This is a genomic window from Gluconobacter albidus, from assembly GCF_002723915.1.
Classification (GTDB): Bacteria; Pseudomonadota; Alphaproteobacteria; order Acetobacterales; family Acetobacteraceae; genus Gluconobacter; species Gluconobacter albidus.
This window is the reverse complement of the sequence record NZ_BEWL01000005.1, coordinates 55580-111974: the sequence shown is the minus strand read 5'-3', so window position 1 is coordinate 111974 and position 56395 is coordinate 55580. Positions and strand designations below refer to the sequence as shown.

Here is a 56395-nt window from a genome sequence, read left to right as displayed (position 1 = left end):
TTTCCTGCAGAATGCGACGATCTGCCCTCATGGTCTGTGGAAGAAAGGGCGATCTTTCGCCGGGCTGCTGACCTGGTGGCTCAAAAGGGTGATGATCTGCTCGTTCCGCCCGGCGCCGGATGGGATGCGCTTGCTGAGGCGCAGTGGGAAGCCCATGTGCGGGAACCGGGGTGGTGGCCCTTAACGTGGATGATGACGGGGCCAGACGGCGCGTGTTGCGGGCAGGTTCATGACCTGACGCTTCCTTTGCTCTGGGGAACGGAATGGCTCCTGGTGGAATTGGAACGGCGGCGCTTTGCCTATGCAGATCCGGCGATCAGGGCAGCGTCTAATCTTATACGGCAGGCCAAAGCCCGTCTGAATGTGTTGCGTGAGCGTGAAGGTGGTGTCGTCAATGACGTGCCGGATCTTCGTGACGCTTGCGCTGCCCTCTCGGATGCGCTGCAAGGGCGCTGCCCTGTTCTCATGGCGTGGCCCCGTCTGGAGCCTGCACCCGCATGAGGCAGCATGACGCGGGCACGCTCTCACGGATGCTGGCGGAGCGCATCGGTGTTCTAGCGCGGGAGCTGCTGCCAAACGGCCGGAAGGATGGTGCGGAATGGCGGTGCGGGTCTCTGGCTGGCGAGAAGGGGCAAAGCCTTGCCGTCCATTTGAATGGTTCTCGGGCAGGTGTCTGGGCTGATTTCAGCTCAGGTGAGCGCGGGGACGCACTGGATCTAGTGGCGGCCGTTCTGTTCGCGGGAGATCGGCGGGAAGCGATGAAGTGGGCTGTCAGCTGGCTGGGGCTGGGTGACGGAGCTGCACCGACCTTTCGGGCTCCTGAGCGCAGGCAGGTTGCGCCGGATCGCGGGCGTGAGGATCTGGATCAGGAGGCCCAGCGCAAGCGGGCATCCGCGCGAAAGCTCTGGCATGACACCCCGGCCGGTATCGCCGGAACCCCGGTTGAGGCGTATCTCGCCGGGCGGGGCATTGTTCTGCGTGAACTGGGCCGCGCTCCTGGTGCGCTGCGGTTTAATCCGTCTCTCTGGTGTGCCGAGGTACAGAGACCGCTTCCCGCCATGATCGCTGCCATCTGCGGGCCATCCGGAAAGCTGGTGGCTGTTCATCGGACCTGGCTGAGTGAAACGCCAGGCGGCGGCTGGGTAAAGGCCGACCTTCAGAACGCCAAGAAAGTGCTGGGATCATTCGCGGGCGGATGCGTGCGCCTGTGGCGTGGGGCATCGGGCAAGGCGCTGGGTGTAGCTCCGGAAGGTGACGTGACGGTCATCGCGGAAGGCATCGAGACGGCGCTATCCGTGGCTGTGGCCTGCCCTGAGTTCCGGGTGTTATCGGCGGTGTCGCTCAGCAATATGGCGGCCGTCGCTCTGCCGGACACTCTCAAAGACATCATCATCGCGGCTGACAATGACAGCGGGAATGAAAAAGCCCGTCGCGCTCTGGAAGCCGCTCTCAAGAAATTCGCATCGCAGGGCCGCACAGTTCGGCTCGCCATGCCTGAAATCGTACATGGAGACTGGAACGATGTCCTCCGGGGAAAAGACACAGACGGGAAGCCAGAGCGGCCGGTCTGATATTCGCAAGGGAATTGAGAACGCCAAGGTGGTCCAATTTCCAGAAGCCAATCAGGGCAGCGCGAAAGCGCAGGAGGTCAGTGAAGACCGGCGGTTCATTTATCGAGATGATGGGATCTGGCGTCGAAATGGTGATGGCGCGCCCTTTTTCCTCTGTGGGTCCGTCGAGGTGCTGGGGGAATCACGTGATGAAGCCGGGCAGAACTGGGGGCTGCTTCTTGCCTGGCAGGATCGTGACGGTCATCGGCATGAGGAAGCCTTTGCGCGTGCCTTGTTCGCTGGTGATGGCAATGAGATCCGGACACGGTTGGCAGATGGTGGTCTGACGCTGGGCGCAGGCGCTAAAGCCAAGGCGGCTTTCCTGGAGTGGCTGGCGAGCTTGCAGAGTTCTCAGCGGGCCAGAAGTGTCACGCGGATCGGCTGGCATCGGTTTGGCGGCGGAGATGTGTTTGTCCTGCCAGATGAAACGCTGGGGGAGACCTCTGAGCGTGTGGTGTTGCAGACGTTGGATCGTGAAGCATCGCTGTTCGGGTTGGCCGGCACGGTTGAGGACTGGAAGATCCAGATTGGCGCGCTGTGCATGAAAAACAGCCGGCTGGTCTTTGCCGCGTCCTGTGCGTTTGCCGCGCCGCTTCTGGGGCTGCTGGGTGAAGAAGGCGGCGGCATCTCGTTCAAGGGCTCCAGTCGATTGGGCAAGAGCACGGCTTTAAGGGTGGCGGCGTCCGTCTGTGGTGGCACGCCTCAGAACGGGGCAGGAGGCTATATTCGCTCCTGGCGCTCTACTGGCAACGGGATCGAAAGCACGGCGCTGGCGAGCTGTGATGTGCTGCTGCCTTTGGATGAAATTGGACAGCTGGATCCGCGTGAAGCTGGTGAGGTCGCCTATCTGCTTTCAAACGGGCAGGGCAAGGCGCGCGCGTCTCGCACGGGTGGAGCGCGGACCGTGGCGCGGTTTCGCATTCTTTTCCTATCTACCGGTGAGCTCGGACTGGCCGATCTGAACCGGGAGGCTGGAAAGGCGACAAAGGCCGGGCAGGAAGTGCGGTTTGCGGATCTGCCTGCTGATGCCGGACATGGACAGGGACTGTTTGAGCATGTCCATGACCACGACACGCCGGACGCCTTTGCCCGTCATCTGCGGGTGGTCACGGGGCAATATTTTGGTGCACCGTTGCGTGCGTTTCTTCATCGGCTCACAGAGGATCTGGCGCAGTCAGGGAATGAGGTTGTCCAGGATCGGCTTCGGTCCCGAATGGGCGAGATCATGCGGGGATGGTTGCAGCCCTACCCTGAGGCTTCGGGACAGGTGCGAAGTGTTGCCGCCCGGTTTGCGATGGTGGCGGCGGCCGGTGAGCTGGCAACGCAATACGGGCTGACCGGCTGGGACCACGATACGCCCGGCGTGATGGCTGGGATCTGCTTCGAGGCGTGGCTTGCAGAACGGGGGACGGTTGGACGGCGGGAGGATGAGCAAGCCGTGGCTCAGCTACGCGACTTCATTGCCAAGAATGGTGAGGCCCGGTTTGAACGCTGGGTTGATCCTGTCCAGGGGGATGCCGCGCAATCAGAAGAGAGCCAGCCGCCGGGCGAACGGTTCCGCACTCAGAACCGGGCAGGCTGGAAGCGCTGGATGAAGGGAGACGGCGGACGGTATGAATGGCGCTACTTCCTGACCGCTGAAGGGATGTCCGAAGCTCTGGCGGGTCTGAACCGGCGCAATGCTGTGCAGACGCTGATTGAGACGGGATATCTGTTGCCGGGGAAGGCAAAGAACTCTGCTGTCATTTCTCCGCCTGGTCATCGCAACGTCAGGGCCTATGAGGTGAAGGCATCTATCCTCGGAACGGAGGAGGGGGACCGCTGAGGCGGTCTCCTGTTGCCATGCGCTCAGTGCATGGATTGTAGGTGTCTCTTTTGAGTATACCGATACGAGACATTTTTATGAGACACAGGATTGGCGGTTTTCTCTGTCTCATTTGGGTTGATTTTTCCATATGAGACATTCTATGAGAAAGGTCTAGACCCAAACGAGACACTTGGAGCCGCCTCATGACCATTTACGGTTACGCCCGCGTCAGCACGACCGATCAGGATCTGACAATTCAGGAGCAGGCTCTTCAGGCGGCCGGGTGTCAGGTCATTCGATCAGAGAAGGTGTCGGGGACTTCCACCGCCGGGCGTAAGGAGCTGCAAACCCTGCTCGCGTTCCTTCAGGCCGGTGACGTTCTTGTGGTGACGCGGATTGATCGCCTGGCGCGCTCCATCGCGGATCTCCAGACCATCATGCACACTCTCAAGGATAAGGGCGCGGCTTTGCGTTGCACGGAGCAGCCAGTGGATACCACTACGGCGGCGGGCAAGGCGTTCCTGGACATGCTTGGGGTGTTTGCCGAGTTCGAGACGAACCTGCGGCGTGAGCGTCAGCTGGAAGGGATCAAGGCTGCGAAGGAACGCGGGATCTATACCGGCCGGAAGTCCACTATTGATTCTGAGCAGGTGCGTCAGTTGAAAGGCGAGGGAATCGGACCGGCTGAGATCGCAAAGCGTCTGGGCATTGGCAGGGCCAGTGTCTATCGCATTCTGTCTGCTGGGTCCTGAGATCGGGCTGGTCCGGCGCGGCCCGGATGTGTGGTCTGCGCGGTCAGCGCAGGAAGTTTCCTTCCCGCGATTTTTGTCTTGTTATGCACATAAAGCATGGCTTGCCCGTTCTGGGCTGACAGAGTGGAGTGTAGTCCAAAAGCTGCCGAGACAAGAAAACCGCAGTTTTCTGGGAAATTGTGCGAGCGATCAATAACACCTTCTAGAAGGTGTTACGCGGCAATCCCGAAAGGTGTTATTGGAAAACTTATATAAAACAATATCTTACGAGGCGAATAACACCTTAACACCTATAACACCGTTTTCAGACCAAGGGAGAGAAAGACAGAGCCAAAGCCCTCTGACATATGCATAAAACGCATATCTCTCAAAAACGCTTGGGTCCCTCCTAGAGGGTTTGCCATCCGGGGGTAATTCGCACCCCGGTAAGAGAGGGCCTCAACATAAACCGAAAGTTGGGTTTCTGTTGTTGCTGCTGCTGTTCGGCATCGTCTTGCCTTCGAGTCATGCTGACAGCAAAGACGGTCAATCTTTTTCAGATGAGTCCGGATTGAGTCCGGGAGATCCACAGAGTCCGCAAAGCCACAATCCAGCAAGAGCCTTTTAGGCTGCTGGGGCAGTCTAAAAATCGCAGATTTTCAATGGAATAACCGGAGACGGGCATGGTGGGCACACAAGGGCTCGAACCTTGGACCCGCTGATTAAGAGTCAGCTGCTCTACCAACTGAGCTATGTGCCCATGGCCCGTCTACCGGTGGAGCGGCTTATAGCGGGATTTGGTGGGAGGCTGCAAGAGGTTTTTCTTCTTTTCTTTATGCCTAGACTGAAAAATAAGAAAAACCTTTTTTTTCAGTGTCTTATTTTCGGTTGAGGAGGCGCATGACGCTTTCGAACTGCTCCAGAGACGTATAGTCGATCTTCAGAGAGCCGCCTTTTTTGCCGTTATAGGAAATATGGACTTTCAGGCCGAGGCGGGAGGAGAGATCGTTTTCGATCTGGAGAATTTCCGCGTCCCGCGCCTTTTTGGCCGGGGTCGTGGTTTCTTTGCCGCTAGTGAGGGCTTCCGTCTGGCGGACATTCAGGCCGCGGGCGATGACGAGCTTGGCGGCAGCGACCGGATCGGGATGGGTGAGCAGGGCGCGGGCGTGACCGGCTGTGAGGTCGCCGTTGCGGACATGTGCGCGGACTTCCGGCGGCAGGTTCAGCAGGCGCATGGTGTTGGTGATGTGCGGGCGGGACTTGCCAACGGCACCGGCCAGTTCTTCCTGCGTCAGGGTGTAGTCCGTAACGAGGCGTTGCAGGCCCTCGGCTTCTTCGATCGGGTTGAGATCTGCGCGCTGAAGGTTCTCGACCAGGGCTGCGGCCATCGCGTCCGTGTCGTCCAGTTCGCGGATATGGACGGGAACGCTGTGCAGGCCTGCGAGCTGTGAGGCGCGCCAGCGGCGCTCACCGGCGATGATCTGGTAATGACCCGGCTTTTCCGGATCGGGGCGGACGAGCAGGGGTTGCAGGACGCCGCGTGAGCGGATGGAGTCGGCCAGTTCGGACAGGCGTTCGGGGTTCATGTCCTGTCGCGGCTGGAAGGGGCTTGGGGCCAGAACATCCACGGGTAGGGACGAATGCTGCTGCGGCTGGGCGTTTGCGCGTGTGGCGCGGGCCAGTTGCGGCGCCTGATCGCCCAGAAGGGCTGCGAGGCCGCGACCAAGACGCGGGGAACTGTCCTTTTTGGCCATCGCCGGTTACGCCTTTGTCTTGTTCTTGTTGCGTTTGATCAGCTCGTCCGCCAGCGCCAGATAGGCGATGGCGCCTGTGGAGCGGGCGTCGTAATCCAGCACCGGGCTGCCATGGCTCTGGGCTTCGGAAATGCGGATATTGCGCGGGATGATCGTCTCGAACACCTGATCGCCAAAGAAGCCGCGCGCATCCTGCGCCACCAGTTCAGAGAGGTTGTTGCGCCGGTCGTACATCGTCAGGATGATGCCTTCGAGATGCAGGTCTGCGTTGAAGGCGCGGCGGACGCGGTCGATGGTGCGGACGAGCTGGCTGATGCCTTCGAGCGCAAAGAACTCGCATTGCAGCGGCACGATCACGCTGTCGGACGCGACCAGCGCGTTGAGCGTCAGCAGGCCGAGGCTGGGCGGACAGTCGATCAGGATCGTGTCGTAATGGCCTTCAAGCGCATGCAGGGCGTCGCGCAGACGGTATTCGCGGCGCTCGTCCCCGATCATTTCAAGCTCTGCGCCTGCCAGTTCGTTGTTGGCCGTGATGATCGAGAGATTCTCGAACGCGGTCGGCTGGGGCAGGGCATGGGGTTCGGCTTCCACCATCAGCGCGGCATAGGTGCCGGTGTTGCGCTGATCGTAGTCGATGCCCAGACCGGTGGAGGCGTTGCCCTGCGGGTCCAGATCCACGAGCAGGACGCGCTGTCCCTGACGGGCGAGGCCTGCTGCCAGATTGATGGTGGTGGTGGTCTTGCCGACGCCTCCCTTCTGGTTGGTGACAGCAATGATCCGGGTGGTGGGGGATTCGGTTTTAGACGACACGCTTGAAATCACTGACCTTGATGATGGCTCCGCCGGGGTCGGTGCGGCTGGGAACAATGGTGTGGCTCATGTGCCAGTCGGCGCTTGCCTCGGTCAACTCGGCCTGCGCCTTCTGACCTTTCAGAAACAGGCAGAACCCGTCTTCTTTTAGCAATGGCCGTGCCCAGTCCAGGAGCCTGTTGAGGGGGGCCAGCGCCCGGGCCGTGATGATGTCGGCCGGAGGGGGGCTAGCGGCTTCGATGCGTTTGGCGATGACCGTCACCTTCGCGTCGCAGATGCGTCCGGCTTCCCGCAGGAACGCGCATTTGCGCTGGTCCGATTCGATCAGGGTGACGGGGTTTCCTGTGGCGATGGCCAGAATGATGCCCGGAAAACCGCCGCCCGAACCCAGATCGATGATGGTGGCACCTTCGGGGATCAGTTCGGCAAGCTGGAGGCTGTCCTCGATATGGCGGGGCCAGAGCTGGGCAATGTCCCGCGGGCTGACGAGATTGATTTTCGCGTTCCACTGCACGAGCAGGTCGGCGAAGCGCTCCAGCCTTTCGTGTGTTTCACGTGAAACGGTGGTCATGACAGGGTCCTTACATGGGCCAGCAGGGCGACCAGCGCGGCAGGTGTGACCCCGCGCACGCGCTGTGCTGCGGCGAAACTGGTCGGGCGGGCCTGGAAAAAACGCTCGCGCATTTCGCTGCTCAGGCCGCCGATGGCAGTGTAATCCAGATCGGCCGGAAGGGCGATGGCACTTTCCGATGCGAGCTGTCGAATTTCACGATCCTGCCGGTGAAGATAGCCGCCATAGCGGGCCTCGGTCTCGACATGGCGGCGGACGCGCAGGGGAAGCTCGCCGAACCACGGGGCCAGCGTGTTCAGGATCGTGTGGTCGCCGTTGCTGGCGAGGACATCCAGAACCGTGCGCCGGCGGCCATCCAGAGAGACTTCGAAACCGACGTCGCGGAGGGCCTGCGGCAGGAAGGTTGTTTCGGCGGCGCGGGCCATGGCGGCGTCGAGTTCGGCTTTCTGGGCGGTGAAAGCGGCTTCGCGTTCGGACAGGACGCAGCCTGCGGCGATTCCTTTGGGCGTCAGGCGTAGGTCGGCATTATCCGCGCGCAGGGTGAGACGATACTCGGCGCGGGATGTGAACATGCGATAGGGTTCGCTGATTCCGTGCAGCGTCAGGTCGTCGATCATGACGCCGAGATAGGCGTCGCTTCGGTTTAGCGTCAGCGCCTCGTTTCCGGCCGTGGCGCGGGCGGCGTTCAGGCCTGCGAGGAGGCCCTGTGCACCGGCTTCTTCGTAGCCGGTCGTGCCGTTGATCTGTCCGGCAAGATACAGGCCCGGCAGGCGGCGCAGTTGCAGGGATGGCAGAAGCTCACGCGGGTCCACGTAATCATATTCGACGGCATAGCCTGCCGTGACGATGCGGGCGTTTTCCAGACCGGGCATGGTCGCGATCATGGCGGCCTGCACGTCGGCGGGCAAACTGGTGCTGATACCGTTGGGATAGACCAGATCGCCGCCCGGATTGCCGGGCAGGGCTTCAGGTTCCAGAAAGACCTGATGCGAGCTGCGGTCGGCGAAGCGGACCACCTTGTCTTCGATGGACGGGCAGTAGCGTGGGCCGCGGCCGGCGATGGCGCCGCCATACATCGCCGAGCGGTGCAGGTTCTCGGTGATGATCCTGTGGGTCTCGGCGGTGGTCTGGGTGATGCGGCAGACGACCTGCGGGTTGGTGATGGCCGTCGTCATGGGGCTGAAGGCCTCGGGCTCGGCATCGCCGGGATCGGCCGGGAGGTTTTCCCAGTCGATGCTGTCTTTGGCCAGACGCGGCGGCGTGCCGGTCTTGAGGCGGCCCATCTGGAGGCCGAGCGCATAGAGCCGTTCGCCCAGACGCTTGGCCGGAGCCTCACCGATGCGTCCGGCCTCCGTCTGGGTGTGGCCGACATGGATGACGCCGCGCAGGAAGGTTCCGGCGGTCAGGACGACGGCGCCGCAGCGGAACGCGCGACCGTCTTCGCAGATAACGCCTGTGATGTGGCCGTTCTCTTCGATCAGGTCTCCGGCGGCGCCTTCGAGGATCGTCAGATTGGGTGTGGCGGCGAGCAGATCCTGAATGGCGGCGCGGTAGAGGGAGCGGTCAGCCTGGGCGCGGGGGCCGTGAACCGCCGGGCCCTTGGAGCGGTTGAGCAGTTTGAAATGGATGCCTGCGCGGTCTGCGGCTTTACCCATCAGGCCGTCGAGCGCGTCGATTTCGCGCACGAGATGGCCCTTGCCGATCCCGCCGATGGCCGGGTTGCAGGACATGGCGCCGATCGTTTCAAGCCGATGGGTGAGCAGCAGGGTGCGCGCGCCGAAACGGGCCGATGCCGCTGCAGCTTCACATCCGGCATGACCGCCGCCGATCACGATGACGTCGAAATCGCTCACAAACTACTTCCCGATACAGAACTGCCCGAAAATCGCATCGAGCAGGGATTCAACATCAACACGTCCGGTCAGACGCCCCAGAGCCAGCATGGACAGCCGGAGTTCTTCGCCTCGCAGTTCCGGCCATGTCGCGGTCCGGGCCTGATCCAGATGGGTTGCGGCCTCCTGGATTCCGGCGCGGTGTCTGGCGCGGGTCAGCGGAGGCGCGGTTGAACCGGCCATGAGTTCGGACACCCGTTCGGACAGGACCTGACGCAGCGCATCAAGTCCTTCGCCGGACTGCGTGCTGATCCCTAACATGCCGGGCGGGGCTGGTGCGATGTCGATTTTCGTCCGGATGGGAATTTCCTGTCCGGAAAGGGTGTCGAGGCTTTCATCCGGGCCGATCAGGTGGAGGAGCACGTCCGCCTGTTTCACGTGAAACAGCGCGCGGCGGATGCCTTCGGCCTCGATTTCGTCTTCCGTCTCCCGCAGACCTGCCGTGTCGATCAGACGCAGGCGGACGCCGTCCAGAACCCAGTCGAGTGCGATGGCGTCACGTGTGGTGCCTGCGCGATGGGTGACAATAGCAGAGTCGGTTCCGGATAACGTATTGAGAAGGCTGGATTTTCCGACATTGGGCGAGCCTGCGATCACCACGGTCAGGCCCTGGCGCATGAGTTCGCCGCGATTGTCCTGAAGATGGGCAGACATTTCGGTCTGGAGTTTCGAGAGTTCCGCGACCAGCCCGTCTTCTACGTCCTGCGGCAGGTCTTCGTCCGGGAAGTCAATCAGGGCTTCCTGATGGGCGAGGACGAGGCGAAGGCGCTGTGCCCAGTTGTCGTACAGGCGGCTCAGGGCGCCGTCGGCCTGACGCAGGGCCTGTTTGCGCTGACTTTCGGTTTCAGCGTCCACGAGGTCGGCGATGGCTTCGGCCTGAAGCAGGTCCAGCCGTCCTTTCTGGACGGCGCGACGGGTGAACTCGCCGGGTTCGGCGGGGCGGGCTCCGAGATCGGTCAGGGCGTCGGCGACGCGGGCGATGATGGCGGGGCCGGCATGGAGGTGCAGCTCGAAGCCGTCTTCCCCGGTGTAGGACTTCGGGCCGGGGAGCCAGAGGGCGACGGCATGATCGAGCACGTTTTCGTTATGGCGCAGGGTGCGCAGGCTGGCGCGGCGGGGTTCGGGAAGATGTCCGTTGCACAGGGCGCGCAGGATCGTATCGCTGCCGGGGCCGCTGGCGCGCATGATCGCGATGGCGGCACGGGAGGGGCCGGTTGCCAGTGCGAAAATGACCTGCGGTGTGTGGTCCGGGAGGGAAGAGCGCGTCATGGGGTTCTATGTAGTGCAGGAGGCCCCGTGGTGAAAATGGTTAGCCTGCAATGAAGGGCGTGCGGGTATGAAAAGTATGAAAAAAGGGCGGATCGTTTCCGATCCGCCCTTTTGTTCAGACTGTCAGGGAGTGTGAAACGCTTACTGTGCGTCGTCCACGCCCGTGTGGGTCTGCGGAGAGAAGGTCCAGCCTTCGCCGTAAGGCTGCGGCATGTAGGCCATCCAGCCCCTGCTGGAGACGTTCCAGCCAGCTGTGGAGACCGGTGCTCCGGTCGTGCGCAGCTTCTGGATATCGGCAGCGGACACGGTTCCCGGTGCCTTGTTGCCCCAGCCCTTGCGCATGAAGTTCACGACATCGGCCATCTGCTGGTCGGTGAGGTGGTTCTTGAAGCCGGGCATGGCGATAGCGGACGGTGCCGTGTTGGTCGGGGGCAGGATGCCGCCGAAGGCCACGACATTGGCGAGCGACGTCGGATCGTCAGTGATGACGACCGGGTTGCCAGCCAGCGGCGGGAACATGCGGTTGACGCCCGTACCATCGTTCATGTGGCAGATGGCGCAGTTGTGCAGATAGACTTCCGCACCGGCATTGCCCTGAGCACCCTTGTCCAGCAGGGCGGTCGTCTGACCGTCATCCTGGCCGAGGTTATTGCCTTCCGGAACGGCCGGCATGCTCTTCAGGTACTTGGCCGTGGCGCGCAGGTCGTCGTCTGTCCAGTGCTGCGTGCTGTAAGCCACCACGTCGGCCATGCCGCCGAAGACGGCGGAGTGGTCGATACGGCCGCTCTTGAGGAAGGTGACGATATCGTCTTCAGACCAGCGGCCCAGACCCGTGTCGCTGTTGCTGCGCAGGCTCGGAGCGATCCAGTTGTCGATCGGTGCGCCGCCGGACAGGTAGGCGTTGCCGCCAGCCGTTCCGTAGGCCTTGACCTGCATCGCAAAGCCGCGGGGCGTATGACATTCGCCGCAATGGCCCGGACCGTCGACGAGGTATTCGCCGCGTGCGACTTCCGGGTCGCTGATGCTTTTGTCTTCGCCCGGCGTCATGCTCGGGACGAACATGGCGCGCCACACGGCCAGCGGCCAGCGCATGGAGAGCGGCCAGCTGATGTCCGGCGCCTTGTTGGCGACGTCAACCGGCTTCACGCCATGCATGAAGTAGGCATACATCGAACGAATGTCTTCGTCGGACAGGCGTGCGAATTCAGGATAGGGCATTGCCGGGTAAAGCGTTGCGCCATCCTTGCGGATGCCCTTGCGGAGGGCCTTTGTGAAGTCCTCCAGGGTGTAGGTGCCGATCCCGTGTTCCGGGTCCGGCGTGATGTTGGTCGAATAGATCGTGCCGATCGGGCTCTTGATTTCCAGACCGCCCGCATAGGGCTGTCCGTGCAGAGCCGTATGGCAGGCGATGCAGTCTGACAGGCGGGCGACATATTCGCCACGCTTGATCAGCGCTTCATCGGCGTCCTGGGCATGGGCGGCGCCGAACGACACCGCCATGAGGCCGATTGCGGCCGCGAATTTCCATCCCTGTTTCATCTCAGATACCAGCCTGTCGCGAATTGATGCATTGAGCATGTCACGTGCCTCCTTTTACCGTAACGGTCGCCCGTTACGGATGGTCCGCCGTTGCAGGCTCAACCGGACCCTGGGGTACGTTGAGGAACTGGTCGTTGGGGACGCCCTGCTTGTTGTCGCGGGCTTTCACTTCGTCCTCATAGGACTCGTTGGACCGCTTCACGAGGTAGTTGCGGATGTCTTCAATCTCGGCCGGGGACATGGACGTGTCGAAGCGGTCCATGCCGTAGGCGGTCAGAGCGCCCTTGGCGACGAGCTTGTAGAACTTCTCCTGTCCGCGGATCGCACCGGACCACCGCAGGTCAGGCAGAACACCACCCGAGATGCCGTTGTCGCCATGGCAGGCAGCGCAATACGTCTGGAACTGGAAATAGCCGTTTTTCGTACGGGCTTCATCCCACTTCTCAGGCGGCTTGACCGGCAGGAAGCCGAGTTCGTTCTTCGGCGGGAGTGCATCCTTGCCGTCCAGTGCGAAAGCAATCACGCGGGAGTGGTTGACGGTCCAGCCGGATGTCCGGGCCACGCCACCGAGGAAGAACGGATAGATGCCGCCCCAGCCCACTTCCACCGCGACATACTGCTTGCCGTTGGCGGTATAGGTGATGGGAGGCGCGATGATGGCGCTCTGTGCCGGGAAGCTGAAGAGATCCTTGCCGTTCGTAGCGTCGTAGGCATGGAAATCGCCGGTTGCGAGACCCTGGAAGAGGAGGCCGCCACCCGTTGCGAGCAGACCACCGTTCCACGGACCCTTGTGGTCAACCGTGAAGGCTGCCTGCTGCTTTGCGGGATCCCAGGCCAGAAGCCAGCCCTTCAGATCCTTCAGGAACTGCGCCTTGTCGGCCTTGTGCTGCGGATCGGCATCGTCGAACAGGCCGATCTTGTTCATGTCCAGTCCGAGATTCCAGCTGTCGTGGTGGGCTTTGAAGCCACCTTTCTGCGGATCGTAGAGGAACGGAACCTGCTGGGCAGGGATGTAGACCAGCTTCGTCTGCGGGCTGTAAGCCATGGAGGCGAAGTTATGGCCACCCAGATCGCCCGGAATGCCGTACCAGGCCTTGCCCGTGAGCGTCCACAGGGCGTCAGGCACATAGTTCGGACGGCCCGTAACGGGGTCCAGACCTGTTGCCCAGTTTTCGTAGGTGTAGGGCTTGCCCGAGATGAATTTTCCGGTCTTCGCATCAATGATGTAGAAGAAGCCGTTCTTCGGGGCATGGACGATCACATGGCGCATTTCGCCGTTGACCGGCATGTCGAGCGTCATGATCTGCTGGACCGAGGTGTAATCCCACTGGTCCATCGGCGTTTCCTGGAAATGCCAGACGTACTTGCCGGTATCCGGGTTGATCGCGACGATGCTGCCGAGGAAGAGGTTGTCGCCCTTGCCTTCGGAGCGGAACTTGTAGTTCCAGGGCGAGCCGTTGCCGACGCCGAGATAGACGAGGTCCGTCACGGGGTCATAGACCAGCGAATCCCAGACGGTACCGCCGCCGCCCTGCTGCTTCCAGGCTCCGCCCTTGCCCCAGGTCGGATAGGCCTTGGACATCAGGATGTCGTCGGAGGCTGCGCCGTCGGGCTTGTTGTCGGGGTTCGGAACCGTGAAGAAGCGCCAGTCCATCTTGCCGGTTTCGGCGTCATAGGCCGTCACGAAACCACGGGCACCGAATTCAGCGCCGCCGTTGCCGATGATGACGCGGCCCTTGGCGATGCGCGGTGCGCCGTCAACCGTGTAGGAGCGCTGGTGGCCGAGCTGGGCTTCCTTGGGGATCGTGTAGACGCTCCAGACCAGCTTGCCGGTCTTGGCATCCAGCGCGATCAGGCGTCCGTCGAACGTGCCGAAATAGACCTTGCCGTTCCAGTAGGCAGCACCGCGGTTGACGGAGTCACAGCAGCCGCGATCGGCGATGTTGCCTGGAACCTTGGGATCGTAGGACCACAGGAGCTTGCCGGTCGCTGCATCCAGCGCCTTCATCTTGCTCCAGTTGGTCGTGGCGTACATGACGCCGTTCACGACCAGAGGCGTGCCTTCCTGACCGCGGTTCGTGTCCAGATCATAATGCCAGGCGAGCTTGAGCTTGCCGACGTTGTCCTTGTTGATCTGGTCGAGCGGGCTGAAGCGCTGCTCGGAATAGGACCGCCCGTAGGACATCCAGTTTCCGACATTGCCACCGTTATCGGCGCTTGTAATTGCTGCGCCCGTATCTTCCTGCGCAAAAGCGACGGGAACAGCAGCTGAGAGTGCCAGTACGGCCGCGCAGCTGAGAAGGCGCTTTTTCGTAACCTTGATCGGCGTCAGTAGACCAGAAGTCATGATCCAACTGTCCTTTTTGTAAAGACTGTTTCCGCTGTGATATTCTGGACCTGTGCAGTCTTGAAAGGGCTAGGGGAAAATCCTGTCCTCTCAATCCAACGATCAGTACCAGATACCGTCAGCATGAGAACTTACTGACCCTATTTTATTGTTTAAGACAAACACGGCTTCTGACGTTTCCGTGAGGGGCGGGGCAGGATGATCCTGAAACGGGCTATGATGTGGCTTCGCGAATGATTACACAGGCGTTCCGGAAAACTTCCGGCCCCCTTTCCGATACAAAAAAGGGCAGTTTTCCAACACATTACAGAGTATTGCTGGAAAGCCTACTGAAGTGGTCCAGTATGTTTATTTCGCATATTGGTATCACGCGATATGCGTTAAGCGCATGGCTAAAAAGCCTCGGTCTTAATGGCAACACTGCCGGATTGACGGTTTTGAGCGGCTCGGGCACCGTGTCGTTCATGCCACAGCTATCCTGCCACTCACCTTTCGGGGCCCTTACCATCAGTGAAGATGAGGGCCAGATCGTCGCTCTAGACTGGGGTTGGGGGCGCGATCAGGAGGAGACTCCACTCCTTCTGAAGGCCCGCGATCTTCTGGAGCGTTATTTTGACGGGGAATCGGTCGATTTCGACGCGCTGCCCTATCGCCCCTACGGGACTCCGTACCGCCAGAAGGTCTGGGACGCGCTGCGCCGGATTCCCTATGGGAAGACACGGACTTACGCGGACATTGCGGCCGAGGTCGGCGGGTCTGCACGGTCGGTCGGTGGGGCGGTTGGGGCGAATCCGATTCCGATCCTGATCCCCTGTCACCGGGTTGTCGGCCGGGCGGGGCTTGGCGGGTATTCGGGGCTCGGTGGCATCGCGGACAAGCATGCCATGCTGCATCTGGAAGGTGTGCTGTAACGGGAGGCTTTTTCCCGCCATTCCGGGGGACCGGACAACAAAAAAGGGGAGCCGGAGCTCCCCTTTTTCATGTCGGCCATGCTGATCCGGGATCAGTTGTTCATGGCTTCGAAGAAGTCGTTGTTGGACTTGCTGTATTTGAGCTTGTCCAGCAGGAAGTCCATGGCGTCCATCGTGCCCATCGGGGCGAGGATGCGGCGCAGGACCCACATCTTGGACAGTTCGGCGCGATCGACCAGCAGTTCTTCCTTACGCGTGCCCGACTTGGTGATGTCGATGGCGGGGAAGGTACGCTTGTCGGCCAGCTTGCGGTCCAGGATGAGTTCGGCGTTGCCGGTGCCCTTGAACTCTTCGAAGATGACTTCGTCCATGCGCGAGCCCGTGTCGATCAGGGCTGTTGCGATGATCGTGAGCGATCCGCCTTCCTCGATGTTACGCGCGGCGCCGAAGAAGCGCTTGGGGCGCTGCAGGGCGTTGGCGTCCACACCGCCGGTCAGCACCTTGCCCGATGAGGGGACGACGGTGTTGTAGGCGCGGGCGAGACGGGTGATGGAGTCCAGCAGGATGACCACGTCGCGCTTGTGCTCGACGAGGCGCTTGGCCTTTTCCAGTACCATTTCCGTCACCTGGACGTGGCGGGTTGCCGGTTCGTCGAAGGTGGAGGAGACGACTTCGCCGCGGACCGAGCGGGCCATGTCCGTCACTTCTTCCGGGCGTTCGTCGATCAGCAGGACGATCAGGAACACTTCGGGGTGGTTGGCGGAGATGGAGGCGGCGATGCTCTGGAGCATCACGGTCTTGCCGGTGCGGGGCGGAGCGACGATCAGGGCGCGCTGGCCCATGCCGATCGGCGTCACGAGGTCGATCACGCGCGGGGTGTAGTCGCGCTGGTCTTTCTTGCCCTTGCCCCGCGGGGAGGTTTCCGTGACGGCGGCTTCGGACTGTTCGACTTCCATCTTCAGGCGACGCTCGGGGTAGAGCGGCGTGAGGTTGTCGAAGTTGATGCGGGTCCGGACGGTTTCCGGGGCCTCGAAATTGATGGTGTTGACCTTCAGCAGCGCGAAATAGCGCTCGCCGTCGCGCGGGGCGCGGATCTGGCCTTCAACCGTGTCGCCCGGGCGCAGGCCGAAGCGGCGGACCTGCGTGGGGGAAATGTAGATGTCGTCGGGGCCGGGAAGGTAGTTGGCTTCCGGGCTGCGCAGGAAACCGAAGCCGTCTGGCAGGATTTCGAGCGTGCCTTCGCCGTAGATCGCCTGATCGCGTTCGGCAAGGGTCTTGAGGATGGCGAACATGATGTCCTGCTTGCGCATGGACGAGACGTTCTCGATCTCCAGTTCCTCTGCGTAATCCAGAAGGTCGGCTGGGGATTTTTTCTTGAGTTCGGCAAGATGCATGAAAGACGCGCCTTGATGTGCCGGTAGTGGCAGACCTGATAGGGGGAGGGATGCGCGACCGTACAGAAGGCGGGGCCACTGAACGGGGACTGCTTGTGTCAGGCGGTGATCTGTGAGGATTTCGCAGGACGGGGGAAGCAGGAAGCATCCGTAAGGAAAGGGAGACCGGGTGACGGGACGTCACCGGAAAGTCGTCCTTCGCTTACCGGAGCGCGCGAAGCAGTGTCAAGGCTCCTGCGCAGGCTCCGGATCACTTTGATCTATGTCAGATTTCAATCAGGCCTTCAGCATGGCCTCCGCAGTGCGGAGGGAGAGCGCCATGATGGCCAGGGCCGGGTTGGCGGCGGCGGCGCTTGGGAAGATCGAATGATCGGAGATCCACAGATTGTCGATATCGAAACTGCGGCCGACCGGATTGACGACACTGCTCCCGGCATCCGTGCCCATGCGGCAGGTGCCGATCATGTGAGCGGCGCGGTCGATGACGCGGATGTCCTTTGCGCCCACGGCCTCCCACATCTGCGTCAGCAGGCGGGCTGCGTGGTGGTGCATGGCCCATTCGTTGGGGCCGTAGGAGTGCTCGATCAGCGGCTTTGGAATGCCGAAGGCGTCCTTCTCGTCCGAAAGGGTGACGCGGTTTTCGGGGCGGGGCAGACATTCACCGTTGATGCCCATGCCGGCGGAGCGGTTGTATCCGGCGAGCGCGCGGGCGAAGGCCGGGCCGCGTGTTGTGGTGCTGCGGGCGAGGTTCTGGCCCCAGGTTGCGGGCATCATGCCCAGCGACTGCACCAGATAGCCGCCGACGAAATCCGCGTCTTTCGGGCGCATCATGTCTTCGGTGATGGTCAGGGACGGGTAGCCGCGATTGGGGCGGATGTCTTCGTCGAACTCGCCCCAGACCTGTGTGGAGACATGGGTCATGTAGTTCTGGCCGACCTGACCGGAGCTGTTGGCTATGCCGTTAGTCAGGAGCAGGCGCGGGGTTTCGACGGCACCGGCGGCGAGGACGAGGGTCGCGCATTTCTGGCGGTGTTCGACGCCGTTCTGGCGATAGACCACCCCGGTCACGCGGCCTGAACTGTCGCGTTCGATCGTGTGAGCGAAGCAGCCGGGGCGGAGTTCGGCACCATAGGCGACGGCCATGGGAAGCCAGGTGTTGTCCGCGCCCGACTTGGCGCCGTTGCGGCAGCCCTGATGGCAGGCGCCGCAGTTCGCGCAGCCATGGCGGGTGCCGAAATGCGGCTGTTCGATATCGCGGGTGATGAGGGCGGCGGGGCCGTCTGCGTGGCGCAGGCCGAGCGCGTCACAGCCTTCGCGCATCTTGAGTGCGGCGGAATTGGCGGGCGGAGGCGCGTAAGCATAGCGACGCTCTGGGTCCCACGGATAATGGGCGGGGCCGGAGACGCCGATGAAGGACTCCACGCGCTCGATATAGGGCAGCAGTTCGTCCAGACCGAACGGCCAGTCCACGCCCTTGCCGGTTTCGGTGTGCAGGTGAAAGTCGCGGGCGTCCATGCGCGGCATGAAGGCACCGTAATGGAGCATGGAGCCGCCAAGGCCGGTGCCGCTGTTGTTGCCGCCGAAAGCCTGCGGGTTTGTGCCTGCGGAGAGGCGTTCGTGCAGCCAGTAGAGTTCGCGGGCAGCCACTTCGTCGGGCGTATGTCCCGTGGCAGGGAAAGCAGGGCCGGCTTCCAGCACCACGACGCTTTTGCCGTTGCGGGCGAGTTCTGCGGCCAGCGGCGCGCCACCGGCCCCGCTGCCGATGATGAGGGCATCGATGATGTCCGTTTCGGCGAATGTCTTCATAACGATCGTACTGCTCATTCGCTGGACTCTGCCATCTGGAGAAGGGGAGCCGTGGCTTTGGGTTCAAAGGACTCGCGGCTGTCGGGGCCGACTTCGGTGAAGCCCTGAAAGACAGTGTCGCCGCCGGTGAGGCTGGAGGAAATGCCGAGTGCCTGCTGGATGCGCGGGTCGCTCATGACGCAGTCCACGACCTCGCCACGCAGGTCTCCGGACCAGCGTTTCATCTGGGATGCCGTGAGGCGGCCTTCGCGTTCGAGACCGATCTGCCCGTCCATGACGGCGTCGAGCAGGGCGCCGCGCAGGTCCGGGGCCAGGTGGATGAAGGCGAGTCCGTGCTGTTCGGCCGCGACGTCGTCGAGGGTCAGGAGAGCGGATTCCCAGGCTTCGGCATCGGGCGGGAGGTCCGCGAAACGCCAGCCGTCACGCGGGCCGGAGAGCGCGGCGTCGATCCGGGCCGTCATGGCGATGTCGGTGCCGGGGGGAAGAATCTCGTCCAGTGGAAGCAGGACGAGGAGGAGTGCATCGAGGACGGCATAGGCTTGCAGCGACAGCGTCCGGGGCTGCGTTCCTGGGACGGAAAGCCGGGATGTCAGGATCTCGTGGGTGCGGGCGGAGAGGTGGTTGGAGTCCAGAATTTCAGGACGGTCGGGCGGGTGGGACATTGCGGCCTCCTGTGTTTTGGTTTCAAAGTCCGGCGACGGGGATGGTTCCGCCTCCCGCTGGGAACGAAGATGCAGTATCCTGCATTCTTAACCTTTTCCGGACATAGTGTCGGGTACGGCACAGACATTTCCCCGCTTCGCGGCGGGACGCAAGACAGGGAAGCAGCATGACGGTCGAAATCAGGGTTCCGGCGCTTGGAGAAAGCCTGACGACTGCGACTGTCGCGCGGTGGCTTAAAAACTCCGGCGACTATGTGCAGCACGACGAGATCATCGTGGAGTTGGAGACGGACAAGGTCAGTGTTGAAGTGACCGCGCCGTCCGCCGGGCGTCTGGAAGATTGTGTGGCGGTGGGCACGGAAGTCGAGATCGGCGGCCTGCTCGGGGCTGTGGACGAAACGGCAGAGGCACCGGCTGCGTCTGAACCTGTCGCGGCTGAACCGGCTCCTGCTCCCAAGACTGCGGCTTCGGAGCCTGTTGCATCGACTGTTGCGTCCCCGGCGCGCGTCACGCCTCCCGCTCCGGAAGCGCCGAAGCCCGTTTCTGCCGCATCGGCCCCCAAGCTGTCTTCGCATGAGGCGCGGGAGCGTCGGGTTCCCATGAGCCGTCTGCGTCAGACGATCGCGCGGAATCTGAAGGCGGCGCAGAACACGGCGGCCATTCTGACGACGTTCAACGAGATCGACATGTCCGCCGCCAAGGCGCTGCGGGCGGAATACAAGGACGAGTTCGAGAAGAAGCATGACGGGGCGCGTCTGGGCTTCATGTCCTTTTTCGCGCGGGCCGTTGTGGGCGCACTGAAGGATTATCCGGCGATCAATGCACAGATCGAAGGCGATGAGATCGTCTATCGCGATTTCGTCAATCTGGGCATTGCGGTGGGCACGGAGCGCGGGCTGGTGGTGCCGGTGCTGCATGATGCCGATCAGATGAGCTTTGCCGAGCTGGAGCGTCGCATCGCCGATTACGGCAAGCGGGCGCGGACGGGCGGTCTGAAGCTGGAGGAACTGTCGCACGGGACGTTCTCCATCACGAATGGCGGGATTTTTGGTTCGCTGCTGTCCACGCCGATCCTGAACACGCCGCAGTCGGGCATTCTGGGGATGCATGCCATTCAGGACCGTCCGGTCGTGCGGGACGGGCAGATCGTGATCCGGCCGATGATGTATGTTGCGCTGTCCTACGATCACCGGATCGTCGACGGGCGGGAGGCGGTGAGCTTTCTCGTTCGGATCAAGCAGCTTGTGGAAGATCCGAGGCGTCTGCTTCTGGATCTGTGATGCCTTTTGCGTGGCTGGTGCGTTGAAGACGTTTCAGTCATGCCGAACGCCGGACAGGTCTCTGTTCCCTCGCGTTCTGTCTGTTGTTCCGAACCCGAGGATGGTGCCCTGAAGATGCGTGATGTTTCCAGACTGACGCGGTTTGCAGTTCTGTTATGTGCGTCCACGACGATGGTCGTGGGGCTGACACCGCTGGCGGCCTGTGCACGGCCGGATGGCGCAGGTCCGGAACTGTCGACGCATCAGCCGGATACGACACCCTCTCTGGGAGCGTCGGTGCCACCGCCGGCCAGCAATCCGCCGACCGATACGCCCCCGCGGCCCGATCTGGCGCCACCGCCTTTGGATATTCCGGATCTGCCGGTTGTGTCCGACGAAGCGGCCCGGGAAGAGGCGTCACGCCTGGCGGTGCTGATGAAGCATACCGTCAAAGGGTTCAGCACATATACGCCCGAGCGCCGCCGGGCGTTCCTGACGCTTGCGAAGGACGAGGTGACGCAGGCGAACATGCCGATTGCGCGGCCGCAGCTTATTATGGTTGTGGATCGGAACGAGCAGATCCAGCACCTGGATTACGTTCTGGCATTGCCGGATGCTCCGTGGGAGTCTCTTGGGGGGACGCCGGTTTCGACCGGGACAACGGGGCGTAAATATTATTACATCACCCCGATCGGTGTTTTCCAGAACACGGCGGACCGTCTGGGTTACCGGGCGGAAGGGACGAAGAACAAGAACGGGATTCGTGGCATCGGCGCCAAGGGATCGCGCGTGTGGGACATGGGGTGGCAGACGGCGATGAAGGGCTGGTTGCCGCGACATGAAACCGGGCAGATCCGGCTGGAGATCCATGCGACGGATCCGCAGTTCCTTGAATGGCGTCTGGGGCATCCGGCGTCGGAAGGCTGCATTCGTATTCCGGCGACCATGAACAAATTCATGGATCATTATGGCCTGATTGATGCTCTGTATGAGCAGGCTGCGAGTTACGATCCGCGTTTTCAGGCGCTGCTTCCGAAAGACCGGCAGCCCACGCCGATTGCGGGAGATCTGGTGGTCGTGGTGGATTCAGGACCACTGACCGAGCCGAAAATCGACCCTATTGCAGATAAAAGACCATTGCCGTAAATATAAAATAAGAAATATTTCAAAATAAGTATGAAGATTTGAAGTAAAACGTGTGAATGTTTTATTTCAGGAACGGTAAAGCAGTTTTCCTGACCTGAAGCCTTCCGTATGGAGTGCGCGCCAATCACTGGAGCCCACTCCCCATGACGTTCAAGATGCGTAACCATATCCTGCTTTCCGGGTGCTTTGCCGGTGCCCTGTTGCTGGGAGGAAGCGCCCAGGCTGATGTTTCTGATGCAAAACAGAAGAAGCATGAGGAACACAAAGCCGGAAAAGAAAAAGACGCTACGCCTGGCGTGGAAAACCTGACCGTTCTGGGTCATGCGGCGCGGATTGCGCCTGCCACGGTTCCTCTGGACATTACGGAGCCGACATCAAAAATCCAGTCCGGCTTTCTGAGCAACAATATTATTCCGCTCGCCAGCATTGACGATATCATCCGGTTCCAGCCGAGCGTCTATTCACAGAATCCGAACGGTCCCGGAATGGGTAAGGCGGAGGCAATGAGCCTACGTGGCTTCCAGGATGGTCAGTATAACATGACGTTCGATGGCATTCCGTTTGGCGATGCCACTGATCTGCATCACACGACTTCGTCTTTGTTTATTTCGCATTTTTTGGGGGAGGCGCAGATTGATCGCGGTCCGGGAACGGGCTCGACGATCGGAAATGCCACGTTCGGTGGCACGATGGGTTTCACGTCCAAGACGCCTCCGGCCAAGAGGGGCGTGTCGCTCTATGGGACGTATGGCAGTTTCAATACGCGTGCCGGGGGGATCGAGTTTGACAGCGGCAAGACGCGCTTTGGTCGGGCGTTTCTCGACATGCAGCACGAGGAGACGAACGGATATCTGACGAACTCCGCAGAGCGCCGGAGCAATCTGATGTTCAAGGACGTGATTGATCTTGCGCCCGAGACGACGCTGACATTCGAGGCGACCTATAACAAGGAATGGCAGTTTACGACGCAGGGCGCGACGCTCGCGGAATATGCGAAATACGGGAAGAATTACGGGCTGTGCAACGACCCGGCCGCGCAGTGTTATTATGGATATAATCCCAGCACCTACACGTCGGATTTTGATTACGTCAGTCTGAAAAGCCGTCTTGCGTCGTGGCTGACGATGGAGAACCAGCTTTATACGAGCGGCTTCGAGCATGATTATACGGAAAGCACGGATGCCAGCCAGACGAGCACCGCTGCGAATGGCGTGACGTTCTATAATACGGCCGAGAAGAAGGTGGCGACCTATGCCAATGATATTCCCGGGAAATATGCGGACGCCAAATTCCGTTCCTATGGCGATACGTTACGATTTAAGGCGCATACGTCTTACGGGGATGTTCTGTTCGGTGTGTGGGCGGATGTGCAGAAGGATCGCCGATACACCTATGCACTCGATCTGAGTAAAAATGCGATACCGGTTCCGTCCAAAACAGGGTCGGCTTACAGTTATGATATTTCGGATCTGAACACGACCATTCAGCCCTATCTCGAACTGGATATTCACCCCTGGAAAGGGGCAGTTATCAAGCCGGGTGTGAAATATTCCATGTTCATAAGGGACTATGATGCAGCCATTAACAAGTCCACGAAGGTGCCGCTGAATGATGCGCAGCATTATGGATCCTGGCAGCCACCCATTGCGATCAATCAACGGATTATGAAAAACTGGAGCGCTTATGCGCAGATCGCGCGAGGCTTTCTGGCACCTCCGATGTCGGTTTTCCAGGTGAAGTCGGTTGGAAACGTGAAGCCCGAAACGACACTGAATTATCAGGTGGGGTCGGTCTATCACGGCAAGAACTGGATGCTGTCACTGGATGGGTATTATATCGATTTTTCCAATTATATCGCATCCGCACAGATCAAGGTTGATGGTATCGGAACCACGTCTACATACGTGAACAGTGGCGGCGCGATTTATAAGGGGATCGAGCTTGAGGGGCAGTATGTCATTGGATATGGCTTCTCGCTTTACGGCAATTACAGCGTAAATGATGCGCGCTACAAACATAGCACCGTGCGCGTTGCGACGACGCCGGATTCACTGGCATCGTTCGGTCTGCTTTATGAAAATCCGAAGGGGCCGTATTTCTCGCTGATGGGGAAATATGTCGGGCATCACTGGGGGCTGGACAGCACCACAAATGCGGCTGGAAATGCTGTGTTTGAAAACCAGTACAAAATCCACAGCAATGTAACTGCGGATCTGGCACTGGGGTGGCGCATTCATAATATCGGTGGTTTCATGCGCGACGTGACGCCGAGCCTCAAGATTTCCAACCTCTTCAACAATCGCTCCATCAGCGATTTTGCGGGCAACCAGTCTTATGGTGATGCGCCGCTTTACTGGCGCCTGGCCGGGCGCAGCGTCTTCTTCAACATGACGGCGACCTTCCCGTGAAAAAGACGCACTCTATTCTTCTGTGGGCCTTGTTCCTGACGGGATGTTCGGAGAGTGCTTCCGTGCCGTCGGGGCCTGTTCTGGAAAAAGTCGTGCTGCTGTCGCGGCACGGGATCCGCAGTCCGACGGCGTCTGCAACGGCGTTGCGGGAGAAGACCGGTTTCAACTGGCCTGAATGGTCTGTCGCGCCCGGAGAAATGACGCCGCATGGGGCTGTGGCGCTTGGGGCCATGGTTCAGGCTGTCCGGACGCATTATATGGGTCTCGGGTTTGATCCGTTACGATCCTGTTCCAATAGCGTGCGGATCTGGGCGGATGGCGCGGATCATCGGACGCAGCAGACCGGGCAGGTCTGGGCGCGTGGTTTGGCTCCGGACTGTCATGTTTCTGCGCAATGGCAGGAGCATGGGCCGGACCCAGTGTTCAATGCCATTTCGGCTGGACGCGCGGTGCCGTCGAAGCAGGAGACGGAGCAGGCGTTTGCCTCCATGCTGCCTGTCTCGAAACGTTCGGATGTTCGGGGTGGTTTGCAGGCTTTGCAGACACTGATGGCGCCCGGCGCGTGTGATGGTGTTGCGCATACGGCGTGGTGTCTGCGCGATGATGCGGTGCTTGAATGGAAGAAAGGCGCGCCGCGTCTCTCGGGAGGGGTGGCGACGGGTGGCATGGCGGCGGAAAGTCTGCTGCTGCTGTATTCCGAAGGCTTTGCAGAGGGTGTTTTCGGGTCTGCGAAAGCGGATGTTCCGGGGCTGCTGAAAACCGTTCTGCCGGTTCATGAAGCAGAGAGCCGGATGTTGCGACGTCTGCCTGTTGTGGCGGCGGCGCGTAACGGGGTGATGGCCGAGAGCGTCCGGGCGTTTCTGGCGGACCGTTCGGTGACGGAGATTCCGGGTGTGACGGATTCCACGCGGCTTCTGGTTCTGGCGGGGCACGATACGAACCAGGATGCGCTGGCGGCGATTTTCGGGCTGTCATGGACGTTTGACGATCAGCCGGACAGCACGGCGCCGGATACGGTTCTGGCGTTCGAGCGGTGGCGTTATCCGGATCGGCATGTTGAGGTCAGGGTGCGGATATTCCATCAGTCTCTTGAGGAACTGCGTGCGGGGCAGGCGTCCGGGGTGGAGCGTTCGATGCAGACGCTTGAGCCGGGGAATGCGATCCTTCCCTGAGATCACCGTTTCATAAAAAAAGCCCGGCTGATGACAGCCGGGCTTTTTTTATGGTGTCCGTGCGGACGGGACGCGGATCAGTGCGTCCAGTCAGCCGGAACCTTGCCGCCATTTTTGGCCAGCTCGGCATAGACCTGCTTGATGAGCCAGACGTTCATCGTCGCGGTGTCGTCCGTGCTGCCCGAATAATGCAGCTCACCGGCCAGTTCCTTGCGGGACTGGAGCGAGCTGTCGAGGCCGAGCAGCTTCAGGAGGTCCACGATGGAAGTCTTGTAGTTCAGCGGCTGGCCTGCATTTGCGGCCAGACCGGACAGGACGGCGTCCACATCCACGGGCGCTGCTGCCGGGGCTGCTGCTGCGGTGGCCGGAGCTGCGGCTGCTTCAGCCGGAGCGGCTGTGGTGGACGGTGTGGCGGCTTCTGCATGTCCGAAGATCTTGGACATGATCGTGCTGAAAAGACCCATGAGTGTAACTCCTGTTGGTTAAGGAAATCCGGAAAGGGCGCAACCGGGATTCCGCCCTTCCTGATCCGCCTCGTCTTAGTAGCGGTATTCTTCGTGCTTGAACGGACCGTTGACGGGAACGTCGATGTAGTCCGCCTGTTTCTGTGACATTTTGGAAAGTTCTGCGCCGACCTTCGCGAGGTGCAGGGCAGCGACCTTCTCGTCCAGAGACTTCGGCAGGGTGTAGACCTTAACTTCGTACTGGCCGGGCTTTGCCGTCCACAGTTCGATCTGCGCCAGGGTCTGGTTGGTGAAGGACGCGGACATCACGAAGGACGGGTGGCCCGTTGCGTTGCCCAGGTTCACCAGGCGGCCTTCGGACAGAAGGATGATGCGGCGGTTCGGAGCCAGCTCGATCTCGTCAACCTGCGGCTTGATGTTGTTCCAGCGGTAGTTGCGCAGGGCTTCGACCTGGATTTCGCTGTCGAAGTGACCGATGTTGCAGACGATCGCACGGTCCTTCATCTCGCGCACATGGTCGATCGTGATGATGTCCACGTTGCCGGTGCAGGTGACGAAGATGTCGCCGCGCGGGGCTGCATTTTCCATCGTGACGACTTCATAGCCTTCCATGGCGGCCTGAAGAGCGCAGATCGGATCGACTTCGGTCACGAGCACGCGGCAGCCTGCGTTGCGCAGGGAAGCAGCGGAGCCCTTGCCCACGTCGCCGTAACCGGCAACCACGGCGACCTTGCCGGCCATCATGACGTCCGTGCCGCGACGGATCGCGTCCACGAGGCTCTCACGGCAGCCATACAGGTTGTCGAACTTGGACTTCGTGACGCTGTCGTTCACGTTGATGGCCGGAACCTTCAGCGTGCCCTTCTTGGACATTTCCCACAGACGATGCACGCCCGTCGTCGTCTCTTCGGAGATGCCGCGCACGTCCTTGAGCATTTCGGGGTACTTGTCGTGCATCATGATGGTGAGGTCGCCACCATCATCGAGGATCATGTTCGGCGTCCAGCCATCGGGACCATGAATGGTCTGCTCGATGCACCAGTTGAACTCGTCTTCCGTCAGGCCCTTCCAGGCGAAGACGGGGATGTTCGCTGCGGCGATGGCGGCGGCGGCGTGATCCTGCGTGGAGAAAATGTTGCACGAGGACCAGCGGACCGTGGCGCCCAGATCGATCAGTGTCTCGATCAGAACGGCGGTCTGAATGGTCATGTGCAGACAGCCGGCGATGCGTGCGCCCTTGAGCGGCTGTTTGTCCTTGTACTCTTCGCGAAGAGCCATCAGGCCCGGCATTTCGCCTTCGGCGATGGAGATTTCCTTGCGGCCCCAGTCTGCCAGAGTAATGTCGCGAACCTTGTAATCCTGCGTCGTCATGAAATGGCCCTTGCTGCCCATCTTTGGATGGCTGCCTGTATAAAGGCTTGGCGGACCCGCGGAAAGGGCGGGCCCGGCAATAGGCTTTTCCGTCTTATTCCGGCGACGACGTCTTGCTCGGAGCAGGCGTCTTTTTATGCGTGTGATGATGCTTGCCGGGAAGCTTGTGCACGTCCTTCTGGTCCGACGGGACGGGGCCCGTTTCGTTCGTACTGCGGGTCATGGGGCTGGGCGCGGCGGGAGCGGGCTGGTCCGGCTGTTCGGTTATGGTGCGCGGGTTGGTTGGCAGGGCGTTGTTCGGCTGGCTGACCGTGGAGTTCTGCGCTTTCTGGATCGCAGAGGTCGAGGTCTGTGGCTGGTCGTTGCTGGGAGCGCTGACCGCCTGGGCCATTGCAGGAGCAGCGATTGCAGTGACGAGCAGGAGGCTGCTGGCGAAGAAAGCTGTGCGGATGGACATGAATGTTCCTTTCCGGAGGAGCGTGCCCGTGTGTCAGGGCTGACTCATTGCGATATGGTGTTTTAACTGTCTGTTTGGGGTGGAGTTGCATTCGCGGGACGGTTTCGGTGCGGAAAGACGGGTATATTGCGTCTGTATGCAGGGCATGCGAGAAGCCGGAGAGGGCGCGTTGCCCCGTCGTTTCTGTTGAACCTGCATGCCGGTTCTGCCGGTCCTGAACCCCCTGAAAACAGGAGGATGTCGTGTCAGACAGCACTGCCTACAACTTCCCCTTCACGGTTCTGGACCCACAGCATCAGGAAACCGGCGCGCCTGCGTTCGCAAACGGGCTTGTCTGGGCCGTGCATGCCGTTCCGGGGCAGGATCTGCGGACGCTGGGATCGGCCGAGGTGGAGGCGCTCCTGGCGCCGGGACGTCCGCTTGAGAACGAAGGCTGGTACTGGCTGCATTTCGATACGGTGCACAGTTCGGCGCGGGGGTATGTCGCACATCTGCCGGATCTGCCCGAAGACGTCTGTGCGATGCTGGCCGAGACAGAATATGGGATTGCGCTTGAGGCGTTCGAGGATCTGATCTGGGGGGCGCTCCCAGCCTTTGACGATGCGCTGTCCGAAGAAGACCGGGAGATCTGTGCCTGGCGGTTTGCGATGCGCCCGGATCTGCTGATTACGACGCGGCGCAATCCCATTCCGGTGCTGGGAGCGGCCTATCGTTCCCTGCGGCCGGATCAGATCCCCAGGACGCCTGCGGGGATCATTGATCGTGCCTTGCGGGAATTTACCGGGACCGTGCGGCGTCAGCTCGGGCATCTGGATGATGAGCTGGACCGGGCGGAAGATGTGCTTCTGCTGATCGAGCATCGCTCCGATCTGGGGCATCTGGGTAGTATCGTGGGCAAGGTGCGCCGTCGTGCGACCGAGCTGCGCCGGGTTGTGACGCCGATTGACCGTGTTCTGAAAGACGAAGATCTGGATCTTCCGGACTGGGCCGAGGATGAACTGCGGGACCGGGCGGAACGGCAGGTTCATGCGGCTCTGGACGATCTGATCGCGCTTCAGGACCGTGCGCGGTCGTTGCAGGACGAACTCGGGTCCAATCAGGCGGAAGAGACCAACCGGCGGCTGTATATCGTTTCCGTCGGGACCACGTTGATGCTGCCCGCGACATTCGTAACCGGGTTCTTCGGCATGAATACCGGCGGGATGTTTCTGGCTCAGGGATCGCTGGGGACCGTGGAGGCAGGCATTGTCTGTTTCGTCTTCATGAGCGTGACGTTTCTGTTCATGAAGGTCGCGCGTCTGCTCTGACGGTCGTCAGGTTTTCATGTGGTACAAAAGAAAAAACCCCCGTGTCTGACACGGGGGTTTTTCTTTGGAGACCTGTTTGTGGTCAGGTGTTGATCAGGTGTTCTGGGGCTTGCGGGAGTTTGCGGCTGCAACGGCCTTGCCCCACTGGACCAGTGTCTTGGTGCAGTCCGTCCGGTCGAGCTTGCACTCGATGAGCGTCGGGCCACGGGTGTTCTTCTTGGCCTTGGCGATGGCTTCGGCCAGTTCTTCGCCCGTCGTGGCATGCAGGCCGAGACCGTACTTGCCGCTTTCCTCGCCGGGGACGCCCTGGTTGAAGCACTGCATCAGAGCGGCGTAATCCCAGTTCTGGATGTAGTTGTACGGGCCATCATGGATGGCGATTTCGATGACGTAGCCGTGGTTGTTCACCAGGAAGATGATGACCGGCAGTTCGTAGCGGACCATCTGGGCCACTTCCTGCGCGGTGAGCTGGAAGGAGCCGTCACCAACCATCAGCACATGCTTGCGCTCCGGCGAGCCGGTGGCGTTGCCGAACATGGACGGAACGGACCAGCCGATATGGCCCCACTGCATTTCCGTCTCGACCTTCGCACCTTCGGGAAGATGCATGCGCATGGCGTTGAACCATGAGTCGCCGGTCTCGGCGAAAAGGGTGGTGTTGCCGTCGACCAGATCGTTGATCTGGCGGGTCATTTCGTCGTTGGTCAGCGGCTTGGCCTGATCGGCCTTGGGCAGGATGACGGGCTTGTATTCGCCGGTCAGGGCTGCGGACTTCTTCGGGGCCTTCTCGGTCAGGGCCTTGACGAATTCCTTGAGGCGGAAGCCGTCGAAGGTCTTGCCGTTGACGGTCACACGGTCCGGATCGATTTCGAGAACCTTTTCGCCGCGGATGATGCTCTGCCAGCCGCCCGAGGAGTAGTCGTTCCAGACGGGAGCAAGGCAGATCACGGCGTCGGCGCCTTCGATGATCTCCTGGGCACCGGGGCTGCTGACATCGCCCCAGTAGACGCCCCGGAAGCCGGGATGCGTTTCGGGGAAGTAGCTCTTGGCGGCAGCCATGACCGTCACGGGGCAGTTGAGCTTGTCGGCCAGTTCGACGGTTTCTTTGAGCGCTTCGGCGGCGCGCAGCTTGGTGCCGACGAGGATGGCGACCTTGGTGGCCTTGTCGAGGAAGCTCAGGCTTTCGTCCAGAGCGGCCTTGAGGCTGGCTTCGTCGGGGCGTGGGTGGGCGTGCAGGGACGACACCGGACCCGGACGGACACAGGGTGCGGCCGAGACGTTACAGGCGATTTCGAGATAGGCTGGCTTCTTCTCGCGCAGCATGGTGCGGATGACATGGTCGATCTTCGCCGGGGCCGTCTCGGCGGAGGTGATGCTTTCGGCCGCACAGGTGACGTGCTTGGCCATTTCCATCTGGTAGCTGTATTCGGTCGTGCCGATCGTGTGGTGCAGGACATGGCCCGAACCGTGATCGTTGGTGTTCGGCGCGCCGGAAATCACGAGGATCGGCAGGTTTTCGGCGTAGGCGCCGCCCAGACCGTTCATGGCGGAAATCGCGCCGACGCTGAAGGTGATGATGGCTGCGGCGGCACCATTGGCGCGGGCATAGCCTTCGGCGGCGAAGGAGCAGTTCAACTCGTTGCAGTCATAGATCTGCTTGGTGCCGCCCTGTTCGATCATCTGGTCGAGCAGAACGAGGTTGTAGTCGCCCGCGACGGCGAAATGGTGCTTCAGGCCGATCTGCGTCAGGCGTTCGGAAAGATAATGTCCGACAGTGTAGGTCATGATTTCGATACCTCAGGAGCCATAGGGACGGTCAGATGACTGGATGGTCTGGCGTGCTGACAGGACCATGCAGTCATCTGACCAGAGACAGGCGGATGGCAGGTTGCGGGCTGGTGTCTGGAGCAGGGTGTCGGGGGTAACGTGCCGTCAGGGGAGAGTGGAAAATCGTAAAGGCCGGGATAGCGATTGTCTGTCGTTAAATAATGAACAGTATAAGACAATAAACGGTCCGTTCCGTAAGGACGGCCCCTGAACGCGGCAAGAAAAGAACCTGTTGGCGACATATCTTCCCATGACAGCCGGAAAGCAGACCGGCTTCGTATGAAATACCTGTCTGCTCCAGACGCATGAATGTTTAGAATAAAAATTCTGTCTGTGAAGGACATCAATCAAAAATTACAATTAATTGAAAAAACCCTTTCTCATGAGGGAGAATCCAATACAGACAGGGAATTTCCGTGGAACCGATGAGGACCAGAAAGGTCTTGTTCAAATATTACAGGTAACGGAGCATCTCCTGATCCGCAAGGCGTGCAGGAGGTATGTCTGCGCCTTGTGGATCAGGAGCTGTTTTTAAGGGGAAGGCGGCTGGGTGGGGGCTTCGCGGGAAGCGGTGACGGGAGTTGGCGGGGCGTCGGCGCTCCATGTGAGTGCGAGGCTGGTGGTGTTTCCGGGCATGATCTGGCCGATCTGGATCAGGGCCGCCGTATTCAGGAACAGGGGGAGGGATCTGTCACCGAACTGGAGTGAGGAGCCGTGCTGGAGTGCGGGGGCGGGAAGGCTGTGTCCCGCGTCGTCTTTCAGGCTTACGATGTCGGGCTTCAGGATCAGGGAGAGCCCGCGCAGCATTTCCATTGTCATGGGAAAGAACGTTTCCCATTCCCTTGGCTCGGGGGCTCCGAAATCTATCGAATCCGCGCCGGTTGGGGCGCTTCTCAGATAGGTTCCGCTCTGTGGAAGGAAAAAGACCACGCGGTTTGGGGCATGTTCCCGCAGTTCCATTTCGGGAAAGGGGCGGGGCATTGAAATCCGTTTTTCCAGTAGCGGACGGCAGGGAAGCTGGAAAGGCAGCGGAACGCTGGCGCTGAGGCCCGGAAGGCGGCCTTCCTGAAAAGGAGTGCGGCACAGCGCGTCTTTCAGGGAGTTGTGATCGAGCATCCAGCCGAACCAGTCCATGAACCAGAGGCGGAGTGTCGGAGGGGTCTCAGTCATCATGTCTCCGAAGGCTGTTGGGTGAGAGCCAGACATTTCTTCATGACGCCGGGCAGAGCGGCGCGTTTCGTTGAACGGAACGTGCCGAAAGAGGAATCGATCCCTGCATTATGGCCCTGTGGAAGGCAAGCCTCATAGACCGTGAGGAACAGGGTGAAATGGGTGAAGACGTGGCGGATTTCGCCTCTGTTGGTCCAGTCGGTCAGGCAGGGCGCATGACCAAGGGCTTCGTCTTTGCTCCAGGGTGCGCTGCGCCAGTCCGTTCCGGGAAGCTCGTCCATGCCGCCCAGAAGGCCGGTGGGAGGGCGGGTTCGCAGCAGGATCTGACCGCTGGAATCGTGCAGGAGGAAATGTACGCCGTAACGGGTGGGGCGTGTCTGTTTGGGCTGTTTGGCCGGGAGTTGGGCTGCGATTCCGCGAGCATGGGCGATGCAGGAGGTCTGCCAGGGGCAGGTCAGGCATGCAGGGTTGCGGGGCGTGCAGATCGTTGCGCCGAGGTCGAACAGGGCCTGTGCGAAGTCGGAGGGACGGCTTTGCGCGACAGGATCGGCGTTTAGGAGCGCGGCCTGTTTCGCCAGAAGGGGTCGCGCAGCCGGGAGTGGTTCTTCGGTTGCGTTGAGGCGGGCCGTGACGCGCTCGACATTGCCGTCAACGGGGACGACGGGGCGCCCAAAGGCGATGGCGGCAATGGCGCGAGCCGTGTAGGCACCGATTCCGGGAAGGGTCAGCAATTCTGTGACCGTGTCTGGGAAACCGCCGCGTTCGGAGACGCGTTTCGCACAGGCATGGAGATTGCGGGCACGGGCATAGTAGCCGAGGCCGGCCCAGAGGTGCAGGACGTCTTCGAGCGGAGCCGCCGCGAGGTCTTGGACTGTAGGGTAATGCGTGAGAAAGCGCTCGTAATAGGATATGACGGCTTTGACGGTCGTCTGCTGGAGCATGATCTCGCTCAGCCAGACGGCATATGGGTCTGGACGCTGGCCGGGCAGGCTGCGCCAGGGAAGGGCGCGGCGGTGGTGGTCGTACCAGCGCAGCAGGGCGGATGCATCAGGAGTCACGGGAACGGATATGACGAAGGATCGCGGTTCGGACAAGCGCCCGTTGCGAAATACGGCCCGAAAGAAACCGGCGCAGGAGCCTGATGGCTGGGTTCCCGCGCCTGATCGCAACTGGACGCCGCGCCGTTCGGGCACGAAGCAGATCGGGTCTTTCGTGCAGGCGCTGACACAGCCTGTCTTCAAGAAGAAGCCACCGGTTCTGGCGCGTCTGATGATGGACTGGGCGGATTTTGTCGGTCCGCGTCTGTCCAAACAGACTGAACCGCGCCGTCTGTCGGCGGGAACGCTGACGCTGGCCTGTGCGGGACCGATTGCCATGGAGCTTCAGCATCTGGCGCCGCAGATCATCGAGCGTATCAATGTGGCCTGTGGGCTGCGGGGCGAATATGGGATCGAGCGCCTGAAGATTGTTCAGGATCTGGTGGCGTTCGAACGGCCGACGCCGAAGCGTCCGAAACCGTTGCAGATTGAAGTGCCGGATATTGAGGATGAGGAGCTTCGTCTGGCACTGGAAAGCCTTGGGGGGCATCTGGGCGCGAAGCGGAAGCGAAGGTGACGGAAGTGTTTCACGTGAAACAAGTTGTTTCGTCATGGAAAGGCCCTCTTCCTACACGATCTGGTAATGCCGATATGGGACATATGATCGGGCTTTCCCGCAGGAGACTTGCCATGACCCTCACATACAAACCGGCCGTTGCACTGATGCTGGCCTTGCTGGCGTCCACGATTTCCGCTCCCGCCTTTGCGCAGCATGGGGGCGGCCCGGGCGGAGGTCCGGGTGGCGGAGGCGGTGGATTTCATGGCGGTGGAGGCCCCGGTGGGGGCTTTCACGGTGGCGGCATGGGACCCGGTGGTATGGGCGGGGGGATGAGACCCGGCGGGATGGGAGGTGGCTTTCATGGTCCGGGCGGTGGTGGATTCCGCCCTCCCGGTGGTGGATATCATGGAGGTTGGGGCGGCGGTGGCTATGGCGGTGGCCGTCCCGGATGGGGATTCCGTGGTGGCGGCTGGGGCGGAGGCTGGGGTGGCCCGCGCTTTGGCGGCTGGGGCTATCCGGGCTGGGGTGGCTGGAACGGCTGGGGTGGACCAGGCTGGTTTGGCTATGGCTGGGGAATGCCGGGCTGGGGCGGCGGCTGGGGCTGGGGCGGTTGGGGCCTGGGTGTCGGACTCGGCGTTGCGACCGGCATGGCGATCGAGGCTTCGCCTTATGGCTATGGTGGTGGGTACGGCGGATACGGATATGCTCCCGGTTATTACGCCGCGCCGTCCTATTCGGGTGTGCCGCCTTACACCTGGGGATACTGATCAAAAAAAAGCCGCCGGAGAATCTCTCTCCGGCGGCTTTTTCGTATTCTGCGGGTTTGAGCCCGGTCAGTCCGTGACGAAATCCTTCGCATGATAGCCCTGTGCGAAAAGATGCGCGCGCAGGCTGGCGAAGTTGATTTGGGTGGGAATGATGCGGCGGACATTCGGTTTGGCATGGAAGGCCAGACCGAGGCCCGCGCTGGCGAGCATGGGGATGTCGTTGGCGCCGTCGCCGGTTGTCAGGGCTGCGCGAAGCTGCACGCCGCGCTCTGAGGTCAGGCGTTCGAGATGATCGCGCTTGGCGTCGGGGCCGAGGATCGGGCCAGCGAGACCGCCGGTGATTTTGCCGTCTGCGATTTCCAGTTCATTGCCGTAATTTTCGTCGAATCCGCACAGTTCGGCTACGCGCTGTGTAAACCATGTGAAGCCGCCTGAGACGAGCGCCGTGCGGCCATTATGCTTGCGCATGGTCTGCACGAGTTCGCGGGCGCCTTCCGTCAGGGTGACGGACTCCCAGACCTGTTCGAGAACCGAAGCGGGCTTTCCGGCCAGAAGGGCCACGCGCTGTTCGAGCGCGGTTTCGAAATCCAGCTCGCCGTTCATGGAGGCGCGGGTGATGGCCGCGACGTCTTCCCCGCAGCCCAGAAGGTCCGCCAGTTCGTCCAGCGTTTCGCCCGTGACAATGGTGCTGTCCATGTCCGCGACGAGGACAGCCCGGCGGCGACCGCGCGTTTTGAGAAGCAGCGCATCGACACGATAGGGCGCGAGCGTTGCGCGGATCGTGGCGATGTTGGCCGAACCGGGGCGCGGCGGCGGGCAGGGAATGTCGACCGCTTCGCCCGGAGACAGGACGATCGGCGCGTTACCCTTGACGAGCGCGCGGGCCATGTCGATGGCCTCGGGTTTGAGGGGGCCGGATTTTCGGTCGGCGATGAGGGTCAGGACGGCAGGAAGGGACATGAGATCTCGTAACGGTCCGGCACGTGTGGCAGGAGGGGAGAATGAACGCCCCGAAGACAACAAAAACTGCGATCATTGTGGCCGGACCGACGTGCTCCGGCAAGTCAGCACTGGCGCTCGACCTTGCGCGACGCTTTGACGGTACGGTTATCAACGCGGATTCCATGCAGGTTTACCGCGATCTGCGGATTCTGACGGCCCGGCCTGATGATGCGGATGAGGCTGCTGTCCCGCACCGGCTTTACGGGGTTCTGGATGCGGCTGTGCCGGGAAGTGTGGCTTGGTGGCGATCCGAAGCCCTGCGGGAAATGGACGAGGCGTGGGCCGTGGGGCGCATGCCGATCCTGTGTGGTGGGACGGGGATGTATCTGCGGGCGCTGACGGATGGTCTGGTGGAGGTGCCGGCCCCCGGAGACGCTGCGCGGACCGAAGCACGGGGGCTGGCGGAAGGGATCGGGCCGGAGGCGCTGCATGGGCGTCTGATGCAGGTTGACCCTGAAACGGCGTCTGGTCTGCGTCCGAACGATACGCAGCGGATTTCGCGGGCTTGGGAGGTCTGGACGGGGACAGGGCATGGGCTGGCCTGGTGGCGGTCGCAGCCGGGTTTGCCACCTGCGCCGTGCCGGTTTGTGTCCGTGCAGCTTGACCCTGAGCGGGAGGGGTTGCGCCGGGCGATTGATGTCAGATTCGGGCAGATGCTGGAGGCCGGGGCTCTGGAGGAAGTGTCCCGTCTGCTGGAGAGAGGGCTTGATCCGGTTCTACCTGCCATGCGTGCTCATGGCGTGCCTGAACTGGCCTCCGTTCTGCGAGGAGAAGAAATGCTTGAGGAAGCGCGGAAATCCGCGGTCCTTGCCATCGGGCGCTATACGCGGCGGCAGGCGACGTGGTTCCGGCATCATGCGTTGGGAAAAGAGGGTGACGCGATGATTTCGTTGCGCAGATATACCCATTTTGCGCAAGAATCGGAAAGTCATTATGAAAAAATAGAGAACTTTATATCGGAACGAGTTGACGCCGCCGCGTTGTCGTCCTAAATCCCGCCGCTCATACCTTGGGAGGAAACGGTGACGGCTGCTGAAAGAGACGCAGGAACAGGCAACGAGGCGCTGAATGGCGCGGAAGTGCTTCTGCGCGTTCTCGATGAAGAGGGTGTGGAGGTCATATTCGGATATCCGGGTGGGGCTGTCCTTCCGATTTACGATGCTCTTTTCAAGCAGGACCGGATTCGACACATTCTTGTGCGTCATGAGCAGGCCGCCGTTCATGCGGCGGAAGCCTATGCGCGCTCGACGGGCAAGGTTGGCGTGGTTCTGGTGACGTCGGGTCCGGGGGCGACCAATGCCGTGACCGGGCTTGTGGACGCGCTGATGGATTCCATTCCGCTCGTCTGTCTGGCGGGGCAGGTGCCGACGAAGCTGATCGGCAATGATGCGTTTCAGGAAGCCGACACGACCGGCATCACGCGCCCTGCGACCAAGCACAACTATCTCGTCCGGGAGCCCGGAACGCTGGCGCAGACCGTGCGTGAGGCGTTCGAGGTGGCACGCTCGGGGCGTCCGGGGCCGGTTCTGGTGGATCTGCCCAAGGACATCACGGTCGGCAAGGCGCCGCTGACGAAGCCGGCACTGTCGCGCCTCCAGCGGCTGCGCCATCAGGGTGGGCCGGATGCGGAGGCGATCGCCCGGACCCTCGAAGCCATGAAGACGGCGAAGCGCCCGCTCTTCTATACGGGGGGTGGCATCATCAATTCCGGGCCGGAAGCGTCGGACCTGCTGCGTCGTCTAGCGCGCAAGACCGGTTTCCCGGTGACATCCACGCTGATGGGGCTGGGGGCGTTTCCGTCTCCTGATCCGCAGTTCCTGGGTATGCTGGGGATGCACGGTTCGGTCGAGGCGAACATGGCCACGCATGGCTGTGATCTGCTGATCGCTCTGGGGTCGCGTTTCGATGACCGCGTGACGGGGCGTGTGGATGCGTTCTCGCCCAATTCGTTCAAGGTTCATGCCGATATTGACCCAAGCCAGATCGACAAGATCGTGCCGGTGGATGTGCGGATCGAAGGCGATGTGCGCGATACGCTTGAAGCGCTGCTCGAAGGCTGGGGGGAGACCCCTACGCCGGATCTGTCGACCTGGTGGAACCAGATTGCGTCCTGGCGGAGTGTGGACGGGTTTGGCTTTACGCAGGACATGACGCCGTCTGCCGTCATCCGTCCGCAGCATGCGGTTCGCCGTCTGTATGAGCTGGCGAAGGAAACGGGTCGTGATACGTTCGTGTCCACCGAAGTTGGTCAGCACCAGATGTGGGCAGCCCAGCACTTCCAGTTCGACAAGCCGAACCGCTGGCTGACGTCGGGTGGGCTGGGGACGATGGGCTATGGTCTGCCGGCTGCCGTAGGCGCGCAGGTGGCGCATCCGGATGCGCTGGTGATCGACATCGCCGGTGAGGCGTCCACGCTCATGAACATCCAGGAACTGGGGACGATCGCGCAGTATCGCCTGCCGGTGAAGATCTTCATCCTGAACAACCACTATATGGGCATGGTCCGTCAGTGGCAGGAACTGCTTCATGGCTCGCGGTATTCGCAGTCCTACAGTGAAGCGCTGCCGGACTTCGTGAAGCTGGCCGAAGCGTTCCATGCGACCGGGATGCGGGCGACGCATGTGGGTGAGCTGGATGACGTGATCCGCCGGATGCTGGCGCATGATGGGCCGGTCGTGGCCGATATCTGCGTGGCCGAGGGCGAGAACTGCTATCCGATGATTCCATCGGGTGCGGCGCATAACCAGATGCTGCTGGGTCCGGATCAGGATTCCGAAGCGGCGGGACTGACCGAAGAAGGGAAGATGCTGGTCTGATGACGGAGACGATCCAGAATTCGGTCATTTCAGTCCTGATCGAGGACGAAAGTGGCGCGCTGGCCCGCGTGGTGGGCCTGTTTTCCGGCCGGGGCTACAACATCGAGAGCCTGACGGTGGCGCTGGTGGATGCGGAGCAGAAGCTCTCGCGCATCACGGTGCTGACGTCGGGCACGCCGATGGTGATCCAGCAGATCAAGGCGCAGCTCAAGCGCCTGATCCCGGTGCATGATGTCTGCGACCTGACGCAGGAAGGCCCGTATGTGGGCCGCGAGCTTGCGCTGGTGAAGATCGTCTCGTCCGGCGAGCGCCGGACGGAGGCCCTGCGCATTGCGGATTCGTTCCGTGCGCGGCCCGTGGATACGACGGCCACGAGTTTCGTGTTCGAGCTGACGGGGTCGCCCGAGAAGATCGACGCGTTCATCGAGTTGATGCGCCCCCTTGGTCTGGCCGAGGTTTCGCGCACCGGGATTGCCGCCATCGGGCGCGGTCCTTCAGTCTTTCACCTTAAAAAGGAGCCTGTCTGATGCGGGTATATTATGATCGCGATGCCGATCTGAATCTGATCAAGAGCAAGAAAGTCGCGATCATCGGCTATGGCAGCCAGGGTCACGCTCATGCCAACAACCTCAAGGACAGCGGCCTGACGGACATCGTCATCGGCCTGCGTCCGACGTCTTCTGCCGTCAAGAAGGCTGAAGAGGCCGGTTTCAAGGTCATGTCCCCGGAAGACGCAGCCGCGTGGGCCGATGTGGTCATGGTTCTGACGCCGGATGAAGGCCAGGGCGCCCTGTACAAGGACAGCCTTGAGAAGAACCTGAAGCAGGGCGCAGCCCTTGCCTTCGCGCATGGTCTGTCCATCCATTTCCGCATCATTGAAGCCCGTCCGGATCTGGACGTGTTCCTGATCGCGCCGAAGGGCCCGGGCCACACGGTCCGTTCCGAATATCAGCGTGGTGGTGGCGTTCCGTCCCTCGTGGCCGTGGCGCAGAATGCTTCGGGCAATGCGCTCGAAATCGCTCTGTCCTATGCCAGCGCCAATGGTGGCGGCCGTGCAGGCATCATCGAGACAACCTTCAAGGAAGAAGTCGAAACCGATCTGTTTGGCGAACAGGCTGTCCTGTGTGGTGGTGTGGTCGATCTGATCCGCGCCGGCTTCGAGACGCTGGTTGAAGGCGGATATGCGCCGGAAATGGCTTATTTCGAGTGCCTGCACGAGATGAAGCTGATCGTGGATCTGATCTACGAAGGTGGCATCTCCAACATGAACTACTCCATCTCCAATACTGCGGAGTATGGCGAGTACGTGACGGGTCCGCGCATCATCACGGCGGAAACCAAGGCTGAGATGAAGCGCGTCCTGACGGACATCCAGGACGGCACGTTCGTTCGCAACTTCATCCTTGAGAACCAGTCCGGTGGCGTTGGCTTCAAGGCCATCCGCGCCCGAAACGACGCGCACCAGATCGAGAAGACCGGCGAGAAGCTGCGTGCGATGATGCCGTGGATTGCCAAGGGCAAGCTGGTCGACAAGAGCAAGAACTGATCAGGCGGGTTCGGGAGGCCGGATTCGGCTTCCCGGAAACGGGACGTATCATCGTCTGTCGGGCGTCGGAATGTGTGGGATTCGTTTCCCGCAGATCCGGCGCCCGAACTGTATGCGGGGTCTTGGATTCAAGAATTTTCCGCGTTCCAGCCCTGTGTGCAGGAAAGGGAAAACCTCTTTCTCATGCAATGGGGACATGGGGCGGGGGAGATATGTGACATATTGGGGAATCGCCCCATAAAGTGCTTGCATCAGGGGGGAGGGGCCGCTAACTAGCGCGCTTCCTGGCCCAAGGGGGCATTTTTTGCCCAACAGGCTGTCTACTGGTTTGGGGGTACGTGATGAACGCACTTGCTCAACTGGGGATGGTATCGGAACTCCCGAGAGATATCCAGAACAGCGACGCTCACTTTGTTGAAGATGAGCGCAAGGATTACTTCATTGAGCGTGATGGCGAGCGTTTTGCTGGCAATCACCTGCTGATCGATTTCTGGGACGCTCGGAATCTCGATGATCCGACGCGGATTGATGAAACGCTGTGCGAAGCTGCGGTTGCGGCTGGCGCGACGATCCTGCATAGCCATTTTCACCACTTCACGCCCAATGGCGGCGTGTCGGGCGTGATCGTGCTGGCGGAAAGCCATATTTCGATCCACACGTGGCCGGAGCGGAATTATGCCGCTGTGGACGTGTTCATGTGCGGCGTGTGTGATCCGAACCTGTCGATTCCGGTGATGCAGCGCCTGTTCCAGGCCGGCCGGATCGAGGTCGATGCCGTGCGGCGCGGCCGCGTGCAGGACAAGGCCGCAAAGGCGGTCTGAACTGATGAAAGGGCCGGGTCACCGGCCCTTTTTCAATATACTCCGACAAGGAAACGATGATCCATGGCTGAAACATGGCTCAACGAGACACTGTACCCGGACTGGGGACAGCGTTTTCTCGTTACGCGCGAACTCGCACGGGTAAAATCCGACTTTCAGGATGTGGTGGTGTTCGAAAGTTCCAGCCACGGCCGCGTGCTGGTTCTGGACGGCGTTATCCAGATCACCGAGCGTGACGAGTTCGTCTATCAGGAAATGCTGACGCATGTGCCGCTGCTGGCGCATCCCTGTGCGAAGCGTGTTCTGATCATCGGTGCGGGTGATGGTGGCGTTCTGCGTCGCGTGTTGCAGCATGAGACGGTCGAGAAGGCTGTCATGGTCGAGATCGACGGTGCGGTGATCGAACTGTCCAAGCAGTATCTGCCGAACATTGCCGGAGATGCCTGGAACGACCCGCGGGCCGAGGTCATTGTCGGCGACGGCATCGACTATGTTCTGAAGGCGGCTGATGGCGCGTTCGATGTGATCATCGTCGACAGCACCGATCCGATCGGTGTGGGCGAAGTGCTGTTCACGGACGAGTTCTACAGCAACTGCGCGCGCATCCTGTCGGACGAAGGTCTGATCGTGAACCAGTGTGGCGTTCCGTTCATGCAGGCGGATGAACTGCATGAGACGAGCCTGCGTCGTGCGAAGTTCTTCCCGCATGTCGGTGCGTATGTGGCGGCTGTTCCGACCTATGTCGGCGGGTTCATGACGCTGGGTGTGGCCTCCAAGGGGCAGGCACCGAACACGCAGACGGTCGAGCAGATCCGCGCCCGTGCGGATGCTGCGAAGATCGTGGGTACGACGCGCTACTGGACGCCGGAGATCCATGTCGGGGCGTTCAACCTGCCGCCTTATATTGCCGAGCATCTTCCGAAGACCGGAAAATGATTCCGCGCCTGCCTCTTCATTAAAGGGGCAGGCGGTTACAGCTGCTCTTTCAGGCTGCTGTTAATCCGTTCCAGAAGTGTTACGAGAATATCGCGTTCGAGGGGTGTAAACCCCTTGAGTGCTGTGTCGGTTAAATGTTCCATAACAGGAACGATATTCCGGCTTTTCCGCTGGCCGTCCAGTGTCAGGGTGACCAGTGTGCTGCGGCGGTCTGTTGGGTCTGGTTCGCGCCGGATCAGGTCGTCGCGTTCCATCCGGGCGAGAAGTGTCGTCATGCCTGGCTGTTCGATATCCGCAAAATCCGCAAGCGCTTTCTGATTGAGGGTCTTTCCGTCCTGCAAAGCCTGCAACACGGGGAGCTGGCCGATCCGGAGGCCGGTCTTTTTGAGTTCGCGTTCCAGCAGGAGTGTGAAGAGCCTGGTGTTGCGGGTGGTCAGGGCGCTCAGGGGAGAGGGGGCGGTCATGCGGATTCCGGGGGTCATGTGGATAGAATACATAACATGTTATGTATTGAGGTCATGAAAAAACCCGGCGGCTCTTTCGGGCCTGACCGGGCTTGATCTGACCAGGCTGAAAAATCAGGGTGTCATTTTGGCCAGCGGGGCGACGCAGCGGTGCTCGCGGTAGAGCGTCCATTCGTCGCAGATCTGGTTGGGCGGGAAGGTGCAGGTGCCGGTTTCGCCGCCTGCAGTCCGGACATCACCGTGTCGGCCGCCCTGCTGCGTGCAATAGACGCTGGCGGGGTTGGGAATGCCGATCAGGCGGGTGCGCGGATTGTGCTGCGGATGGGAAGCGCAGGCGGACACCGTGCCGCACAGGAGGGTGATGGCCAGGAGGTGTTTCGTGCTTGAAAGATGCATTGCTCAGGGAGCCCTTTTCTTCAGGAAGCGGACGCTGCGTTCCTTGATGTCCAGTTCTTTTACAGCGTTTGCGAAGACCTCGAAATGCGGGGTCCTGAGGTGCTCTTCGAAGGCCGCGCGGTCGGTATAGACTTCCACCAGGATGACGGTATCGGCTTCCGTTTCAGGCGAGAGGACCGTGAAGCTGTGGCAGCCGGATTCGTCGGCGACGGAGCGTTCGCTGTCATAGGCGCAGACCTTGAGAAATCTGTCATAGGTTGCCGGTGTGGTCTCGAATTCGGCAATGACCGTCAGTTCGCCAGCCATGGAGTTCTCCTTTGTGCATTTAAGGTCTCGGGACACAACGCAGGAGCGATCGTAACGATTGCGGAGTTTTTCGGAAACTGGCAGGATCGGAAGGACCGACACGGGAGAGACCGGCCGAGAGGCTGGCGCCGAAGGAGCAACCGCCCCGGAAACTCTCAGGCCAAAGGACCGAGGCGGTCAGGACATTCTGGAGAGAGGTGCGCTTGACGCATCCGCCGACGGGATAGCGATCTCAGGCGAAAGGACAGAAGGGGCGACGTTTTTCCGGCCGCATTCTGCGGGAAGCCGGGGCGTCTGCATCTTCACGTTTTGAGATAGAATGGACCGGGCTTTTTCGTATGAGCGATTCCCTCCAGCGTACTCCCCTTTACGATCTGAATCTGGAACTTGGCGCGAAGATGGTGCCGTTCGCAGGCTTTGAGATGCCGATCCAGTTCCCTGCGGGACTGATGGCGGAGCATCTGCATACGCGCGAGAAGGCTGGTCTGTTCGACGTGTCCCATATGGGGCAGATCCGCATTGCCGCGAAAAGCGGCGACGTGAAGGACGCGGCTGCGGCTCTGGAGACGCTGGTCCCGGCGGATTACGTCGGGCTTGCCGCCGGGCGCCAGCGTTATGGACTGCTGACCAATGAAGAGGGTGGCATTCTGGACGATCTGATGGTCGCCAATATGGGCCATGATCTTCTGGTGGTCGTGAACGCGGGTTGCAAGGTTCAGGACGCAGACCGGATCGAGGCCGCGCTGTCTGATCGGTGTGTTGTGACTCGCCAGTTTGATCGGGGGCTTATGGCGCTTCAGGGGCCGGCTGCGGAAGCGGCTCTGGCGCCGCTTTGCCCGGCCGTGAAGGACATGCGCTTCATGGATGTGATCGAGACCGAACTGGCCACTGCGACTGGGCCCGTGAAGGTGACGGTGTCGCGGTCCGGCTATACGGGCGAGGACGGGTTCGAGATCGGCTGTGCGGGCGCGGATTCTGAAAAAATCGCACGTGCGATCCTGGCGCAGCCGGATGTGCTGCCGATTGGTCTGGGCGCGCGGGACTCGCTGCGTCTTGAAGCCGGGCTGTGCCTGTATGGCAATGACATTGATGTCACGACCACGCCGGTTGAAGCTTCGTTGGGCTGGGCGATCCAGAAGGCGCGTCGTGAGGGCGGGTCCCGCGCTGGCGGCTATCCGGGGGCGGAGGTCGTGCTGAAGCAGACGCGCGATGGTGTCTCGCGCAGGCGCGTGGGTCTGCTGGCGGAAGGTCGGGCTCCGGTGCGGGCGGGGGCGAAGCTCTTTGCCGATGCCGAGGGGCAGAAGGAAATCGGGGTGGTCACGTCCGGGGCGTTTGGCCCGAGCGTGAAGGCTCCTGTTGCGATGGGCTATGTCGCGTCGGATCATGCGGCGCTGGACACACCCGTTTTTGCGGAACTGCGGGGCAAGTATGTGCCACTGCATGTGCGGGCGATGCCGTTCGTGGCACCCGGTTTCAAGCGCTGAACTTACAGTCGAATTTCAGATCAGGAAAAAGCAGCAATGACGACCTATTACACGAAGTCCCATGAATGGATCCGCGTCGATGGCGAGCAGGCGACTGTTGGCATCACCACGCATGCCTCCGAAGAGCTGGGCGAACTGGTGTTCGTTGAAGCCAAGGACGAGGGCACGGAAGTTGCCGCCGGTGATGCGGCCGCGGTTGTGGAGTCCGTGAAGGCAGCGTCCGACATCTATGCGCCGGTTGCGGGGACGCTTGCGGGCTTCAACGACGCGCTGTCCGATGATCCGACGCTGGTGGGCCGCGATGCGGAAGGCGAGGGCTGGATTTTCCGCATGACGGTTTCCAACCCGGACGACCTCAAGGGCCTGCTGACGGCCGAACAGTACAAGAGCCTCTGAGGCTTGCGGGGTCTGCGCTGGCAGGCCCCGTTTTTCTTTCAGCCTGCCCCGAATTCCCGCCTCCGCTTTTCATGAAATGCCAGAGAACCTGCCTGTGACGACCTTGTGGCCTGCCCAGACCGAAGATTTCAGCTCCCGCCATATTGGCCCGCGCCCTTCCGAAATCGGGGAGATGCTGCGGGTTGTTGGCGCGTCCAGTCTCGATGACCTGATCGACCGGACCATTCCGGCCGCCATTCTCGATCGCGGGGATCACGGGATTGGTGCGGCCCTGACCGAGCAGGATGCGCTTGTGCGTCTGCGTCAGATCGCGTCGCGCAATCAGGTTCTGACCTCCATGATCGGGCAGGGCTATTACGACACGGTTCTGCCGCCGGTCATCCAGCGGAACATTCTCGAAAATCCGGCCTGGTACACGGCTTACACGCCGTATCAGCCCGAAATCAGCCAGGGCCGCCTTGAGGCGTTGCTGAATTTCCAGACGCTGGTGGCGGATCTGACTGGGCTAGACATTGCCAATGCGTCCCTGCTGGACGAGGGCACCGCCTGTGCGGAAGCCATGGCGCTGGCGCAGCGCGTGGGCAAGTCGAAGGCGACGGCGTTCTTCGTGGATGCCGACACGCACCCGCAGACGGTTGCCGTGATCCGCACGCGGGCCGAGCCGCTGGGCTGGGATATTGTGGTCGGGGATCCGGAGACGGATCTGGACGCGTCTTCCGTGTTCGGCGCACTGCTGTCCTATCCCGGCTCTTCGGGGCGCGTGCGGGATCTGCGCGGCGTGATTGCGGCGCTGCACGACAAGGGCGCGATTGCGGCTCTGGCCTGCGATCCGCTGGCTCTGGTGCTGCTGGAAAGCCCTGGTGCGCTGGGCGCGGATATCGCGATTGGCTCGATGCAGCGTTATGGCGTGCCGATGGGGGCTGGTGGCCCGCATGCGGGGTTCATGGCGACGCGCGATGCGTTCAAGCGGCATATGCCAGGACGTCTGGTTGGCGTGTCGCGCGACAGTGCGGGCAAGCCCGCCTATCGTCTGGCGCTTCAGACGCGCGAACAGCATATCCGCCGCGAGAAGGCGACGTCCAACATCTGCACGGCGCAGGCGCTTCTGGCGATCATCGCGTCCATGTATGCGGTGTATCATGGTCCGGAAGGGCTGAAGGCGATTGCTGCACGTACACACCGGATGGCGGCGATCCTGTCCGCGGGGCTGAAGGCTCTGGGCGCGAGCGTCGAGACGGACGTATTCTTCGACACGATTACCGTTCAGGCGGGTGCCGCGGCACCGCAGGTTCTGGCGCGGGCCGTGGCATCCGGTATCAATCTGCGCGATGCGGGGAATGGCCGGATTGGCGTGTCCTGTGACGAGACTACGACGCCGGAGACGATCCGTGCGGTCTGGGCGGCGTTTGCGGGTGAGGGTGCGGATCTGGCGTCTGTCGAGCAGGCGCTCGATGTGACGGATGCGCTGCCGGAGGGTCTGTCCCGTACGGCGCCGCTGCTGACGCATCCTGTGTTCCATACCCACCGTTCCGAGACGGATCTGCTGCGCTACATGCGTGCGCTGGCGGACAAGGATCTGGCGCTGGACCGGACAATGATCCCGCTGGGCTCCTGCACCATGAAGCTCAATGCGACGGCGGAGATGATCCCCATCACCTGGCCGGAATTCGCGCGGATTCATCCGTTCGCGCCCGCCGATCAGGTTCAGGGTTATGCCGAGCTGTTCGCGTATCTGGAGCGCACGCTCTGTGCGATTTCGGGGTATGACGCCGTGTCGCTTCAGCCGAATTCCGGCGCGCAGGGTGAGTATGCCGGGCTTCTGGCGATCCGTGGTTATCACCGCGCGCGTGGGGACGAGAACCGCGATGTCTGCCTGATTCCGGCGTCCGCGCATGGGACCAATCCGGCTTCGGCCCAGATGGTCGGGATGCGGGTTGTTGTCGTGGCCTGCGATGAGAATGGCAATGTTGATGTCGAGGATCTGAAGGCGAAGATTGCGCAGCATGACGGGCGCGTGGCGGCCATCATGATCACGTATCCGTCCACTCATGGCGTGTTCGAGGAGCGGATCGTGGAGATCTGCGAACTGGTTCATGCCGCCGGCGGTCAGGTCTATCTGGATGGCGCGAACCTCAATGCACAGGTTGGTCTGGCACGTCCGGGGCTTTATGGCGCGGATGTCTCGCATTTCAACCTGCACAAGACGTTCTGCATTCCGCATGGCGGTGGCGGTCCGGGCATGGGGCCGATCGGCGTGGGCAAGCATCTTGCGCCGTATCTGCCGGGACAGCATGGCATTGCGGTATCCGCAGCGCCTTACGGCTCGGCGTCCATTCTGCCGATTTCCGCGGCCTACATCATGATGATGGGCGACGAGGGACTGCGTCAGGCGACGACGATGGCGATCCTGAATGCGAACTACATCGCATCGCGTCTGGAAGGGCATTATCCGGTTCTGTATCGCGGCACCAACGGCTTTACGGCGCATGAATGCATCGTGGATCTGCGGCCGCTGAAGGACACGGTCGGTGTGACGGTGGATGATATCGCCAAGCGTCTGATCGACCACGGATTCCATGCACCAACCGTCAGCTTCCCGGTGGCGGGGACGTTCATGATTGAGCCGACGGAATCCGAAGGGAAGGGCGAGCTGGATCGTTTCTGCGATGCGATGATCGCCATTCGTGCGGAGATTGCCGAAGTCGAAGCCGGGCGTGTGGCGATGGACGCCAGCCCGCTGCGTTTTGCGCCGCATACCACGGCGGATCTGGCAGGCGCGTGGGACCGTTCCTACAGCCGCGAGGCAGGGTGTTTCCCAGGTGGTGTGGACACGTCGAAATACTGGTCGCCGGTCGGGCGTCTGGACAATGCCTGGGGGGACCGGAACCTCGTCTGTTCCTGCCCGGATATTTCGACCTACGCGGAAGGCTGAGCGGCTTTTTCCGTCTGGTGTTCGGGACAGGGCGCCTTCCTGCGGGGAGGCGCCTTTTTGCTGTTCGGTCTTTGTGGGTGTGATACCCGGCATGGGTTCTTTCTCACAAAGGGGTGAGGTATGGTTTCACGTGAAACGCTGCCCGCTTTCGGAAGATGCGGATGGGGTAGCTTCTATTGTTGATGAGGAGTTCCATCATGAGCCAGACGGTTCACATCACGGCCATTGTTACGGTTGCCGCCGAACACGCTGCCGCTGCCGAGCAGGCTTTTGCGGCCTGTGTTGTCTCTTCGCGCAAGGAGGAGGCCTGCCGCCAGTATGTGATCAGCCGGGATACGGAAAAGGCTGGCCGCTTCGTTGCCAACGAAATCTGGGCTTCGGAAGCCGGGTTTGAAGCGCATCTGGCGTCACCGCATTTCAAGGTTCTGGGTGAGGTGCTTGCGAAATGTGGAGCGCAGGCTGAAATCATGAAGGTCCAGCCGCTGGACGAGTCAGCTGACGCAGCCTGAAAAAGCTGTTTGCATTTTTCCGGGAATATGTCCCACTCGGGGATCGGCTGTTTTGCGGAGCAGCCTTTGAAGACAGGAGAGTCTGTTATGGTTTCGATGGTGACGTTCAAGGTTGACGGGATGTCGTGCAATGGATGTTCGGGCAAGTTGCAGTCCGCCCTGTCCAATGTTCCGGGTGTGTCGTCCGCAGAGGTAACGCTTGATCCGGGACAGGCTGCCATTCAGTATGATGAGCAGAAAGTGACGCCGGTGGCGTTGCAGCATGTCGTGGAAGATGTCGGGTTCGACGTTATCGCCTGACAGGCGTTTGAACGCGCCTGCCGCCTATCGTTTGTAATGCGGCAGGCCGAGCCCTTTGATGAGGGCCGCAGCGCGCAGGCTGAAGCCGGCCAGAACGGCGAGATCTGCGGCAATTGTGGTGCTCAGACCCAGCGCCGTCAGGGAGACATAGGCTCCTGACGCCAGGGCAACGGCCGTGACGTAGAGCTCCGGCCGGATGATGATGGACGGCACGCCTGCCAGCACATCCCGGAAAATACCGCCCATGCAGGCGCTGACGATTCCCATGAGAGCCGCCGGGATCAGCGGGATGCCGTAGGCCAGCGCCTTGGCTGAGCCGAAGACGCCATAGGCTGCGATCCCGAGACCGTCAAACCATTCCACGGCGCGGGCTGGCCAGAAGCGGGCCGGGGTGAACCACACGGCAATGGCGGACAGCAGACAGGCCGTAATCGGGATGGAGGTGTGCATCCAGAAGACGGGGGCGCCAATCAGCAGGTCCCGCACGGTTCCACCACCGACGCCGGTAATGGCAGCAAAGAACATGAACGTCACGATGGTCAGGCGCGCGCGTGCGGCCTCGATCGCGCCGGAAATCGCGAACACGATCGTGCCTGCAATGTCGAGGACGGGCAGAGCGGAGGAGGAGAAGGCCTGAAGGGCGGGAGGGATCATCGGGCCGTCTTGACGTGGTGTGTTGAAAACAGAAAAGCCCGGCACGAAGGCCGGGCTTTCCGTAGACGTGATGTTCTGACCCGGATCAGACCGAGTAGTACATCTCGAACTCTGCCGGATGCGGCGTGTGTTCGAACTTGTAGACTTCCGGCCACTTGATGTCGATGTAGCTTTCGATCTGGTCCTTGGTGAAGACGCCGCCTTCGAGAAGGAATGCGTGGTCTTCCTTGAGGGCTTCGAGAGCCTCACGGAGCGAACCGCAGACCGTCGGGATCTGGGCCAGTTCTTCCTTCGGCAGTTCGTACAGATCCTTGTCCATGGCGTCGCCCGGGTGGATCTTGTTGCGGATGCCGTCGAGGCCGGCCATCAGCATGGCGGCGAACGCGAGATAGGGGTTTGCCATCGGGTCCGGGAAGCGGACTTCGACGCGCTTGGCCTTCGGGTTGGTCGCGTGCGGGATACGACACGAAGCCGAACGGTTCGCTGCGGAGTAGGCCAGAAGCACGGGCGCTTCGAAGCCCGGGATCAGGCGCTTGTAGGAGTTGGTGGACGGGTTCGTGAAGGCGTTCAGAGCCTTCGCGTGCTTGATGATGCCACCGATGTAGAACAGCGCGTCTTCGGACAGGTCTGCATACTTGTCACCGGCGAAGGTCGGCTTGCCGTCTTTCCAGATGGACTGGTGGACATGCATGCCCGAGCCGTTGTCGCCCGAGATCGGCTTCGGCATAAACGTGGCTGTCTTGCCGTAGGAATGGGCAACGTTGTGCACGCAGTACTTGTAGATCTGCATGAAGTCGGCGGACTTCACGAGCGTGTCAAACTTCGTGCCGAGCTCGTGCTGCGACTGTGCGACTTCGTGGTGGTGCTTTTCGATCGGCAGGCCCATTTCGCCCATCGTCGAGAGCATTTCGGCGCGCAGGTCATGCTCGCTGTCCACGGGTGGGACCGGGAAGTAGCCACCCTTGACGACAGGGCGATGGCCCATGTTGCCTTCCGGATAGGCCTTCATGGAGGCGCCGGGACCTTCGATGCTGTCGAGCTGATACGTGCCGAAATTCGGGCCTGTGCCGAACTGCACGTTGTCGAAGATGAAGAACTCGGCTTCCGGACCGAAGAACGCCGTGTCGCCGAAGCCGGCTGACTTAAGATAGGCTTCTGCGAGCTTGGCGGTCGAGCGCGGATCGCGGTTGTAGAAATTGCCCGTCTTCGGATCAATGATGTCGCAGAACAGGATCAGCTGCGGCTTGGCGGAGAACGGGTCCATGACGGCCGTTTCCGGATCCGGAAGCAGGACCATGTCGGACTCGTTGATGGCTTTCCAGCCCTGGATGGACGAGCCGTCGAACATGAAGCCTTCGACGAAGGTGTCGTCTTCGATGGTCGAGACCGTCTGGGTCGTGTGGTGCCACTTGCCCTTCGGGTCGGTGAAGCGCAGATCGACGAATTCCGCCGCGTGCTCCTGGATCATCTCGAAGACGCGGGCCACGGCCTGCGGGTTCGGAGCGGGCGGCTTGCCTGAAGCTGCGGGGGCAGCCTTGGGCGCTGCGGCCTTCGAGGTACGGCGCGCCGGGGCGGCCTTCGGTGTCGCGGTAGAGGAAGTGGGGGCTTTCTTGGCCATCGATCTGTCGCCTTGCATCGTGTAAACGGCTGCAAAACGATTAAGCGACAAATGCCCGTCTGTCGAGTATGGGAAATTACGCCATTCTGCGGATTTGAGGTAGAATCTTGCGGAAGCGGATCAAAGCTTTCCACGTCTGGTCCGGAACTTGCATGGAAAGAGGGCAGCGAGACTCTTTTTGGGAAATATCCTCATGACCCGTGCTGCCGAATCTCTGGATGGCTGGAAAGACAGTGATCTTCTGTCCCTGCCGGTTGAGCGTTATCTGCATGAATTCCGGGGCGGCCTGCTGAGCCTGCCCGAGAGCGAGCGGGACCTGATTGTTGCTGAAGTGCGGGCGCAGGTTGCGGCGCAGGCGCGGCTGGGCGATGGCGCCGTACAGGCACTTCTGGAAAAGCTGGGGAAGCCGGGCAGGCTGGCTGCACGTTTTACGATCCGGCATGAGCTGTCGGTCGGGGTGCAGCAGTCCAATCCGTTTGCCCTGTTGTGGGTTGTGTTGCGGCTGGCTGCGGGAAGCCTTCTGGCGTTTGCTGGTGGCTTGGTGGTCATTGTGTTCGGTCTGGCGGGGGTTCTGCTGGCGGCGATGCCCGCGTTGCGGTTCTTTGTTCCGCAGGACGTATTCGGCGTGCATGACAGTCTGTTTTCCATCACGGTTACGACGGATGGTGCACCGAAGAATGCCGTTCCCCTTTCCTGGACGGCAGCTATTGTTTCCTGTGGTGTCGGGATCGTTCTGATCGTGCTGGCGATGCTTCTTATGCGGGGGCTGGGGCAGATCCTGCTGCGCGATATGCGTCGGAAAACACGGATGCGGGACTAAAGGCTTTTCAGCCCCGCGCTGGCCTGCAATGGTGAGGCGCTTTGTGTTTTTCGTGTGTTCTGGACCTCATCAATGAAAACTCCGAATCAGTATCTTGCGGGTCTTCCGACGACCATTTTCACGATCATGTCCCAGCTGGCCGTAAAACATGGGGCGATCAATCTCGGGCAGGGATTCCCGGATACGGAGGGGCCGCAGGATATCATTCAGGTGGCTGCGGAGGCGCTGCAGGACGGGCGTAACCAGTATGCGCCGCTGACGGGGCTGCTGGAGCTGCGCGAGGCTGTGGCATCTTCCAACCGACGTTTCTATGGGCTGGAGGTCGATCCGGCGACGGAAGTTGTGGTGACGTCCGGGGCGACCGAAGCACTGGCGGCCTGTCTGATGGCGGTGGTGGAGCCGGGGGATGAGGTGGTGGTGATCGAGCCGCTTTATGACACCTATCTGCCGGCGCTCAGGCTTCTGGGAGCCGTTCCACGCTGTGTGCGGCTTCAGCCGCCGCACTGGTCGCTGCCGGAAGCGGAATTGCGGGCAGCGTTTGGGCCGAAGACCAAGGCGATCATGCTCAATTCGCCGATGAATCCGTCCGGGAAGGTTTTTGTCCGCGAGGAGCTTGAACTGATTGCGGATCTGGTGCGGGAGTATGATGCGTATGCGATCTGTGACGAGGTTTATGAACACCTGACGTTTCACGTGAAACATATGCCTCTGATGACGCTGCCGGGAATGCGGGAGCGGTGCATGCGGATCGGAAGTGCGGGCAAAAGTTTCTCTCTGACGGGATGGAAAGTCGGCTATGTGACCGCGCCGGCCGCGCTGGCATCGGTGGTGGCGAAGGCGCATCAGGTTCTGGTGTTCGCGACTGCTCCGAACCTTCAGCGGGCTGTGGCTTATGGGCTGAAAAAGGACGAAAGCTATTACCAGGCTCTGTCGGCGCAGATGGAAATGCAGCGGGATCTGTTGCGGGACGGTCTGCATCGTCTGGGCTTTGAGACATTGCCCGCCGATGGAAGCTATTTCATCGTGGCGGATATCTCACGTCATGCGGATGGGCGCGATGATGTGGACTTCGCGCGCTGGCTGGTTGAGCATGCAGGGGTCGCGACGATTCCGGTTTCAGCCTTCTATGACCCTGAGGGGGATGCTCCACCGCAGAACCTGATCCGGTTCGCATTCTGCAAAAAGCCCGAGATCCTCTCCGAAGCCTTGAAACGGCTGGAAAAAGCCCTTTCTTAAAAGCACGGTTCTGCCACCCGTTTTCTGTTTCTGTCTGGAGATTTTTCATGTCTGTTGCTGCTGATGCTCTGGGCGCTCTTGCGACGACCGATGCCCTGTTTTTCGGGCGGCCTGATTCAAAGCTGACCCGTGACGATGCCAAGGCACTCGTTGATCGGGGGCTTGAGGGTGTGGATGACGGTGAGCTTTTTCTGGAATATCGGGAAAACGAGAGTATCAGTCTGGATGACGGGACGATCCGTTCGGCCAGCTTCAATACGTCTTCAGGGTTTGGTTTGCGGGCTGTTCTGGGAACGGAGACGGCTTTTGCTCATGCTGACGATATCAGCCGCGAGGCTCTGGCGCGGGCCGTCAGTACGGTAGGGGCCGTTCGGCAGGGACGGAGTGGCGTTATGGCGCCAGGGCCGCAGGCGACGAACCAGCGGCTCTATGGAGACTCCCGTCCGCTTGAGGGGACGGATTTTGCGGCCCGCGCTGCGGTTCTGAGCGAAATTGATGCCTATGCGCGGGGGCTGGATTCCCGTGTGGTGCAGGTAAGTGCCGTGCTGAGCTCCGAATGGCAGGCGGTGCAGATCATGCGTCGGGCGGATGCCGGGGGCGCTGTTGCGGATCTGCGACCTCTGGTGCGGATGAACGTGTCGGTCGTTGTGGAAAAGGATGGTCAGCGCGAGAGTGGAAGCTGTGGTCTGGGTGGTCGTTACGAACTGGACCGTCTGCTGGCCCCGGAAACGTGGCGGGATGCTGTCGACAAGGCGCTGAAACAGGCCCTGATCACACTGGATGCAGCGCCGGCCCCTGCGGGCGAGATGGATGTGGTGCTTGGGCCGGGCTGGCCGGGCATTCTGCTCCATGAGGCCGTAGGTCATGGGCTGGAAGGGGATTTCAACCGCAAGGGAACGTCGTCCTTTTCAGGGATGATCGGCAAGCGTGTGGCCTCTCCAGGCGTGATCGTGGTTGATGACGGAACGCTACCCGAATGTCGGGGGTCGCTTAGTGTTGATGATGAAGGCACGCCGACGTCCCGGACAGTGCTGATTGAGGATGGGATTCTCACCGGATATCTTCAGGACCGTCTGAATGGCCGGCTGATGGGAACGAAATCGACCGGAAACGGGCGTCGCCAGTCCTATGCTCATGCTCCGATGCCTCGCATGACCAATACGCTGATGCTGGAAGGGAGTGCCACGACGGACGAGATGATCCGCTCGATCAAACGGGGCCTCTATGCCGTGAATTTCGGCGGCGGGCAGGTTGATATTACGTCGGGAAAATTCGTGTTTGCGGCCTCGGAAGCCTATCTGGTGGAAGACGGGAAAATCGTCCGTCCGGTAAAGGGGGCGACTCTGATCGGAAACGGGGCGGATGCCATGAACCAGATTTCCATGATCGGGTCCGATGTGGCGCTTGATCCGGGGATTGGAACCTGCGGCAAGGCTGGGCAGGGTGTGCCGGTAGGTGTTGGGCAGCCGACCCTGAAAATCTCCGGTCTGACGGTGGGTGGTACGGGCTGACCCTCGAAAAATCTCGGTCGGAAAGGCGAAAGCAATCAGCGATGGGACATAATTACGCAAAGCCGTTAACGGCTGAAGCACGTATGGAGCGGGTTTTCTCCCGTATTCCCGGGGACTGGAGCATCAAGATGGAGCGCCCGCAGGGAGGGAAATGGTCGGTCCTGATGCAACGTCCGGACGGGATGCTGCATCAGGAAACCGCTGACAGCCTCATTGAGGCGCTTGAAGATGTGTGGCGCTTCCTGAGATAAAGCTTTTTAAAAGCTGCTCTGGGTTGCGAGCATGAAAAAGATCCGGTTTACGGCCGGATAGACCAGAAACTGGATCAGCAGCAGGACCACCATGGGGGCAAAATCTATGCCACCCGTATTTGGCAGGATATTGCGGATTGGCGACATCACGGGCTCGACGATCTTGGCCAGTGTGTTGAAAATGGAATAGAAAAAGCGGTTGCGGATATCGAGAATCCCGAAACCAAGCAGCATCGACAGAATGCAATACGCCAGAAGAATCCATACGAAAGCCTGGATCAGCATCAGGATAATGGCGTGCAGGGCAACCATGTAAAACCTCGTCGAATGTCGGTCGGGGCAGCCGAAAGGCCGGTCGGAAAAAGCTTGTAGCCATAGCAGTAGCACAGAACAACATCCTGCGCGCAGCTCTGCTTGACAGTGTGTGGGAAGAGGAGAACTATTGCTTGACCGTGGGGCTGTAGCTCAGATGGGAGAGCGCCTCGTTCGCAATGAGGAGGTCAGGGGTTCGATTCCCCTCAGCTCCACCACGGTCATCTCTTTCTCTTAAATAAGACAGTTTTTGAAAACTGCTTTTTTCTTGTCGTTGATTTGTCAGGAAACGGTTTTTCGATCTGGCCATACCCAATAGGCCATGGACTGCATTATTGCATGCAGCAGCCCATGGCCGGTTGAATTTATTTATCGAAGAACTTCGGTGTTATTCAGCCGCTTTGGCTGCGGTTGTAGCAGAGGGTTTCTTGATCCGGGTTTTGGTCTGGATTTTTTTAGTCACGGGCTTTTTCGTGGCAGGAGACGGCTTTGATTCTGCTGTGAGCGTTGAAGTGTCCCAGAGAGGACGAATTTTCTTTCTCGCAGATTCGAGAGGGGGATATCGCGTTTCATCCACGCCCGGGATTGTCAGGTCAAAAAAGACCTGTCTGTCGAGGGTGAAATGCGGATTGTAGAATGGATCCGCACGAAGCGTATTGCCCCATTTTTCAATCATGAACTGCGTTTCGTGGAAGAAGCGGCGTTCTGTTGAAGGACGATCATCGCTGCCGCGGCTCAGACTTTCATGATGCTCTGCACAGAAATCCGGGGTCCAGATGACCTTGTAGCCAGCGTCGCGCACCTTGAGGCACAGATCAATATCGTTGAACGCGACTTTGAGGTGCTCTTCGTCAAAGCCTCCGACCAGTTCGAAGGCTGGACGACGGATCAGCATTCCGGCGGCGGTCACAGCCGAGATTTCCTGTGGGAAGTAGGCACGACCTGCGTAACCGCCTTCGTTCCGCGGGATGCCGACATGGGCATGCCCGGCGACATCACCGATCCCGAGCAGGACCCCGGCGTGCTGCACGGTCTGATTGGGATAGACGAATTTGCCGCCGACGATTGCAACCTGCGGATCTGCAAGGGCTTCGTTGACAAGGATTTCGAGCCAGTTTTCCTGCTCAACAAAAACGTCGTTGTTCAGGAATAAAAGGAAATCGGATGTTTCGTCTTTTGCTGCGAGATTGTTGATGCGGGAGTAGTTGAAAGGTTCTTTGACGGTCAGGATCTCAACATTGGGAATGTCATCGACTTTCTGTGCAAAAGCCTCCGCTTCCTCTGTGATCGACCAGTTGTTGACCAGAATAACCTTGTAATTCGGATAGCGTGTATATTTCTGGATGGCATCCAGGCAGCGGGCGGTCGTGGGAATTTCATCCTTGTAGGGAATGATGATCGTGACCGACGGAAACTGATTGAACTGCCAGTTCACTGTGTAAAGCGTCATTCCCATCTGGGAATCGACATTTGCGGGCAGATTGCGACGTTCGAGATGGTCGTTCACCGCTTTGATGCCCGCATCAATGGCATAGCGCTTGTTGCCAATGTCGGAAGCCGTTGAATTTGCAGTGATGCGCCAGTGATACAGAATTTCAGGAACGTGATGGATTTTTTCTGAAGGAATGTGCTCGGAGGCGCGAAGCAGGAAATCGTGGTCCTGTGCGCCGTCATATTCCTTGTTGAGGCCGCCGACTTTCTGCAGGGCAGAATGACGGATCATCACGAAATGGCAGACATAGTTGACGCCAAGAAGAAGCCTATAGTTCCAGTCCGTTTTGAAAGCGGGCTCCCGGTAATAACCGCTGGCGTCAATTTTATCTTCGTCTGAATAGATCAGATCGGCGCGGCTTCTTGTGGCTTCCCGGAGCATGTATTCGACGGCGACATCCGCGAGCAGATCATCGTGATCGAAAAACGCGACCCATTCACCTTGGGCGGCTTCAAGTCCCGCATTGGTCGCAATGCTGATGCCACCATTCTGTTTCTGGAAGAGCGGCTTTATGCGGGAGTCAGCTTTGGCAAAATCTTCGATGAC

At 60.8% G+C, this 56395-nt stretch carries 51 protein-coding genes, 2 tRNA genes and 2 riboswitches (2 of these 55 cut by a window edge); of the genes, 28 read left to right on the top strand and 25 right to left on the bottom strand.

Going from position 1 to position 56395, the window contains the following annotated elements; all coding sequences use genetic code 11:
• From GAL01_RS07985 to GAL01_RS07970, 4 genes are all read left to right on the top strand, one after another.
• Positions 1-501, top strand: the 3' portion of a protein-coding gene (locus GAL01_RS07985; RefSeq protein WP_062032645.1) for a hypothetical protein. It extends 63 nt beyond the left edge of the window; the window shows 501 of its 564 coding nt (coding positions 64-564); its start codon lies off the left edge, out of view; it ends in the stop codon at positions 499-501.
• Complete coding sequence (locus tag GAL01_RS07980) at positions 498-1571, top strand: DUF7146 domain-containing protein (RefSeq protein WP_174694465.1); 1074 nt, start codon at positions 498-500, stop codon at positions 1569-1571. The genes GAL01_RS07985 and GAL01_RS07980 overlap by 4 nt, the downstream gene beginning before the upstream one ends.
• Positions 1522-3435 (top strand): DUF927 domain-containing protein, encoded by a 1914-nt coding sequence (locus GAL01_RS07975; RefSeq protein ID WP_062032641.1) that lies wholly within the window; start codon positions 1522-1524, stop codon positions 3433-3435. Before GAL01_RS07980 ends, GAL01_RS07975 begins: the two co-directional genes overlap by 50 nt.
• Positions 3436-3620: 185 nt before the next feature.
• Positions 3621-4169, top strand: a complete 549-nt coding sequence (locus tag GAL01_RS07970) for a recombinase family protein (RefSeq protein WP_062032638.1) — start codon at positions 3621-3623, stop codon at positions 4167-4169.
• Between the two features lie 663 nt (positions 4170-4832).
• On the opposite strand, the gene GAL01_RS07960 is transcribed toward GAL01_RS07970, so the two are convergent.
• From GAL01_RS07960 to GAL01_RS07925, 8 genes are all read right to left on the bottom strand, one after another.
• Positions 4833-4908, bottom strand: a tRNA-Lys gene (locus tag GAL01_RS07960).
• Between the two features lie 118 nt (positions 4909-5026).
• Positions 5027-5902, bottom strand: a complete 876-nt coding sequence (locus GAL01_RS07955) for a ParB/RepB/Spo0J family partition protein (RefSeq protein WP_062032633.1) — start codon at positions 5900-5902, stop codon at positions 5027-5029.
• Positions 5903-5908: 6 nt separating this feature from the next.
• Positions 5909-6712 carry a ParA family protein gene (locus GAL01_RS07950; protein ID WP_062032627.1) on the bottom strand — a complete coding sequence of 268 codons (804 nt, stop codon included), beginning with the start codon at positions 6710-6712 and terminating at the stop codon, positions 5909-5911.
• Positions 6702-7283, bottom strand: coding sequence for a 16S rRNA (guanine(527)-N(7))-methyltransferase RsmG (rsmG, locus tag GAL01_RS07945; RefSeq protein ID WP_062032622.1), 582 nt, complete (start codon positions 7281-7283; stop codon positions 6702-6704). The genes GAL01_RS07950 and rsmG overlap by 11 nt, the downstream gene beginning before the upstream one ends.
• Positions 7280-9136: a tRNA uridine-5-carboxymethylaminomethyl(34) synthesis enzyme MnmG gene (mnmG, locus tag GAL01_RS07940; RefSeq protein WP_062032620.1), complete on the bottom strand. Its 1857-nt coding sequence runs from the start codon at positions 9134-9136 to the stop codon at positions 7280-7282. The genes rsmG and mnmG overlap by 4 nt, the downstream gene beginning before the upstream one ends.
• A 3-nt stretch (positions 9137-9139) precedes the next feature.
• Entirely contained in the window at positions 9140-10444 is a 1305-nt protein-coding gene (gene mnmE, locus GAL01_RS07935) for a tRNA uridine-5-carboxymethylaminomethyl(34) synthesis GTPase MnmE (protein ID WP_062032619.1), read from the bottom strand.
• A 141-nt stretch (positions 10445-10585) separates the two neighbouring features.
• Positions 10586-12022, bottom strand: a complete 1437-nt coding sequence (locus GAL01_RS07930; protein WP_062032618.1) for a cytochrome c — start codon at positions 12020-12022, stop codon at positions 10586-10588.
• Positions 12023-12056: 34 nt separating this feature from the next.
• Positions 12057-14330 (bottom strand): PQQ-dependent dehydrogenase, methanol/ethanol family, encoded by a 2274-nt coding sequence (locus GAL01_RS07925; protein WP_062032617.1) that lies wholly within the window; start codon positions 14328-14330, stop codon positions 12057-12059.
• A 464-nt stretch (positions 14331-14794) separates the two neighbouring features.
• Between GAL01_RS07925 and GAL01_RS07920 the strand changes: the two genes are divergently transcribed.
• A complete protein-coding gene (locus tag GAL01_RS07920; RefSeq protein ID WP_062032882.1) occupies positions 14795-15241 on the top strand; it encodes a methylated-DNA--[protein]-cysteine S-methyltransferase in 447 nt (148 codons plus the stop codon).
• A gap of 92 nt (positions 15242-15333) precedes the next feature.
• On the opposite strand, the gene rho is transcribed toward GAL01_RS07920, so the two are convergent.
• From rho to GAL01_RS07905, 3 genes are all read right to left on the bottom strand, one after another.
• On the bottom strand, positions 15334-16635 hold the full coding sequence (gene rho, locus GAL01_RS07915; RefSeq protein WP_062032614.1) for a transcription termination factor Rho: 1302 nt from the start codon (positions 16633-16635) through the stop codon (positions 15334-15336).
• 276 nt (positions 16636-16911) lie between these two features.
• Positions 16912-18441, bottom strand: coding sequence for a GMC family oxidoreductase (locus GAL01_RS07910; protein ID WP_062032878.1), 1530 nt, complete (start codon positions 18439-18441; stop codon positions 16912-16914).
• Positions 18442-18455: 14 nt separating this feature from the next.
• A complete protein-coding gene (locus tag GAL01_RS07905; protein ID WP_062032610.1) occupies positions 18456-19103 on the bottom strand; it encodes a gluconate 2-dehydrogenase subunit 3 family protein in 648 nt (215 codons plus the stop codon).
• Between the two features lie 167 nt (positions 19104-19270).
• On the opposite strand from GAL01_RS07905, the gene sucB reads away from it, so the two are divergent.
• The 4 genes from sucB to GAL01_RS07885 all read left to right on the top strand — a co-directional run bounded on the left by sucB (position 19271) and on the right by GAL01_RS07885 (position 25088).
• Positions 19271-20383 (top strand): dihydrolipoyllysine-residue succinyltransferase, encoded by a 1113-nt coding sequence (sucB, locus tag GAL01_RS07900; RefSeq protein ID WP_062032606.1) that lies wholly within the window; start codon positions 19271-19273, stop codon positions 20381-20383.
• A 114-nt stretch (positions 20384-20497) separates the two neighbouring features.
• A complete protein-coding gene (locus GAL01_RS07895; protein WP_062032874.1) occupies positions 20498-21508 on the top strand; it encodes a L,D-transpeptidase in 1011 nt (336 codons plus the stop codon).
• 143 nt (positions 21509-21651) lie between these two features.
• Entirely contained in the window at positions 21652-23916 is a 2265-nt protein-coding gene (locus tag GAL01_RS07890; protein WP_062032603.1) for a TonB-dependent receptor, read from the top strand.
• Entirely contained in the window at positions 23913-25088 is a 1176-nt protein-coding gene (locus tag GAL01_RS07885) for a histidine-type phosphatase (RefSeq protein WP_062032598.1), read from the top strand. Before GAL01_RS07890 ends, GAL01_RS07885 begins: the two co-directional genes overlap by 4 nt.
• Positions 25089-25165: 77 nt before the next feature.
• Here GAL01_RS07885 and GAL01_RS07880 read toward each other — a convergent pair whose 3' ends face one another.
• The 3 genes from GAL01_RS07880 to GAL01_RS07870 form a co-directional block, all read right to left on the bottom strand.
• Positions 25166-25552, bottom strand: coding sequence for a DUF3597 domain-containing protein (locus GAL01_RS07880; RefSeq protein WP_062032594.1), 387 nt, complete (start codon positions 25550-25552; stop codon positions 25166-25168).
• 75 nt (positions 25553-25627) lie between these two features.
• Positions 25628-26923: an adenosylhomocysteinase gene (ahcY, locus tag GAL01_RS07875; RefSeq protein WP_062032870.1), complete on the bottom strand. Its 1296-nt coding sequence runs from the start codon at positions 26921-26923 to the stop codon at positions 25628-25630.
• Between the two features lie 94 nt (positions 26924-27017).
• A complete protein-coding gene (locus GAL01_RS07870; protein ID WP_062032591.1) occupies positions 27018-27380 on the bottom strand; it encodes a hypothetical protein in 363 nt (120 codons plus the stop codon).
• A gap of 242 nt (positions 27381-27622) precedes the next feature.
• Between GAL01_RS07870 and GAL01_RS07865 the strand changes: the two genes are divergently transcribed.
• Entirely contained in the window at positions 27623-28687 is a 1065-nt protein-coding gene (locus GAL01_RS07865) for a transporter (RefSeq protein ID WP_062032587.1), read from the top strand.
• A 93-nt stretch (positions 28688-28780) separates the two neighbouring features.
• Here the strand turns inward: GAL01_RS07865 and GAL01_RS07860 are convergent, their stop codons facing one another.
• The 3 genes from GAL01_RS07860 to mutY form a co-directional block, all read right to left on the bottom strand.
• A complete protein-coding gene (locus GAL01_RS07860; RefSeq protein WP_062032582.1) occupies positions 28781-30472 on the bottom strand; it encodes an alpha-keto acid decarboxylase family protein in 1692 nt (563 codons plus the stop codon).
• A gap of 573 nt (positions 30473-31045) precedes the next feature.
• Positions 31046-31687, bottom strand: a complete 642-nt coding sequence (locus GAL01_RS07855) for a hypothetical protein (protein ID WP_099253189.1) — start codon at positions 31685-31687, stop codon at positions 31046-31048.
• On the bottom strand, positions 31684-32742 hold the full coding sequence (gene mutY / locus GAL01_RS07850; RefSeq protein WP_062032574.1) for an A/G-specific adenine glycosylase: 1059 nt from the start codon (positions 32740-32742) through the stop codon (positions 31684-31686). The genes GAL01_RS07855 and mutY overlap by 4 nt, the downstream gene beginning before the upstream one ends.
• Before the next feature lie 10 nt (positions 32743-32752).
• Between mutY and GAL01_RS07845 the strand changes: the two genes are divergently transcribed.
• Complete coding sequence (locus GAL01_RS07845) at positions 32753-33298, top strand: DUF721 domain-containing protein (RefSeq protein ID WP_062032570.1); 546 nt, start codon at positions 32753-32755, stop codon at positions 33296-33298.
• A gap of 113 nt (positions 33299-33411) precedes the next feature.
• Positions 33412-34047 carry a hypothetical protein gene (locus tag GAL01_RS16145; RefSeq protein WP_169926412.1) on the top strand — a complete coding sequence of 212 codons (636 nt, stop codon included), beginning with the start codon at positions 33412-33414 and terminating at the stop codon, positions 34045-34047.
• A 66-nt stretch (positions 34048-34113) separates the two neighbouring features.
• On the opposite strand, the gene serB is transcribed toward GAL01_RS16145, so the two are convergent.
• Positions 34114-35007, bottom strand: a complete 894-nt coding sequence (gene serB / locus GAL01_RS07835; protein WP_062030605.1) for a phosphoserine phosphatase SerB — start codon at positions 35005-35007, stop codon at positions 34114-34116.
• A 41-nt stretch (positions 35008-35048) separates the two neighbouring features.
• On the opposite strand from serB, the gene miaA reads away from it, so the two are divergent.
• From miaA to speE, 6 genes are all read left to right on the top strand, one after another.
• Positions 35049-36041 (top strand): tRNA (adenosine(37)-N6)-dimethylallyltransferase MiaA, encoded by a 993-nt coding sequence (gene miaA, locus GAL01_RS07830; RefSeq protein WP_062030603.1) that lies wholly within the window; start codon positions 35049-35051, stop codon positions 36039-36041.
• A gap of 30 nt (positions 36042-36071) precedes the next feature.
• Complete coding sequence (ilvB, locus tag GAL01_RS07825) at positions 36072-37865, top strand: biosynthetic-type acetolactate synthase large subunit (RefSeq protein ID WP_082790736.1); 1794 nt, start codon at positions 36072-36074, stop codon at positions 37863-37865.
• The gene (gene ilvN / locus GAL01_RS07820) at positions 37865-38392 is read left to right on the top strand and encodes an acetolactate synthase small subunit (RefSeq protein WP_062030599.1); all 528 of its coding nucleotides are present in this window, start codon (positions 37865-37867) and stop codon (positions 38390-38392) included. The genes ilvB and ilvN overlap by 1 nt, the downstream gene beginning before the upstream one ends.
• Positions 38392-39411, top strand: a complete 1020-nt coding sequence (ilvC, locus tag GAL01_RS07815) for a ketol-acid reductoisomerase (protein WP_062030597.1) — start codon at positions 38392-38394, stop codon at positions 39409-39411. Before ilvN ends, ilvC begins: the two co-directional genes overlap by 1 nt.
• Before the next feature lie 341 nt (positions 39412-39752).
• On the top strand, positions 39753-40232 hold the full coding sequence (speD, locus tag GAL01_RS07810; RefSeq protein WP_062030595.1) for an adenosylmethionine decarboxylase: 480 nt from the start codon (positions 39753-39755) through the stop codon (positions 40230-40232).
• 63 nt (positions 40233-40295) lie between these two features.
• Positions 40296-41168 carry a polyamine aminopropyltransferase gene (speE, locus tag GAL01_RS07805; RefSeq protein WP_062030593.1) on the top strand — a complete coding sequence of 291 codons (873 nt, stop codon included), beginning with the start codon at positions 40296-40298 and terminating at the stop codon, positions 41166-41168.
• Positions 41169-41203: 35 nt separating this feature from the next.
• On the opposite strand, the gene GAL01_RS07800 is transcribed toward speE, so the two are convergent.
• The 3 genes from GAL01_RS07800 to GAL01_RS07790 form a co-directional block, all read right to left on the bottom strand.
• Positions 41204-41632, bottom strand: coding sequence for a MarR family winged helix-turn-helix transcriptional regulator (locus tag GAL01_RS07800; protein WP_062030626.1), 429 nt, complete (start codon positions 41630-41632; stop codon positions 41204-41206).
• A 114-nt stretch (positions 41633-41746) separates the two neighbouring features.
• Positions 41747-42028 carry a putative hemolysin gene (locus GAL01_RS07795; protein ID WP_062030591.1) on the bottom strand — a complete coding sequence of 94 codons (282 nt, stop codon included), beginning with the start codon at positions 42026-42028 and terminating at the stop codon, positions 41747-41749.
• A 3-nt stretch (positions 42029-42031) separates the two neighbouring features.
• The gene (locus tag GAL01_RS07790) at positions 42032-42334 is read right to left on the bottom strand and encodes a putative quinol monooxygenase (RefSeq protein ID WP_062030589.1); all 303 of its coding nucleotides are present in this window, start codon (positions 42332-42334) and stop codon (positions 42032-42034) included.
• A gap of 91 nt (positions 42335-42425) precedes the next feature.
• Positions 42426-42515, top strand: a riboswitch (glycine riboswitch).
• Positions 42516-42592: riboswitch (glycine riboswitch) on the top strand.
• Positions 42593-42672: 80 nt separating this feature from the next.
• Here GAL01_RS07790 and gcvT point away from each other — a divergent pair.
• From gcvT to GAL01_RS07765, 5 genes are all read left to right on the top strand, one after another.
• Positions 42673-43818 (top strand): glycine cleavage system aminomethyltransferase GcvT, encoded by a 1146-nt coding sequence (gcvT, locus tag GAL01_RS07785; RefSeq protein ID WP_062030587.1) that lies wholly within the window; start codon positions 42673-42675, stop codon positions 43816-43818.
• Positions 43819-43854: 36 nt separating this feature from the next.
• The gene (gcvH, locus tag GAL01_RS07780; RefSeq protein ID WP_062030585.1) at positions 43855-44214 is read left to right on the top strand and encodes a glycine cleavage system protein GcvH; all 360 of its coding nucleotides are present in this window, start codon (positions 43855-43857) and stop codon (positions 44212-44214) included.
• A 76-nt stretch (positions 44215-44290) separates the two neighbouring features.
• The gene (gene gcvP, locus GAL01_RS07775; RefSeq protein WP_062030583.1) at positions 44291-47146 is read left to right on the top strand and encodes an aminomethyl-transferring glycine dehydrogenase; all 2856 of its coding nucleotides are present in this window, start codon (positions 44291-44293) and stop codon (positions 47144-47146) included.
• Positions 47147-47343: 197 nt separating this feature from the next.
• The gene (locus GAL01_RS07770) at positions 47344-47655 is read left to right on the top strand and encodes a putative quinol monooxygenase (RefSeq protein ID WP_062030581.1); all 312 of its coding nucleotides are present in this window, start codon (positions 47344-47346) and stop codon (positions 47653-47655) included.
• A gap of 87 nt (positions 47656-47742) precedes the next feature.
• Positions 47743-47955 carry a heavy-metal-associated domain-containing protein gene (locus GAL01_RS07765; protein ID WP_077803642.1) on the top strand — a complete coding sequence of 71 codons (213 nt, stop codon included), beginning with the start codon at positions 47743-47745 and terminating at the stop codon, positions 47953-47955.
• A gap of 24 nt (positions 47956-47979) precedes the next feature.
• Here the strand turns inward: GAL01_RS07765 and GAL01_RS07760 are convergent, their stop codons facing one another.
• Together GAL01_RS07760 and glnA are read right to left on the bottom strand one after the other, a co-directional pair.
• Positions 47980-48609 (bottom strand): trimeric intracellular cation channel family protein, encoded by a 630-nt coding sequence (locus GAL01_RS07760; RefSeq protein ID WP_062030579.1) that lies wholly within the window; start codon positions 48607-48609, stop codon positions 47980-47982.
• 85 nt (positions 48610-48694) lie between these two features.
• Positions 48695-50077 carry a type I glutamate--ammonia ligase gene (gene glnA / locus GAL01_RS07755; RefSeq protein ID WP_062030622.1) on the bottom strand — a complete coding sequence of 461 codons (1383 nt, stop codon included), beginning with the start codon at positions 50075-50077 and terminating at the stop codon, positions 48695-48697.
• Positions 50078-50420: 343 nt separating this feature from the next.
• Between glnA and GAL01_RS07750 the strand changes: the two genes are divergently transcribed.
• The 4 genes from GAL01_RS07750 to GAL01_RS07735 all read left to right on the top strand — a co-directional run bounded on the left by GAL01_RS07750 (position 50421) and on the right by GAL01_RS07735 (position 54045).
• Positions 50421-51047 (top strand): HAAS signaling domain-containing protein, encoded by a 627-nt coding sequence (locus GAL01_RS07750; RefSeq protein WP_145995610.1) that lies wholly within the window; start codon positions 50421-50423, stop codon positions 51045-51047.
• Between the two features lie 72 nt (positions 51048-51119).
• Entirely contained in the window at positions 51120-52283 is a 1164-nt protein-coding gene (locus tag GAL01_RS07745; RefSeq protein ID WP_062030575.1) for an aminotransferase, read from the top strand.
• A gap of 47 nt (positions 52284-52330) precedes the next feature.
• Positions 52331-53794, top strand: coding sequence for a metalloprotease TldD (gene tldD, locus GAL01_RS07740; protein ID WP_062030573.1), 1464 nt, complete (start codon positions 52331-52333; stop codon positions 53792-53794).
• A 41-nt stretch (positions 53795-53835) separates the two neighbouring features.
• Positions 53836-54045 carry a hypothetical protein gene (locus GAL01_RS07735; RefSeq protein ID WP_062030571.1) on the top strand — a complete coding sequence of 70 codons (210 nt, stop codon included), beginning with the start codon at positions 53836-53838 and terminating at the stop codon, positions 54043-54045.
• 6 nt (positions 54046-54051) lie between these two features.
• On the opposite strand, the gene GAL01_RS07730 is transcribed toward GAL01_RS07735, so the two are convergent.
• Complete coding sequence (locus GAL01_RS07730; protein ID WP_062030570.1) at positions 54052-54357, bottom strand: YggT family protein; 306 nt, start codon at positions 54355-54357, stop codon at positions 54052-54054.
• Between the two features lie 142 nt (positions 54358-54499).
• Between GAL01_RS07730 and GAL01_RS07725 the strand changes: the two genes are divergently transcribed.
• Positions 54500-54575: transfer RNA gene (locus GAL01_RS07725), tRNA-Ala, on the top strand.
• A 170-nt stretch (positions 54576-54745) separates the two neighbouring features.
• Here GAL01_RS07725 and GAL01_RS07720 read toward each other — a convergent pair.
• Positions 54746-56395: the 3' portion of a glycosyltransferase family 2 protein gene (locus GAL01_RS07720; RefSeq protein ID WP_231865365.1), read on the bottom strand. The gene runs 789 nt beyond the window's last position; only the last 1650 of its 2439 coding nucleotides appear in the window; its start codon lies off the right edge, out of view; its stop codon occupies positions 54746-54748.

Excerpts from the sequence above, each read along its gene's own strand:
- GAL01_RS07980 (WP_174694465.1), top strand. The coding sequence starts at position 498 with ATGAGGCAGCATGACGCGGGCACGCTCTCACGGATGCTGGCGGAGCGC.
- GAL01_RS07975 (WP_062032641.1), top strand. The coding sequence starts at position 1,522 with ATGTCCTCCGGGGAAAAGACACAGACGGGAAGCCAGAGCGGCCGGTCT.
- GAL01_RS07970 (WP_062032638.1), top strand. The coding sequence starts at position 3,621 with ATGACCATTTACGGTTACGCCCGCGTCAGCACGACCGATCAGGATCTG.
- GAL01_RS07955 (WP_062032633.1), bottom strand. The coding sequence starts at position 5,902 with ATGGCCAAAAAGGACAGTTCCCCGCGTCTTGGTCGCGGCCTCGCAGCC.
- rsmG (WP_062032622.1), bottom strand. The coding sequence starts at position 7,283 with ATGACCACCGTTTCACGTGAAACACACGAAAGGCTGGAGCGCTTCGCC.
- mnmE (WP_062032619.1), bottom strand. The coding sequence starts at position 10,444 with ATGACGCGCTCTTCCCTCCCGGACCACACACCGCAGGTCATTTTCGCA.
- GAL01_RS07930 (WP_062032618.1), bottom strand. The coding sequence starts at position 12,022 with ATGCTCAATGCATCAATTCGCGACAGGCTGGTATCTGAGATGAAACAG.
- GAL01_RS07925 (WP_062032617.1), bottom strand. The coding sequence starts at position 14,330 with ATGACTTCTGGTCTACTGACGCCGATCAAGGTTACGAAAAAGCGCCTT.
- GAL01_RS07920 (WP_062032882.1), top strand. The coding sequence starts at position 14,795 with ATGCCACAGCTATCCTGCCACTCACCTTTCGGGGCCCTTACCATCAGT.
- rho (WP_062032614.1), bottom strand. The coding sequence starts at position 16,635 with ATGCATCTTGCCGAACTCAAGAAAAAATCCCCAGCCGACCTTCTGGAT.
- GAL01_RS07910 (WP_062032878.1), bottom strand. The coding sequence starts at position 18,441 with ATGAAGACATTCGCCGAAACGGACATCATCGATGCCCTCATCATCGGC.
- GAL01_RS07905 (WP_062032610.1), bottom strand. The coding sequence starts at position 19,103 with ATGTCCCACCCGCCCGACCGTCCTGAAATTCTGGACTCCAACCACCTC.
- sucB (WP_062032606.1), top strand. The coding sequence starts at position 19,271 with ATGACGGTCGAAATCAGGGTTCCGGCGCTTGGAGAAAGCCTGACGACT.
- GAL01_RS07895 (WP_062032874.1), top strand. The coding sequence starts at position 20,498 with ATGCGTGATGTTTCCAGACTGACGCGGTTTGCAGTTCTGTTATGTGCG.
- GAL01_RS07890 (WP_062032603.1), top strand. The coding sequence starts at position 21,652 with ATGACGTTCAAGATGCGTAACCATATCCTGCTTTCCGGGTGCTTTGCC.
- GAL01_RS07880 (WP_062032594.1), bottom strand. The coding sequence starts at position 25,552 with ATGGGTCTTTTCAGCACGATCATGTCCAAGATCTTCGGACATGCAGAA.
- ahcY (WP_062032870.1), bottom strand. The coding sequence starts at position 26,923 with ATGACGACGCAGGATTACAAGGTTCGCGACATTACTCTGGCAGACTGG.
- GAL01_RS07870 (WP_062032591.1), bottom strand. The coding sequence starts at position 27,380 with ATGTCCATCCGCACAGCTTTCTTCGCCAGCAGCCTCCTGCTCGTCACT.
- GAL01_RS07860 (WP_062032582.1), bottom strand. The coding sequence starts at position 30,472 with ATGACCTACACTGTCGGACATTATCTTTCCGAACGCCTGACGCAGATC.
- GAL01_RS07855 (WP_099253189.1), bottom strand. The coding sequence starts at position 31,687 with ATGATGACTGAGACCCCTCCGACACTCCGCCTCTGGTTCATGGACTGG.
- GAL01_RS07845 (WP_062032570.1), top strand. The coding sequence starts at position 32,753 with ATGACGAAGGATCGCGGTTCGGACAAGCGCCCGTTGCGAAATACGGCC.
- GAL01_RS16145 (WP_169926412.1), top strand. The coding sequence starts at position 33,412 with ATGACCCTCACATACAAACCGGCCGTTGCACTGATGCTGGCCTTGCTG.
- serB (WP_062030605.1), bottom strand. The coding sequence starts at position 35,007 with ATGTCCCTTCCTGCCGTCCTGACCCTCATCGCCGACCGAAAATCCGGC.
- miaA (WP_062030603.1), top strand. The coding sequence starts at position 35,049 with ATGAACGCCCCGAAGACAACAAAAACTGCGATCATTGTGGCCGGACCG.
- ilvN (WP_062030599.1), top strand. The coding sequence starts at position 37,865 with ATGACGGAGACGATCCAGAATTCGGTCATTTCAGTCCTGATCGAGGAC.
- ilvC (WP_062030597.1), top strand. The coding sequence starts at position 38,392 with ATGCGGGTATATTATGATCGCGATGCCGATCTGAATCTGATCAAGAGC.
- speD (WP_062030595.1), top strand. The coding sequence starts at position 39,753 with ATGAACGCACTTGCTCAACTGGGGATGGTATCGGAACTCCCGAGAGAT.
- speE (WP_062030593.1), top strand. The coding sequence starts at position 40,296 with ATGGCTGAAACATGGCTCAACGAGACACTGTACCCGGACTGGGGACAG.
- GAL01_RS07800 (WP_062030626.1), bottom strand. The coding sequence starts at position 41,632 with ATGACCGCCCCCTCTCCCCTGAGCGCCCTGACCACCCGCAACACCAGG.
- GAL01_RS07795 (WP_062030591.1), bottom strand. The coding sequence starts at position 42,028 with ATGCATCTTTCAAGCACGAAACACCTCCTGGCCATCACCCTCCTGTGC.
- GAL01_RS07790 (WP_062030589.1), bottom strand. The coding sequence starts at position 42,334 with ATGGCTGGCGAACTGACGGTCATTGCCGAATTCGAGACCACACCGGCA.
- gcvT (WP_062030587.1), top strand. The coding sequence starts at position 42,673 with ATGAGCGATTCCCTCCAGCGTACTCCCCTTTACGATCTGAATCTGGAA.
- gcvH (WP_062030585.1), top strand. The coding sequence starts at position 43,855 with ATGACGACCTATTACACGAAGTCCCATGAATGGATCCGCGTCGATGGC.
- gcvP (WP_062030583.1), top strand. The coding sequence starts at position 44,291 with ATGCCAGAGAACCTGCCTGTGACGACCTTGTGGCCTGCCCAGACCGAA.
- GAL01_RS07770 (WP_062030581.1), top strand. The coding sequence starts at position 47,344 with ATGAGCCAGACGGTTCACATCACGGCCATTGTTACGGTTGCCGCCGAA.
- GAL01_RS07765 (WP_077803642.1), top strand. The coding sequence starts at position 47,743 with ATGGTTTCGATGGTGACGTTCAAGGTTGACGGGATGTCGTGCAATGGA.
- GAL01_RS07760 (WP_062030579.1), bottom strand. The coding sequence starts at position 48,609 with ATGATCCCTCCCGCCCTTCAGGCCTTCTCCTCCTCCGCTCTGCCCGTC.
- glnA (WP_062030622.1), bottom strand. The coding sequence starts at position 50,077 with ATGATCCAGGAGCACGCGGCGGAATTCGTCGATCTGCGCTTCACCGAC.
- GAL01_RS07750 (WP_145995610.1), top strand. The coding sequence starts at position 50,421 with ATGACCCGTGCTGCCGAATCTCTGGATGGCTGGAAAGACAGTGATCTT.
- GAL01_RS07745 (WP_062030575.1), top strand. The coding sequence starts at position 51,120 with ATGAAAACTCCGAATCAGTATCTTGCGGGTCTTCCGACGACCATTTTC.
- tldD (WP_062030573.1), top strand. The coding sequence starts at position 52,331 with ATGTCTGTTGCTGCTGATGCTCTGGGCGCTCTTGCGACGACCGATGCC.
- GAL01_RS07735 (WP_062030571.1), top strand. The coding sequence starts at position 53,836 with ATGGGACATAATTACGCAAAGCCGTTAACGGCTGAAGCACGTATGGAG.
- GAL01_RS07730 (WP_062030570.1), bottom strand. The coding sequence starts at position 54,357 with ATGGTTGCCCTGCACGCCATTATCCTGATGCTGATCCAGGCTTTCGTA.